Here is a 47,712-nt window from a genome sequence, read left to right as displayed (position 1 = left end):
CTGCTCCTGGTCCGATCTTCACCTCGCCGCCGGGGAGACAGGTCAGCTGCGCATCCTCGACCAGCCCGACCAGGACTACGGCTGCGTCCCACAAGCAGCGACCCCCTTCGTAGCGGCGGCGCACAACAACGACATCTGCCCGTCACTGACCTCGATGACCGAGGGAAGGCAGTTCACGGCAACCGACTTCGCGAAGACCTACCGCTGCCCGTAGCTGGATACGCGACCGGTGAACGATCCCCTAACGGGACGACCCAAGTCCGATCGAAGGTCAGTAGGCGACGTCAGCGGGCGCTGGCTTCCCGACTCGGCTGTGATCGGGCCGACGGGCTCGGTAGGAAGATCCGGCCAGGAGGACACCTGCAGTCACAGCAGCTAGCGACGTGGCGACGCCGGTAAAGGGCAAGGTGTCCGCGACATCCCACGGGAGAAAGAACGCTCCAGGGTCGGTGAGGGGGTTGATGACCATGAGGAGCCCAACACCAATCAGCGTGACGGGTCGTCCTGGCGAGAGTACGAAGGCGCCGAATATCACGAGCGGGAAGGCGATGGCCCAGACGATCGTTGTGGCGATCCACGTGAAGTCTGACTGTGTGGCGCTGTAGCAACCCTCGTTCAGGCCACCGAGGCACGAGCTCCAGTGCACCAGGAACGCGGCGGCACCAGCAGCCCCGAGCAAGGCGATTGTCCATCCAACCAACTGGCCTGACGTCGCGAGTCGCTTCATGGGCTCAACATAGAACTCGAAGGTGAACCTGAGCTAGATCCACACGGTCGAAGCGAAGGCCACCGCCCCCTCGCCCCGATGAACGATCTCCATACGGAACAAGCGGTCGTTCGACCGTGCCGTGGGCTGCTCAACCGATGATCATGGCGGTACGCAGAGCGAGAACCCAGCTGGTGACGGCGCCGACCACGCCCAAGGCGAGCAGCAGCGACCTCCATCGAGCGTGAGAGCGCCTGCTGGCGCGCATCGCTACGACCAGGAGAACAAGGGTCGCGAGGGCGACAGAGCACAGAGCCGGCCACGCGACGTCAAACCCCGTGCACTGAGGCGGAAGGGACTCGTTGCACGCGAACGAGAATCCGTCGAGGAAGACGCCCGCGACGAGGGCGAGGAGAGTGATTGCGCCCGCGATCGCTGCGGAAGCCTTGAGCGACAGCGTCTGCACAACATCACTATCGGACCAACGGGTGAACGGCAGGAGCGCGCTGGACCACTCGGGTCAGATCCGCATCGGTGAACGATCCTCTTACGGGACGGCCATTGCGCTGACCGGGAGACTCTCCGGCTAACGTGGCTACATGCGGCAGATCGTCCATCTTCATCGGAGGGCCGCTCTCTGTGCTGTACCCGTCGGCGTGGTGCTGGGTGCGCTGCTCGGTCTGGGATTGGTCCTTACGGGTAACTCCGACTTCCGCGAACAGGGCGGGTGGGGCGCCTTCGCCTACTTGATTATGGTGGGCGCCATTATCGGTGGGGTCAGTGCCCTGGCTGCCGTCGCCGGAGGATTCGTGGCGATTCTGATCACTCTGCGGTCGGGACGAGCCACCGAGTCGTCCCCGCTGATCAGCCCTATTGGGCCGGCCGTAGGGTCGAGCGTTCCGTGGGTTGTTGCGGCCGGCGTAGCTGCCGTCGTGGGTGATCCGATGACGGCGGGGATCGCTGTCGGTCTCGGTGTCGTGGCGGCTGTAGTCGGCGGGGTGAGTGCTGCACTACTTCTTCGAGGGGTGAAGTACTCGAGCATCACTACTGCGGCTGACGATTCCGGCGCGCTCACGTCGGTTGTGCAGACGAACTCGAAGACCTGAACGTTCACGGTCATCTGCACGAGGTTTGGGACGCAGCGACGAGCTGTGCAGGCGACCGTGAGGAACGACAGGCGCTCGGTGTCGCGTCTGCGTGCACCGATGAACGATCGTCCACCGGGACGGTCGGCGGACTAGCATTTTCAGCATGGGGCGACGCCAGCACACTAAGGCTCTAGTCCGGTTGGCGTGCGCGGGTACGCTCATGGGCATCTCACTGTGGGTGACCTGGACGACGTCGTCCTACTGGCAGCCATGCACAGGCGCTAGATGGAATGAAATGAACCCGTCCTGCGCTGAGGCCATGTCGTCATACGACCTCATGCCCCTTCTGTATCTCTGGGGCGCCCTCGCTCTCGTCGTTGTAGCTCTGGTGGTCGCACGCCTCGTTCCCTGGGTTCCCGCAGGGGTAGCGACGGTTGCAGCAGTTGTTATCGCCTGCCCTGTGGCAGACCCAGGATTCTTCTGGGTCGAATGGGGCAGCGCCGACAGCACTCCCGGACACGGCCTCTGGACAGCGTGCTGGATTGCAGCAGCCGGTCTAGCCCTCGTCTACCCGTCACGCACCCGGAACCCGAGTATTCGCACAAACACGCCGGATGGAGCAGCTACTACACCGTCCGTCGCTATCTGATCGTTCGGCCCGGTGCACTCCGGGCTGAACACTGCGACGCGATTCGCTTGCGGTGACGCGCTTGCCAGTGGGTCAGGGCAGGCAGCGGAAGGGACGGCGACGGCGCGCGAGAACGAGCAGTGGCCCAAAACGTCGGACCGTCGAACGATTCCCGCACGAGACGTCTCCCGTAGCGATGCCGGTGAGAGCGGCACACCTAGACTCCTCGCATGACCGCTCCGTCATCCGTGGACGTGCCGCGGCGCCGGCGCCGTCCGGCCCGTCGACGCCTGTCCTTCTTCGGTGTCCTAGGCGAGCTGCTGATGACCGCAGGGGTGCTCGTTCTGCTGTTCCTCGCCTGGCAGCTGTGGTGGAACGACGCCGTAATCGCAGGCCGGCAGACCGATCAAGCGGCTGAGCTGCGCCAGAGCTGGGGCGATGGCGCGCCGTCCGCTGAGGTGCCGTCACAGCCGAGCGCTGAGCCGGCCGCGCCTGTTGACCCGGTGATCGCGCCGGTCGCGGCTCTGGACACGACGTTCGGGAACCTCTACATCCCCCGGTACGGCGAGGGGTGGGTGCGCACGATCGCTGAGGGCGTCGACGCGGAGAACGTGCTCGACGTGGGCAGCATCGGCCACTACCCGGGAACGCAGATGCCCGGCGAAGTGGGGAACTTCGCGATCGCCGCGCACCGCTCCGCCGCCGGCGGAGGAATGCACCTCATCGATGAGCTGCAACTGGGTGATGCGATCTACATCGAGACCGCCGACGGCTGGTACACCTACCGGTTCCGGAACCTCGAATACGTGCAGCCCTCCGAAGTGCAGGTCATCGATCCGGTCCCCTGGACGAGCGACGTCGCTCCGACCGACCGCCTCATCACGATGACGAGCTGCAATCCGCTGCTGTCGACCGCGGAGCGGATCATCGCCTACGGCGTCTTCGAGTCGTGGCAGCCCCGCTCCGCCGGAGCGCCCGCCGAGCTCGCCGCGTCCCTCGCGACCTGACGTCCGGCGTGGTCGCCGGCGCCCTGACGAGGGCGGCGAGCCGATTTCGTGCTGCGGCAGACGTTTGCGGGTCGGGTGGACATGTACAGGATGAACCCGCTTTCGAAGGAGCCCGTCATGACTGCCGCCCCTGACCGAGACCCCCTGGACGTCCTGCTGAATGAGTCCAGCCCCCGCACATCGACAGTGACGGACGACGTCGCCGCCGAGCTGGCCGAGCTGCAACAGCTCGCGGCGGCAGAGGCCCGCGTCAGCCGCCACCGCTGGGCCCGTCCTGCGGTCGCCGGAGTCGCTTCGCTGGTACTACTCGGTGGCATGGCGACAGCGGCCGCCGCGGCGACGGGCGCGTGGTCGCCGTGGGCGGAGACGCCGGACGCCTCGATCACCTATTCGCTGCCCAGCGGTGTCCAATGCGAGGAGCGCATGGGAGACGTTCAAGGGACCGATCCGGCGGCCGTCGCCGTAGTCGAGAACTTCTACCAGACGACCGACATCGACGCTCTCCTCAGCGACGGTGCGCTCGAGGAGACCGTCGCGCAACTGCGCACCGAGGACCAATCCTTCATCAACGCTGACGGATCCCGCACGTCGGCCGGCTACGGCACCGAGTTCTACAACGCCGACCGGGAGTACTCGACCGCGGTTGGACGCATCATCAGCAACGCCCTCGACGCCGAACTCGCTGCGCAGAACGTCGACGTCGACGCCGCGAACCTCAGCATCGCGGGCGAGGCCCGCTGCCCCGGAGCGACCTGGTGACCCGCCAGAAGTCCGATGAGGCGGAGCGACTCGCCGAGGCGCTGCGCGTCGCCTCGCCCGACTTGCTCAAGTACCTGCAACGCCGCCTCCCTCTCGAGGACGCCGCCGACGCACTCGGGGACGTCATGCTCACCGCATGGCGCCGTGTCGGCGCCCTTCCCCGCACCGCGGAGGAGTCGCGGATGTGGCTGTTCGGCATCGCCCGGAACGTCCTCTCGAACAGCACCCGCACTGAGAACAGGCGAGCCGACCTCTCCAGCCGGCTCCGCGGCGTCCTCACGACCGCTTCCACCGAAGGACGCCCCGCCGACGAAGGAGTCGACGTGCGCGATGCGATCGCCAGGCTCGCGCCAGAACAGGCCGAGCTCGTCCGCCTCATTCACTGGGACGGCTTCTCCATCACCGAAGCCGGACAACTCCTCGGCGTCCCCGCGTCCACGGCACGCACCCGCTACCAACGAGCACGAGAAGACCTGCGGTCGACCCTGGCGGCATCACGAGCAAGCGACGACGACGCCAAGCCCCTCCGAGCGGTCCGCTGAAAGCGTCCCGCAGATCGATCCCCATGCGGGACGGTCAGATCACCGGGGTTGATCCGCCCCTCCGAGCCGCGGAAGCACGCCCTCTACGCGCGTGTCCCGTCAAGCAGTCTTATGTGCTCCTCCTCGCTGGCCCTCCGCCAGCCGTAGGGCGCGACAACCAGGTACGTCACGCCGCCCTCCTCAACTCGGAGTCGTCCGCCGGAAAGCCCACCGGTCCCCACCTCTTCATCGATCCACACGAGCAGCTGCGAAGTCCAGTCCGCAGCATCTCGCGGGGTGGCATAGATCCAGGGCTGATCATTTCCCGACGACGGCAACGCGATCCTGATCCGAGCCGTGTGACCGCCGACCTGCACAAGCCGAAAGTCGAGCAGACCAGCGACCAGCCGCACGTCATCGATCCGGTAGTCGTACTCCGAAACCGGATGACGCCGCCGCATCCCGACAGCCTCGAGCGCTGCGGCAAGCTCGGCGTCCAGCAACATGCGCTGATCCTCCCAGACGCCCGGCCAGCGATCCTCTTACGGGACGTAACGCCTTCCGTGGGATGGCTCAGTCGGCAGATGCCGCGACTGTCGGCGGTTCGAGGCCGAGTCCTTCGCAGAAGGGGCCGGTGGGCTGGCCCGCTCTGTTCGGGAAGACGCCGAGCCTGGTGTCCGCGAGGACGCAGACCGTCGGGTTGGGTACGTCGATGGGTCCGCTTCCCGGGTAGGGCTCGTCGGGGACGGCGCTCCAGCTCGCTTCGCATCGTTCGAGGGCGGCGGCGACCCGCTCCGACAGTGGAAGCAGCTCGAATGTGTTGCGGTCATCGTCCACGAGGCTGCTCGTGCCGTGGTCCGCGCGGACGTCGGCGACGGAGTAGCAGTCGAAGCTCGTGTTCGCTTCGTCATTGCTGGCCTGCGTGACGGCAATCGCGGCGGCGCTGGTGCCGGTCGCGACGACGGCCGCGAGGCCGAGACCGACGAGGCGGCGGCGCTTGGTGGAGCGGTGGCGGGCAGCGATGTCGGTGAGGATGGTGGCGCGCATCCTGGTGAGCTGTTCCGTGGTCGGGCCGAGGTCGTGGGTCATCAGTTCTCCCTTTCAAAGGGGCGCAGGGTGGTGCGGAGTGAGGCCCGGAGCCTGCTGAGCCGGTTACGGATGGAACCGTGGGTGGAGCCGAGTGCTTTCGCGGCGTCGGCGTAGCTGCTGCCCTGCTCGATGCACAGGTAGTACAACGCTTGATCGGTGTCGGAGAGCTCGGAGACGGCTTCCTTGATCGCCGCGGCGAGCTGGCGCCTCGCGACTTCCTCGTCAGGGGTGCCGCGTCGATCCGGGTGCAGGGACAGGTCCGCGTCCTCGGTGCGGTTCCGTGCACGGGTCTTGGTTCGGATGAGGTTGAGGGCGGTGAACCGTGCGGTGGTAAGCAGCCACGGGAGGGCGGATGTGTCTACGATCGCGACGTCGTTGATCCGCGTCCACGTGGTGAGGAATACGTCTTGCACGACGTCTTCGGCGTCGGCGGGCGCGCGGACGATACTGAGGGCATAGCGGTAGGTCGTCGCCGCGTGCCGGTCGTAGAGCCGGCCGAACGCCGCCCGGTCGCCTCGGCGCGCGCCGTCCATCAGGGCGGCGTCATCGGTGCGCGCCGCAGCGTCTCGCGCGAGTGCTGCTGCTTCTGGTGGCGTGCTCATGCTCAGTGGTGTCCGATCCGAGCCGATCGTCTCAGACGAGATCCGCTTCGCAACTGTCCGGTCAACCATCCCCATACGGGACGCGCCCCGCACCTGCGTAACCGGCGACCAGCCCCCAGGACCTAGCCTCTGCCTATGCCTTCGCAGACATTCGATCGTGACGACCGCCGGCATCTAGCTCACGCGCTGCAGGCCGGCATGACGCACGGCAACATGAACACTTATCAGGAAACGTTCAACCTCAACACAACTGGCAATCTGCCTACTCGCAGCGCCGCGATCATCAGGCACATCTTCGAAAACGAAGCAGACACCGATCGGTACGTTCTGGATCTGCTCAACGCGCTCTACGTCGATCATCCTGCCTCCGAGTTCCGGATGGACTCTGACGCCTACCGCACTCTCGAAACCAGAGTGCTGAACCGCCACGGTGTCACGCGGACGTCTCAGGGGTACGTCCTGCCCGACCAGGGACAGCCGACAGCCGCAGCTCCCGCGTCCGCTGCTGAACCGGCGCCGCCCGCCACCCTTCCCCTCCCACCTCGGCCAACCGCTCCAACTGACCTCGATGCTCGCAAACGCGTAGCGGTGATCTACGGGCAGGATCAGAGGGCGCGGACGGCGATGTTCACCTTCTTGCGAGCGCTGCACCTGGTGCCGTTGGAGTTCGAGACGATCGTCAACGACTCAGGAGAGGGCAGCCCCTTCACCGGGGCCGCGATCGACTTGGCGTTCACTCGGGCTCAGGCCATCGTCGCGCTCATCACGCCTGACGAATGGGCGGCGCTTCACCCAGACCTCGGCGTGTCGATCCGACGACTTCAAGCTCGACCCAACGTGATCTTCGAAGCCGGGCTTGCTTTCGGTCGTGTTCCGAGCCGGACCATCATCGTCACCTACGGGGACAGTGATCTGTGGAGCGATATCGACGGTCGACACCGCGTGGCGATGGACAACTCCCCTGAGCGCCGACAGGCGCTTCGGGATCGACTGCAACAAGCAGGATGCCTCATCACCCACGTCAGCTCGGACTACCTGTCCGCCTCAGGTGGCGGAGATTTCTCCGACTTCGCACGTTTGAGGTGACGGTCGGCGCCGACCGCGTCGCCACGGCATTGCGGCTGGGGTGGGCCGAGCCTGCGCTTGCAGTCAACCAGCCGGGGTCGCGTCCGGATAGTGCGCTCAGGAGAGGTCGGCCGCGCCGTCTCCAATGAAGCGAACGACGGCCGTTTCTTGCATGTCCTGGGGCTGCCAGAACAGGTAGTACGCCTGATCTCGGCCCCGCACTCGGACAGTGACAACGAAGGCGTTTGCTGGGCGGATGAGCTTGTTGCGCAGACGCCAGTGCCCCGGATCGGCGGGGTCATCTCGTTCGAGGAGGTCAAAAATCTCATCGAACGCGTCCGCGAGGTCGGGATCCTGCGCATCGTATAGGGCGAACTGCGCTGTTACTCGCGGGTCCATCTTGAGGTGCATTCACTCATCCTACACTCGTTTGCCCCATTACCCCAGCTCCCACTTGCGGCGCGACGGTTTAGGGGTAAACTGGCACGCACAAGACGGTCCCAGAGCGGACCACACAGACACAGACACAGACACAAGAACTGAAAAGTAGGCGACCATGAGCACCCTCATCCAGGTCGACGGAAGGAAGCGCGTGAGCCTCGGCAAGCTTGCGCAGCACGGCCAGTACCTCGTGACCGAGGAGCCCGGTGGGCGCCTCGTTCTTGAGCCGGCTGTTGTCCTGACCGTCGCTGAACAAAACTTCCTCAACGACCCCAGGCTCGTTGCGGCCCTTCAGGAGACCGCAGATACGAGTACGGCAACCGATGGGCGGCCCGCGCGCCGTCACAACGCATCTAGGGCAGCCTGATCGCGATGCCAAAAGGCCGGAGTCCGCTCGGGCTCCGGCCTTCCTCGCCTAAGGCGCAAGCCAAAGCCAAAACACCTGCTCAGCGCGCGTCGAGGGTCGCTACCGTAGCTGCATGAGCGACGAGCCTGATGGAACTGACGCACCTGAAACGCTGACCGGATCGACGTCGAGCACGAGGGGTCCTCGTTCGGAGTCTCCGAAGCAGCGTTACCTCGACCAGCTCATTGCTGAGGACTACGACAGCATGGGCGAAGGCGCGCGCCGAGAGATGCTCGAGGACTGACCTCGGATCTCGTGCCTGCGCGTCGCGGGGTACCGTCGTAGCCAGCAATGTCCGCGGTCGAACCTAGGGTGGGAAAGTGAAACTGCTGCCCGGCGACTCCGCGGAACTGCGCAAGGCGCGGGGCGCGTTCTTCACGCCGCCTGCGATTGCTGAACACCTGGCCGAGTGGGCCATCCGTGGGGATGCGGGCGCGAGTGTCCTCGATCCCACCTGCGGCGAAGCGGTGTTCCTCATCGCCGCAGGCCAGGAGTTGAAGCGCCTCGGGCAGACCGCCGGCGACCTCGACAGCCAGCTCTTCGGCGTTGATCTTCACGAAGCGTCCCTCGTTGAAGCGATGACGCTACTGGAGGACGAGGGGCTGGACGGGACGCTGATCGCGTCTGATTTCTTTGCCGTGCAGACCCCAGACATGCTCGGCGCGACCGTCCCGTTCGTTGACGCGGTGATCGGAAACCCGCCGTTCGTGCGCTACCAGGAGCACGTGGGCGTGTCCCGGCGCCTGTCGGCGGAGGCGGCTCTGCGAGGCGGCGTCCGCCTCAGCGGCCTCGCGTCCTCATGGGCGGCGAGCCTGGTGCACTCGGCCGGGTTCTTAAAGCCCGATGGACGGCTGGCGATGGTTCTGCCGGCGGAGCTGCTGACGGTCGGATACGCCGAACCGATCCGCGCGTGGCTGCGGAGCCGATTCGAGCGCGTGAGCCTTGTGCTCTTCGAACGACTTCAGTTCGAGGGTGCACTGGCCGACGTCGTGCTCCTGCTGGCCGAGGGTCGCGGTGGTTGCGACTCGTTCTCGCTGTATCACGTCGACTCCGCCGACGACCTCGCTCAGCTCCGCCCGTACACGCACACGAACGTCACCCCGCCGACGTCGGGTAAGTGGACTGACATCCTCATCCCCAAGAAGCAGCGGGGCCTGTACCGCGAGGTCATCGGCAGCCACTTCTCCGCACTCGGTGACTACGGGCGCGTCGAGTTGGGTGCCGTCACCGGCGGCAACTCGTTCTTCGCACTGACTGAGGCGACGCGGCTTGAATACGGGCTCGCGGAGAGCCAGCTCGTCAAGATCAGCCCACCCGGAACTCGCCACTTCCACTCGTCCGTGTTCACCGCGAAGCACTGGCAGGAGCTGCGCGAGCGCGGTGAGCGCGTGTGGCTCTTCCGGCCCGCGCCCACCGACGACTCCGATGCGCGCCGCGCGTACACCGCCTACGGCGAATCCCTGCACGTCAACGAGGCGTACAAGTGCCAGATCCGATCGCCGTGGTGGCGTCCTCCGGTCGCGGCTCCGCCGGACCTCTTCTTCACCTACATGAGCCACAACTACCCGCGGCTGATCACGAACACGGCGAAGGTCGGGTTCCTGAACTCCATGCACGGCATTCGGCTCCACGCTGACGCTTCGGCGGACGCCGCGGCCGCGCTGCCCCTGCTGTGCTTGAACTCCGCGACCATGCTCGGCGCGGAAATCAACGGCCGCTCCTACGGCGGCGGCATCCTGAAAATGGAGCCGCGCGAAGCAACCAGTCTCCCCGTCCCCAACGCGAGCGTCCTGGCCGCCGCATGGGCGGAACTGAAACCGATGAAGTCGAAACTGGAGAAGCAGCTCGCCGCCGGTGAGTGGACCGAAGTCGCGAAGCGCGTCGACGCCGCAGTGTTGGGTACCGGCGTCGGACTGGCCGAGGCCGAGATCGCGGAACTCCTCGAAGCAGCACGGCAGCTTCGATCCCGCCGACTCAACCGAGGAGAGTGACCCCATCGCGGACATCGATTCCCCCGAAGACCTCGACGCGCCAGGAGATGTGGCTGACGCGCGGCGCGCATCCCGGGACCCTGCTGATCAAGCGCGAGTCGAGGCCCTGGTCGGGAATCCCGCCCAGAAGCTCCTCCTCCTCAAGGAGCGGATTCAGGACGAGCACATTCGCGAGTTCAGTCGCGTCGAGGTCGACTTCCTCGACCTGCTGTGGTCGATCGACACCTACCGGCGCGAACACGTCATCCCCCGCACCCCGCGAGCGGTCGGAGCCGCCGTCGACAAGGACGAAACCGGCGAAGGCCTCTACCGCAGCAAAGGCAACTGGTTCTCCGAAATCATGGCCCTGATCCTCGGCAACAAGACCACCAGCGTCCTCGCGTCCAGGAGCAAGATCGCCGGCTTCTCGCAGAACCACCAGATCGACATCGCCTGGCCCGACCGCGACACAGCAGTTTTACGCGATCCCCTCATCTGCTGTGAAGCGAAGCTCACCGGAGCACCTGGAGTGAAGGGCGGCAAGCCCCGCGGTGGTCTCGCCGACTGGACCAACCGGCGCAAAGAACTGAAGTTCCAGGCAACGGACCTGAAACTTGCTCGGCACAGCACCAGCATCCACAACTGGAACGCGTGGAGGAAGAAAGCCGATCCTCGGGTATACACCCTGTGGGCCGCGCGACTCGAAAGCGTCACCGGTAACCATGATGAGGCGAAGCAGTACGCCCGCATGGTGAAAGAAGCACAGATCTTGACCGCCACCTACTCCGATGGAGTGGGTATCTACGCATTCAAACCCGACGACCTCAACCAGCGGTACGTTCCGGTGACAGTTTCGACCGATGCCGCTGCCCGGGTTACGACCTTGGATGAAGTACTGGATGAAATTGCGGGGGAAATCAAAGAACGGATGGAGGAGCACGGCAACCGTGTCCCACCTCCCCGCCCGTCACAGCCTCCTCTCGCCATCGACATCTCAGACGACGACTCCGACCAACTTCCGTCGTCCTGACTGGTGTCGGGGGAGCGTGAGGGGGTCGCCCCTCACGGGCCGGCCCGGGAGGCCGGCCCGCACCGCTCACTGGCGCGACCTGGCGCTCGAAGCGTCGATGGTCCCGGCAAGGCGGCGGATGATTTGCAGGGCGTGAGCGTGCTGCTCGGCGGTGATTCCGACGCTCTTGGTCGGGGAGTAGTCGAGCAATCCGGGCGATCGGAGCCAGTTTGCGGCGACCTGCGCCTGTGGCTTCCGCAGGAGTCGGGCAGTCTGGCGGAGGTCGCGCAGGATCGGGTTGTTCCGCTGAGCGCTCATCAGGCGTCCGTCTCGGTCGTCGCAGGAAGGCCGAGGAGGTCGCGCACGCGCGCTTCCTGCTCCGGGGTGAGGGGCACGGTGTCTCCCGTGTCGGCGTTCCCGCCGAGGACCACGGCGCTCCCGTAGACGGGGCTGGGGTAGCCGAGGAGGTTGGCCAGGAACGTCGCGGGGCGGTTAATGGTGCTCCCGTTGATCATGCCCTCGTCATCGACCCATAGATCGATCCCGTGCTTGCAGCGGATCACGTCAAACCAGTGGCAGCCGATCGCCGCCTGCAACTCAGCGACGTGCGCTTCCTCTCCCGGGTCCGCAATGCTCACCGTCTCGAATTCATCGGCCGTGATGCGAATGGCATCCATCTCTGCTCTCCCTTACTGATCGTTTTTCTTTGCCTCTCCGGCGAGTGAAAACCAATTGAGTGGAGCTGGCGGAGTGCTGGCTCTCTCGGGCGAAATAAGGGAGCTTGCGACCGCGTCCGAGAGAGACGGCACGCAGCCGGCGGAGCGAAATAGGTTGAAACCGCGGAGAGGTGAAGAAAACAGAAAAAGAGCCGCGTAGCGGCTTCCTCTTGGCGGTGCTCCGTCACCGCTGCGCGGGCAAAGCTCGCGCCTGAAAGAGAAAGCCAGAGGAGCTGGACCGAACTTGCCAAGTTCTTACGTGGACTAGGCAAAGCCAGTGGCGGCTGAGTTCAAGCGCCTGTGTGGTGTCTCACGGGCCTACAGGTTCGAGCGGGAGACTCCATCCCTCGGGCTTGTCGACGGCCTGGCCGTCGCGGTCGGTGAACACGTAGAAGTAGAACGTCGAGAGCCGCTTGTCGTTGTTGCCCGACAGGGCGCCGGCCGAGTAGAGCCGGCTCGCCCACGACTCCCCCACGGCCGCCTGCGCCCATGCGGCGTACTCGTCAGTGTCGAGGATCTCTGAGTTCCCGACGAGGAGATTCGAGCCCTTCACGGACACGCTGACGAGCGAGAGTGCCGGGTCGACGCCGGAGTCGGGTTCGAGCTGCGCGGCTGGGCCGCGGTCCATAATGACCGACACCTCTGCACGCCGGTTGGTCAGTGAGCGACCGCGCAGGCGCGGGAGGCTCGACGCGCGCGCTCGCGCTGCGGCGATCGCCTGGGCGTCGGTCATGCCGGCGCCGGCTATCCGCTCCCCCGCGTCGGTGAAGAGGGTGCGCTGCATCGCGCGGATGTCGCGCTCGTGCTTGTTGACGATCTTGCAAACAAGTGCCGAAACCATCCTCGGATTTTACGGAGGAGGACGCGCGCCCCTCAGCCGAGCGTGGCACGCTGGCGACATGAGTACTCCCCGGACTCCTCGGACGCCGCTGGCGTGGACCGCGTCGATCGCGAACGGCGGGGTGTGGGGCGGGCTGTCGCTGATGTTCCTCGGAATCGCAGGCGAGCAGACCTACGCGGCGTTCAGCGGTGAGTGGTTCAACGTCCTGGGCTGGGTGCTGATCGTCGCCGTCGCCGTGGGCCTGGCGGTCGTCGGCGTGATCGAGAACCGGAACATTCGAGCGGGGAAGACCTACAAGCCGCGACCCCGCCGCTGACGGCCGTTCGGGCGCGCCTGGCCGTTCCGGGCGTGCGGCGAGCGGTCGAGGGGGCTCTCCTCCTCGGGGCCGGTCCGACGAGGGCCGGCCCTGCATGTTCGGTGGGTCACTCCCCCATCGGTCGGCCCTGGGGCAGCTCGCGCGCTCCAACGGACGGGAACGGCTGGCCTCCGTTGTACTGAGCTTCGAGCCTCGCCACCTTCTCCATCACCGCGTCATTGATGAACTGCGAGAGAGTGCGGGTGCCTTCTTGGACCTGGGTGTGTCGGATCGCGCCGCGTACTCGAGACGTGTCCACGGGGTCCTGGTAGAAGCTCACCTTGGGCGGGTACTTCGGCTTCGTCATCGGCTTCGCGGCCGGCGTCTCCTGCTGTTCGATCGCGGGGGCCGGCGGCGCCGACCGAGCCGGGCTGTCCTGCGGAGCCGGCGGCTCTGCTGCCGGCTCCGCAGCCGCGATCTGAGGCGGGGTGATGGGATTTGCTCCGGCCAGGCTGGACTTACGGGGTGCGGGGCGGTTCACGGGCGTTCTCCTTCGATGCTGGCCAGGTGGTCGGCGTAGATGGCGCCGAGTGCGGATGCTTCGGCGCTCCCCCACTCGTCCAGGCCGCGGGCGGCCTCGGTCGCGTCCGCGATGACGACGCGCTTGGGGATCGGCGGGAGTAGGACACTGAGGCCCCGGGCCTCCGCGGCGCTGCGCAGCTCTTCCAGCCACGTCGCGCCACTGACGGTGCGCTCTTCGTGCTGGTTGACGATGATTCCCGCGACGCGCAGCTCGGCGTTGTAGTAGCCGCGAACGTTCTCGATGGTGTCGAGGAGCTGCGCGAGCCCGTTGGTGCTCCACAGCTTCGAGTGGGTGACCACCACGACGCCCTGGGCGGCCGTCAGGCCGTTGATCGTGAGCTGATCCAGCGACGGGGCGCAGTCGATGAGGATCAGGTCGTAGTCGTCCGCTACGGCCGCGAGAGCGCGGCGCAGCCGCCCCTCTCGCCCCGCTCCGGCGATGACCAGCTCGTCGCGGACGTAACCGAGAGTGACGCCGGTGGTGGGCACGACATCGAGCCCCGGCCAGACCCCCGCCACGATGACGTCGCGCAGTGTCTCTGGCGCGCGCTCGCTGAGCGCGTCTGCCAAGCCTGCCTGGTCGTCTGCGACGCCCTCGGCGGCGGCCACGGCGGTGAGGTTGCCCTGGGGGTCGTTGTCGACCACCAACACTCGCTGTCCGCGCAGCACTGCGGCGCGGGCTAGATGGAACGTGGTGGTGCTCTTGCCCACACCGCCCTTCTGGTTGCAGAGGGCGAATATCTGAGCGGTCATGGTGGTACCTCCAATGAGGAACAGTACTGTTACCGGGAGCCTAGCGGCAATCCCGGTAACAGTACCATTCGGGTTAGTTTGCGATAAGGGCCGCGTCGCCAAGGATCGCGGCCTGCGCCTGCTGCGCGAGTGCCCACCGGTCGGCCAATGCGGCCTGGTCTTGGGGTGAGTAGTCGCCGTGCTCGGCCTGGTACTTGAAGTCCTCGTAACCGCGCTCAGCGAAAGCCAGCAGCGCCTCCACACCCGCGCGCAGATCGTCGGAGACGACGAGCGTCCGCGCGTCGTCGACGTCGATCGTCAACGGGTCGTAGAGGTTCGTCAGGCGCAGCACGTACCCGGCGGGCGTGAGGTCGACGTGCGCGCCGAACACGGTGCGCTCCTCGTTGTCCTCGAAGTCGACGCGCCCGAACGTCTCGCGCTCGCTTGTGGGCTCCCAGAGCTGCGGCTGAAGCCGCTCCCCCGTGTCGTAGGGGGTAAGTGCCGATGCGGTCATGGCGTGATCCTCTCTCCTGTTACTACTAATAGTACTATTCGAGTTATTGTGAGTCAAGCGCGAGCGGGGGTGAGGAACGCGACCAGCGCGGCGGCGTAGGCGGTGCCGTCGTCAGTGACGGGGAACCCGCCCGGGCCACCCTCCCCGGGGAGGGCGAGCGTGTTGCGGACGTGCGCGAGGATCGCCGCATCCGAGTCGGACTCGAACGACTCGGGCTCGTCCTGGCGGTGGGTGGCACAGATGAGCGCGAGCTGGTCGGCGCTCGCGCGCCCACCGTCGACGGTGGACGCGCTGCGGTCGGTCTGAGGCTGGTTCTTCATGATGCTCCAATGCTGGTAAAAGTACTATTTAGGTCGGCTGGGATGAGCGGTGCTATCCGAAGGCGCCAGCCCAGCACGCGGGGTGGGTACCCGAGATGAGCAGCTCGCGCTGGTCCGCCGGGACATCCGGCAGCACGTCCTGGATGGGCGTTCCGGTCCGGTAGAGCGCCGCCTGATTGGCGGTCAGCTCGACGCGGCTGGCCTCGCCGCAGAACATGCACTTGCGGGTGGTCACTGTTGTGGTGGTCATGTGGTCCTCCAAACCTTCTACCCCTAATAGTACTATTGCCGCCACCGGATGGCAACGGCAATAGTACTATTGGGCTCAAATTTCTTCGGTGTCGGCGTCCTCGTCGGCGGTCAGCGCGTCGGCCAGGGTGTGTGCAGCGCGCAGCACCCGGGCGGCGGTGCTCTTGATCGTCTCGGGCTCGCCGTTGCTCCAGTTGGCGACGTATCCGATGCTGTAGGCGCTGGTGTCGAGCCCGAGAATCCCAGCGACGACGTACGCGACGCTCTCGGCCTCGGTCTCCTTGATGCCGCGGTGCTCGATGTACTCTTCCTCGTCCTCCTCGGCGTGGAGGATGACGTGCGCGGCCTCGTGCAGCGCAGTCTTGGCGGCCTGGGCGGGGGAGAGGTTGGCGTCGATCACGACGCGGCACGTGCCGTCCGTGGTCGTGTAGCCGTTGGCCTCACCGGGGATGTTCTCGCGCTCGACGGTCCATCCCTCCTCGGAGAGGTAATCCTCGACGGCCGCCGTGATGCCGAGCAAGTCGTCACCCGTGAGCCGCTGTGCGAGCGCCTGGGGGTCGCCCGCCTCGGGGTCGATGAGGTCCGTCTGGCTGATGTCGAACACGGAGAGGATGGGGAAGAACCGAACGACCTTCTGCCCCTCCTCGTCGGTCGTCGTCTCCTCGCCCTCTGCGACGTCCTCGGCGGCTACCTTCTTCTGACGGAAGCCGAAGATTCGGATGCCGCGCTCGCCCTTCCGCACCTGGCGGCCGAGCGCCTGCCACTTGCGGAACCCGGCGACGCGGCTCGCGGTGGGCATCTGGCTGAGTATCAGAAGAACGTTGTTGAGCGAGTAGGAGTGGAACGCCTGCGCGAAGGTCAGGAAGCGCGTCCACTGCTCCGTGCCGCGCAGCTCCTCGACCTGCTCAGCGATCGACGCTTGCAGCGCCTCGGCCTGCTCGCGGCGCTCTTCGGCGGTCTTGGTGCTGGTGATCTTGCGGGCCATTTCGGTTACCTCCGTTGATGGTATTAGTACTGTTAGCTCTCGCTGTCCCCCACGTTTTTTTGCCGTGGAGGCGGTTTTCCGCCTTAGCAACCGGAGGGCGTAGTGCAACCCGGAGGGCGGCGGGGGAGAGAGTTTCGGCGCGAAATAAGGGAGCGCAGCGACCGCGTGCCGAAAGTCTCGGAGGAGCCGGTGGCGGAGCCACTTGAACGGAGCCCGTAGGTGGCTACGAGGGAGCGCAGCGACCGAGCCGCCGAAGGCTTCACGGCAAAGAAACGGCACCCGAAGGGTGCATTTAGTCGGCCGGCTCGCCGGCCGTCCCTCACGACGCGCAGCGTCGAGGCTCTATAGAGCAGCCGGCGCCGACCTGGCTTCGACGGCAGAGGCCCAAACCCAGAGCCGGCGGCTGGTGTCGCGGTCCTGCCACTCGACCATGACGGCTCGGGCGGTCCAGGCGATCGCGAAGCCCTCAACGCGAACGGGGGTGCCGGGGTAGCGGACCCAAGCCCAGACGGGCAGGGGAGTGGCGGCCCAGGTGGGCCGCTGCCGGGTCTTGTCCAACTCGTCGTCGGTCAGGCCGATGGGGTGGCCGCGGCCGGCCGTCTCTTCGATGCGTCGATCGATCTGTGCGCCGACGTGGCGCTCGTAGCGTCGGTTCGTTCCCACGCCGCCAGTAGAACATATGTTCGAACGCGTGCAATCGACGTCATGCGGCGGTCGAGGACCACCAGAGCGAGCCGGGGGCGAGCATGCCGGTGCGTCCCCAGTGCAGCGCCTCGCGGTGATCGCCGCGGCCGGCGGCGTCGCGGGGGTAGAGCGGCCAGACGCGCTCACCAGCGGTGCTGTCCTCGAAAAGGGGACGGCTCGACACGTGTCGGCGTCGCGGTCGTTGCCTGGGGGAGGAGGAGCGGTGGGCGAGCTCGGCTAGCCACCAGGCCCAGACTTCGCGCTCGACGTCGTAGCGGTGCGCTCGATCCTTCAAGGCTCCGTCGACGCCGATCGCGCGAGCGGCGGCGGTTCGGAGGTCACGCTTGGCCTGGGTCCAGCCGTTGGTGTGCTTGATGATCAGGCGGTGGGTGCGGAGGCGGGAGAGGGCTGTGGCGGCGGTGCGGGTAGTCACTCCCAGCAGCGTGGCGGCGGCGTCGACGGCGAGGGTTCCTTCTCGGCGCAGCAGCGCGTACGCCTTCCCTGCCAGGTGTCCGAGACCGCCGCGGGTGAAGAGGTCGTGCCGAGTGTCCGTGAGGTCGGCCTCGAGCGTGGTGAGGAGCATGGTTCGTTCGGTGAAGAGCGGCCCGGGGGGGCGGGGGTTATTAGTGGTTGTGACCGGACCTTGCAGGGAGCCTGTGGAAAAGTGTTCGGAGAGTCGCCATTCGCTGGCGTTGGATCCGTCTGCGCGGACGGCGAGCTGCACGTAGCCGTCCTCGCGCAGCGTCCGCAGGGCGCTGGCGGCCGTGGTGCGGCCCAGGCCGGCCAGGAGGGCGAGGTCACGGATAGATGCGGCGACGGTGCGCTTGCCGGTGTGCAGGGTGAGGTAGGCCAGGGCGGTGAGGATCGTCTTCTCCGACGTCGCCCGCTCGGTCCTGCCCCACCGGCCCGGGCTCACCCGGAACCGGTCGAGGAGGGCGCTGACGGCGCCGACGAGGCTGTCCAGCTCCGCCAGGTCGCTCGGCTCGCGCTCGGGCGGGAGAACGGCGTGCAGCGCCGCGTACTGGCGGGCCTTCTCCCACTGCCGCGCCAGGCGCTCGGCGGCCTCGTCGCGGGCGCGGGGCCGGCGGTGGCCGCGGCCGGTGTTCTTGGTGCGGTAGTGCTCCATCCCGGGAGCGGTGCGAGCGGCGTGCTCGACGTCGGTCAAGGACCAGCCGGCGTGCGCGGCGGAGAGCAGGCACATGAACGCGGTCCACGACGGATTCGCGCCGCCTCCAGGCGTGGCCATGTGGGCGGCGCCGGCAGCGCTGAGCGCTCGGTGCGTGTGGTGTGCGGTGGCGGTGGGTACTGGGGGAGTGGCGTCGACGCGCCGCGGCGGCCGGGACGCTTCGAGGGCGTCCGTGACGGCCTCGATCGCGGCCGCGGTGACGGTCTTGTCCAGCAGCTCCTCTGCGCGGCCGCGGAGGACGCTCGAGAAGCTGCCGTCGCGGTGCGGGGACAGCGGCGGGCGGGCGGCGCCGGTGCGCGGGTTGCGGAGCATCCCGTGGTCCAGGGTGCGGAAGTTTGCTCGAGCGGCGATCGCCAATCGGGCCACCAGCTCGGCCGGAGCGCCTTCCGCGAGAGCGACCCACAGGTGCCGGCCTCCGGTGCCGGAGGACTGGCACACGACGTGAGCGACCTGGTGCGCGTCGAGGACGGCAGAGAGGGCGTCGCAGTCGTCTGCGGCCTGCTCCATGAGGTCGGCGTCGACGCCGTGGGAGTCCTTGCCGTCGAAGTCGAAGCACAGCAGCCGGAACGCTCCGGCGTCGTCGGTCAGATAGATCGCCCACGGCGCGGCCGGCGCGACGGCGGAGACGGGGAACGCGGCCGGATAGGCGTTCTCGTCCAGGCGCCCGTAGGCGTCCGGACGCATCGTGCGCACCGCGGCACGGGGGCTCAGCCTGCGCGTCAGTGCCCAGGGCGCCGAGAAGGAGTCAACTTCGGCGTTTTGGGCGTGCGCAGACACAGCAATGTGGCTTACGATGAGGTCACTTCTCCTCCCTCGGGTGGGGATGACGAAGGCCCGGCCTGAGAAACCGGTACTTCTGGAACTGCTTCACACCTGTTAGCCCTGGTAAGCGAGGGTGTGAAGCGAGAGCTTCTAGGCCCGTCGCGTGAGCGGCGGGCCTAATGCGTTAAGTCGTGGTGATCGGCAACTCCTCGTTCGGCTCGGTCTCAGAGGTCCACCACACCGGCAGCCCCCGAGAATCGACCTCGATGCTCTCCACCAGCCGTTCGAAGAACACAGCCGACGACACGTTGGCGTGACGCGCGAGCTGATCGAAACGATCCTTCGCCGCGCGCTCAACCTTCCAGCCGGTCGCTACGGCGTCATTGAGCGAGCCGCGAGGTCGCCTGGGAGTAGCCATGCCTGGAAACATACCGCTGTCGCTAGCGATCGCGAGACGCGCTGCCCGGTGTGTCGCCGTCACAGGTCGAGCGAGCGTCGCGCGGCGACCACGAACGACGCGATCGAGTTGGGGTCGACGCGGAGGTCTTCGCCCAGATGGATCAGGAGCCCCAACCGGTCGAGCGCTTCGACTTTGAGGCGCACCGCGGACGGCCGCAGGCGAGTAGCGCGCGCCAGCAGCGCCGGCGATGCCGCCGTGTCCGCGAGGAAGCTCAGCACACGGGTCATGTCCGGCTCGACAAGCGTCTGGATAGCTCCAAGCGCATCAGTGCCGTTCCCGGGGCCAAAGGCCTTCGTGCTCATCATCGATGCGCCCCCAAATCTGTCAACGAATATCCGTGCGGGTACTGGGCCGACCCCGTTACGCCTTGCATGAATCGCGGGCTTGCGGGACGGGGGGCGCGCGCCGTGAGGCGATTCCGCACGCTCATTGCAGCAGCGGAAAGCGCCGAGACAACGGCGTTGGTTCGAGGAAGTCCCAGCGCCTGACTCACGCGCTCATCGCCAATCCATGTGCTGAGGATCAGCCGCGCAAAGGGGCGGACAGGCTTCGGCATAGTGGAGCGGATGACTCCGACTGTCCAGTCGGTCAGCTCTTGCCCCTCACGCGACCAGGCAATCCGATCCTCCTCATAGGAGCAATAGAAGGAGGTCGCGGCGTCGACGTCCCCTGGAACATTTCTGAGACCCATTACGCGGCCAAGGTTCGCGTAAAAGTCGATTGTTGAAACCTGCTCCGCCGACGTCAGCTCACGCCACCCATGCTTCTCTATCCACCGAATCGGTACTATTGCAAGACTGAAGAGAACGTAGAGGAAATCTTCGCTAGGCGCTTTCACATGGCGATGAGCCGAGACAAGTAGGTCGATCATCTCGAGCGCGCGATCTGACTGAAGTTCTCCGTCGATGAGCTCGTAGAGAATGAGCGCAGTGTCTACTGAGCGTTTTCTGGGATCCGACTTGATAGCGCCTGAACGGTGGAGCGTCCGGGCGATCGACGGGACAGCGAAGGACCGGTAGTAGCTGAGCATGAGACCGATCTGCGCGTCGCGAGGCAGATCGAACATCACGAGCTGACGGTAGGTGTCGGCCCATGCCTCGCGCGGCGCAGCCGCGAGCGCACGGAGCCGTGCGGCGTGCGATGCGTGCATGGAACCACCCCCCGTCTGGCCGCTAACGACCGGTGTTGTACGTGTTCAATGAACCATAATGTGTCCGTGTGGTCAAAACAGGTACGCGCCCTCGTGTCGAGGGTGATGCTCGCTGCAAAGCTTCCGCGACCCCTGACCGCGGAGAGCCTGCTCGCCTACATGGAGGACCTCTGCGGAAGAGACATCGTGTTTCGTGACACACCTCCTGCTCTCCTGCATGGGGGAGTGGTGAGCTACTGGCAGCGGACAAGTAGCAATAAGAACGTCATGTATATTCCCCACGACACGACGCGTCTACACCGCAAGCACAATCTGCAACATGAATACGGACACGTGCTGATGTGGTTCTTTCTCGATCAACAGGAGGTAACGATTGGGGTCGATCGGGAGGACCTAGCGGAGGCCATCGCAGACGCCCTCGCGAAGATACAGGCGGCCGACGCGCTGGACCAGTCAATGCAACGCAATATCGGTTTTGGCGGAACGCTATGGTGACCATTCTCGAGTGGGTCATCGTTGCAGCAAGCGCTCTTCCAGTCATCGCCCTAATAGCGACACGGAATGCCTTCAAATATCCTTTGTTGACGATCGGGTGCGTGGGCTTTGCGATACTCCTCGCTCTAAAGAATACGCTCCTTTACACAGGAGTCGATCATGCTTTAGGTGGTTACAACCGAGCCGTTCTACTAATGCATATGGCTGGACTGGTAGCAACCATCATCTTTGATGACATAATCATGCGTTCTGTCAGCTCTACGAACAATCGGATGCGTCGGCGGTTCACTGTCTACTCGCTTGGTCTAGCAGGCGCGTGTCTACAAGTGGAAATTTTCGCAGCCAGCAACTGGCCCGTTACTGATGTCGAACTCATCCACTATGACCACGAAACGTCGGCGCTCGCCTTCAAATCGGTGCTCTGGCTTTCTCTCATCATGACAGCAAGCATGGGACTCGTTGCCTGCCATAGGAATCTCCGTGTTCATTCCGGTTTCCATCGTCGGCTGCCTATCTACCTGATCGCCCTCGGTTGTCTCGGAGTGCTGCTGGTAACTCTGCTCGTTGCTAGAGGCTGGGTGGATTCGGACCACATCTCCAAAGGGACGGATCTGACCCTGTCACTGGCGGGCGGTGCCTTCCTCGCGGCCGGCTTCAGCTACGCGCCGATTACTGACCGGTGGCGGGCTCGTCAGCAGCACCAGCGCGAGCGATACCATTTGGTCAAACTGAGGCCAATCTGGACGGACCTTACGACACAAGTTCCGGCGGCGCGACGCCGAAACGGTGGTCCGGATGATGACTACAGCGAGCTGTACGGCTACCTCTCCGAGTGCGAGGACGCCCTACTGCTGCATGCGAATCTCTCTGGCGACCAGTACAGAGTGTTAGAAGAAGCCCGCGCCTACGTGCACGAACGACAGGGAGTACCTCATGACTGATTCCGAGTCAGGAGCGGGCACCCCCACGAGCCCGGGCGGGATCACCGTCTCGAAGGAGGAGCTGGCGCAGCGTCTGCGACTCGCAACCGACCGCTACGAAACCATGCACGGGCGTCAACCGTCCTGGGCCGTGGTGGAGGAACACGTCAAGGCCGCAGGGGTCGACCTCTCTCGCACCAAATGGCACTACATGCTGTCCGGCTCTCACGTCCTCGCAAAGGACATTGGCGTGTTTGAGGCGCTGGGCGATCTGTTTGACATTCCTTCCACCTTCTTCTATCGGGCCGAAGAAGATGTGCCGCCGCGTCTCCATGAGGCCATGCCGGCCATCCTCGACCTTCGGAGAAATCGAGTTCGAAGAGAAATGCGCTCTATCGGGGAGATTTCACCCGAAGCAGAGGCGGCAATGGAACGCATCCTTGCGGAGCTTGAAGCGGAATAAGCCAGCTACGGCGTGTGATTGCTCTTGATCCACGACGTGAAGCCGTTAAGGACTTCATCAAATCGCTCGGTGTCTATCGAGTACATGACCGACACCCCGCGACGTCCGCCGGGTGGAAGATGAGTACTCACGCGGACGATACCGGCACTTTCGAGCGTTGAGAGACAGCGCGAAAGTGATGCGTCGGTCATATCGACGGAACGTTTCAGATCTCCGAAGTACATGCCGGTTTCGCCCCACAATGCGCGGATGACTTCGCCGTTTTTCTTCGCCAGAACGGCTTGAGTCAACAGAACCTCCGGTGGCAAGGCAGGCACATCGGGGGCGCCGGGCTCGGAGGTCATCACAACATCATGGCGTATGGGGTCCCCGCCGAGACATCTTCGGGTATCGATGTGGAAGCAAGACTGCACTGAATGAGTTCAGGATGTCAACTCGTGCAATTATGACCCCATAGAGTGATATCTTCGAGGTGTGGGGGTGGCTGTCGCTCCTGCTCATCTCGCAGGGGGCACAACTTGGGTGGAGTTCACCAGCGGACCGTAGGTGAGCAGCGCGCACGCGCACTGCTGCTTGGGGTGTCCGTCTCGATCGCAGGACTCCTCTCTGCATGCTCAACACCCGCTGACCCTCCGGCGGCGGAGACCTCGCAAGCTCAGATGCCGACCGTCCTGGCCAGTCCTGACGCCACCGAGGGTTCGCCGGCGCCGGTCCCATCAGCGACCGAAGCGGCACCAGTCGACGCCGAGCCGGCGCCGGCTCTGAACGTCGAGGCTGACACTCTTGCGATCGCCACGGCCGCTGTCGCGGCATTCTGCCGCCCCTCCGTGGACTACGACATGTGGATCGCTGAGCTGTACCCGTTCCTCAGCCAGCAAGCGGCGGTCGCCTATGAAACGGTCGACCCGGCCAACGTGCCCTGCACGAGCCTCACGGGCGCTGCGACCGTCCGTGACGGCGACGGCGCGTTCACGATGCGCATCCTCGTGCCCACGGATGCAGGGGAGTACTCGGTTTACGTCCACCGCACCGACGAGGCAGGCCCCTGGGCCGTCGACCAGATCACTCCTCTGGCATCGGAGTAATCCAGTGGCGAAGGGGGGACTGGGGGTACTGGCGTTCGTCATGGTGCCGGTGGTGGCCATCGCGATTCTGTTGTACGTGTTGCTCTTCGGCGGCGCGGCTGTAGCCGCATGCCTGCCAGCCGGGGGACCGGTGAACGTGTCCGCGATCCCCGCGGACGCGAAGGTCGGCGCCTACGGGCACGACCAGCTCGTGAACGCAGCACTGATCGTCAACGCGGGCGCCGCGAAGGGCCTCGGCGCCGATGGGCAGACGCTCGGCGTGCAGACGGCGATCGGGGAATCCTCGCTGGTGAACATCAACTACGGGGACGGTGCGATCAACCCGGACGGGTCGGTTGCTGACTCGATCGGCTTGTTCCAGCAGCAGTCGAGCTGGGGCACCGTCGAGCAGCGCATGGACCCGACGACCTCGGCGGGCTTCTTCTACGACCGCCTCGTCGCGGTCGAGGGCTGGCAGTCGATGGAGCCCTCCATTGCGATCAACAAGGTGCAGCGCAACGCCGACCCGAACCACTACACGAAGTACCGCGCCGACGCCGTGGCGATCATGACGTACCTCAACGGCCTCGGCAGCAGCGCGACCGCACCCACGGCCACCACTGCGCCGGTGAGCGTCCCGTCGACGCCGACGAGCACCGCGACGTCGACGGCCGCGCCGGTCGGCGGATGCGTCCCCGTGTCCGGCGACGCGCAGGCACTCGCGGCCGGCCTCGTGACGGCGATGGAGGAGGGCCGGCTGCGGCTGCTCGAGGACCGCTACGCGCAGCAGATCCGCGACATGGCCGCCGGGACCGCCAAGGAGAACTGCGGCATCGACGTCCGCATTCTCCAGATCATCACGATCGCGCTCAACACGTTCGAGCACGTCGGCGTCTCGGACCTCAACCGCCAGTGCACCGGCTCCCTGCTCGGAGCGGGCACGGGCTCGTCGCACTGGATGAACGGCGGCGGCAACGCCGTCGACTTCTTCTCCTTCAACAACACCGCCACCACCGGCTGCGACGCGAACGCACTGCAACTGCTGACGGTCCTGGACCCGCAGGTACACCAGGGCTCTCGTGCCGGCCAGATCCAGTGCCGCTCGACCACGTACCAGCACATCACCCAGTTCGGTGACACCCCGAACCACCTGCACTTCGACGTCGCCTACGCCGACGGCCCCCTCACCACCGGATAACCGGACCCCGTCGACGTCGCGACCGCGGCGGCGATCACCCCGCACCACCCAACACAGAAAACGGAGCACACCATGTCTGCACTGCTCGCAGCAACGACCGACATCCTCACCACCGCGGGCGCGCTCGGCGCGGTCGTCCCGGACCCGGGTCCCGGCGGCATGCCCCCCGGGTTCGAGGCCTTCACCACCGTCATGGGCTGGGCCAAGTGGGTCGGCCTCGGCGTCGCCGTCGTCGGCCTGATCATCCTCGGCGTCACCATGACCGTCTCCGCCCGCCGCGGCGAAGGCGGAGAGATCGGCGGCTGGCTCGGCCGACTCCTCGTGGGTGTGATCGTCATCTCCGCCGCGTTCACGATCGTCGGGTTCCTGATGGGCGCGTAGCGTCCCCGGGAAACCGACACCACCAACAGAAAGGCAAGGGACATCATGAACGACTCCGAACCGCGTAACCCATTCACCACGAAGGGCTTCATCGTCGGAGCCGCCATCGTCGGAGCACTCGCCGTCGCCGGCATCGTGCTCGGCGTGACGTCCCTGGACGCCGGGGGAGGCGGCAACACCGCCGCCACCCCCGGCGCCTCCACCCCCAGCTCGACCATTTCGGCGGACGCCGCGAGCGTGTGCGGACTCTCCGGATACGACGAGACCGGGACTCTCACCGCAGCACCGACGACGGAATGGACCATCGTCGGCACGATGGCCGCTCCGAACTCGGACACGGCCGGACCGGGAGCTACTGATGACGACGGCGTGCGACGCTGCTACGCCCACACCGTCGACGGAGCACTCTTCGCAGTCGCGAACCTGTGGGCGATGGGCTCCAACGCACGCTTGTCCGATCCCGTCATCGAGAAGCTGACCGTTCCCGGCCCCGGACGGGATGCAGCACTGGCGAGGGACGTGGCGCAATCGAACACGGGCCTGAGCGCTCAGATCGCGGGCTTTAAGACGCTGTCCTACAACGGAGACAGCGCGACGATCGACATTGCCTTCCGGCTCAACGACGGGACCCTCGCGAGTATCGCGACGGACGTTGCCTGGTCGGACGGCGACTGGAAGATGCAGCTCACCGATGAGGGCCAGTCGGCCTACAACCCGGTGCGGCTCCAGAGCCTCGGCGGCTACGTGCCATGGGCAGGTGTTGCATGAGCATCCTCGCCACCACCACCGCTCCGCCCGAATCGGAATGCGGCCTCCTCGACTTCCCCTGCAAGCTCAACGAGGGCATCGGCGACATCGTGTCGGTCGCCGCGAACGATGCGTTGCAGCAGTTCGTCAACAACATCATGGAGGGCTACGGGAAGGCCCTCGCCTCCCTCGGCACCCTCTGGGTGCGCGTACCTTCGCCGGTCACGGTCGTGGACCAGGGCGGCGGAGTGAACGGTGGCGGGACTCCGCCGCAGCCGGAGGCGTTCGAGACGATTCTCGGCTACGTGACGTGGGTGTCCGCGGGCCTGGCCGTCATGTCCCTCATCATTGCCGGAGTGATGATGGCCTCCCGGCGCCGGCACGGCGACGGCGAGGCTCACATGGGCCGTATCGGTGTGATCATCATGGCCGTGCTGCTGCTGTCCTCGGCATCAGCGCTCGTGACCGGGTTCCTGCCTCTGGCGATGCACCTCAACGAGTCCTCGAGCGTCGTCGGCTGGGTGCAAGGTCAGTTGCAGTGGTACACCGGCGGTATCGCGATCCTCTCGATCCTCGTCGCCGCCGGCCGCATGGTCTGGACGCAGCGCGCGATGCCGTTGCGCGAGCTCGCGGGATCGGTCCTGACGCTGATCGCCGTGGCCGGTGCCGGCCTCGTCGTGATCCGCCTCGCGACGTCCGCGGGAGATGCGTTCTCCGTCTGGATCCTCGATAACTCGACCGACTGCAGCGTGACCAACGGGGAGTCGAACTGCTTCGGCACGACGGTCGGAGCGATGATCGGGATGACGATGGCGTCGCAGAACTCCATCGGCCTGATCGGCCTGTTCCTGCTGGGCATGCTGGCGGTGTTCATGACCTACGTGCAGATCGCCCTGATGGTGTTCCGCGGCGCGATGCTCGTCGTCCTCGCCGGGATCTTCCCGATTGCCGCCGCCGCGACGAACACGGAAATCGGGCGGCAGTGGTTCAAGAAGGCGATGGCCTGGACTCTCGCCTTCATCCTCTACAAGCCCGCCGCCGCGATCGTCTACGCGATCGCGTTCCGGATGACCGGCACCGACCTGTTCAAATCGGACGGCACCGGCCTCTTCCAGATCGTCACAGGTCTCGCGCTGATGCTCATCGCGCTCGTGGCTCTGCCCGCGCTGATGCGCTTCCTCGTCCCGGCCGTCTCCTCGGTCGGCGGCGGCGGTGCGGCAGGCCTACTGCTGGGCGCCGCGGCGCTCTCGGCCGCAGGTGACGTCGCGACGGGCGCGATCCGCGCCAGCAACAACGGAGGCGGCGGCGGCGGGAACGGCGGCGGCGGAGGCGGCAACACCTCGTCCACGGACGGACCGTCCGGCAGCACGTCGACGCCGGGCTCGCCCGCGTCGTCGCCGGCCGCTGACCCGTCCGGGTCGGCGTCGACGGCCGGCAGCGGCGCCGGTGCTGGTGCCGGAAGCGCGGCGACGAGCGGTGCGGGAGCTGCCGCGTCGAGCGGCGCCGGGGCCGGGGCAGCCGCGAGCGGCGCCGCGGCCGCGGCCGGACCGATCGGCGCTGGTATCGCCGTCGCCACGAAAGCCGCGGAGGGCGCGAAGCATGCCGCGCAGGCCGTGAAGGCCGGCACCGAAGAGGCGACCGGCAGCAACGAGAGCGGGAGCTAACCCATGTCCAGCACAGCAACCGAGCCGATCAAGGCTCGCACCTATGGCAACTGGCGAAAGCCTCAGACCGCCGGCCTCGGTGGGCTCGGACAGCTCGCCACCCTCGTGATGTTCGTGGGCATCGTCGCCTCGATCATCGCGTCAATGTTCTCCGGCCTAGGTCCCGCACTCATCGTCGCCGCCATCTTCGGCGGCATCCTCCTGACCGTCTCGGTCAAGGACAAGCACGGGCAATCAGCCCTGGGAAGGATGGTGGTCCGCGTGAACTGGTGGCGTACCAAGAGCAAGGGAGCGAACATCTACCGCTCCGGCCCGATCGGCCGCGCGAAGTGGGGCACCTTCCAGCTGCCCGGCCTGGCCGCGCCCTCGCAGCTCACCGAGCACGAGGACTCCCACGGCCGCCGGTTCGCGCTGATCAGCACCCCGATGACGAAGCACTTCACCGTGGTCCTGGCGACGGAGCCGGACGGCGCCGCGCTGGTGGATCAGGAGCAGATCAACAACCAGGTCGCGGAGTACGGCATCTGGCTCGCCAACCTCGGAGACGAGCCCGGCATCGAGGCCGCCTCGGTCACGATCGAGACGGCCCCCGACACGGGTACCCGCCTGCGCGGCGAGGTCGAGGGGTCGATGGACCCGGACGCCCCGCTGTTCGCGCGAGCGATGCTCCAAGAGGTCGTAGAGACCTACCCGGTCGGATCGGCCACGATCCACGCCTACATCGCGCTCACGTTCACGGCGACCGCGCGGATCAACGGGAAGCGCCGCAACGCGAAGGAAGTAGCCTCCGACCTCTCCGCCCGCATCCCCGGCTTGACGTCTTCTCTCGCGGCGACGGGTGCGGGCGCAGCGCGGCCCCTGAGCGCGCAAGAGCTGTGCGAAGTCATCCGCACCGCGTACGACCCCGACGCGGCGCTCCTGATCGATCAGGCGCGCGCAGAGGGCGAGACGGCCGACCTGTCTTGGACCGACGTCGGCCCCGCGGGCGCCGAAGCGCACTGGGACTCCTACCGTCACGACGGAGCGGTGTCGACGTCGTGGACCATGACCGCCCCGCCGCGCGGCGTCGTCCAGTCGAACATCCTCGCCCGCCTGCTCGCACCGCACCGCGACATCGCCCGCAAGCGCGTCACCCTGCTCTACCGACCCATCGACCCCGCCCGCGCCGCAGCGCTCGTGGAGGCGGACCTCAACGCCGCCCAGTTCAACTCCTCCGCGTCCACCAAGCCCACGGCGCGCTCGACGCTCTCGACCCGCTCGGCGCAGGCCACGGCCGCGGAGGAAGCCTCCGGCGCCGGACTGATGAACTTCGGCCTGATCGTCACCGCGACCACGCTGCAGCGTGGCCAAGAGCCCGAAGCGCGCGCCGCGATCGACTCCCTCACCTCAGCCGCCCGACTGCGGATGCGGCCGGCGTTCGGCTCGCAGGACTCCGCCTTCGCCGCCGCGCTCCCGCTGGGGCTGGTCCTGCCTCGGCACCTGCGCATTCCCAACGAGATGCGGGAAATCCTGTGACGCACCCCGCCACCACCAGGACGGCACTGGACACACGTCCGGTGCCGTCCCGGCTTAACCCTCAGCCCTCACCCGTCTTTGTCGCCGTTCCGACCCTTATTGGAGGCCCCCAGTGAGCATCACCACCAAGCTCTTCTCCCGCCACCGCGACACCGAGCCCGTCGACGTCCCCGCCGACGTCGACGGGGACGAGCTGCCCACCGGCGCCGTCGACGTCGACCAGAGCGAAGAGGCCGGCGACGTCGACGCCCCCGACTCGGCCACGCCCACGGGCGCGGTCGGCTCCCCGTCGACTGACGCTGCCGCGTCAGCAACGGCGGACAGCCGGGCCGGGTCTCGCCGCGCTCGGAAGGTGCAGGAGGAGAGTGCCGCGGCCCGCGCCGCGGCCTCGCCGCTCGCCCGCGAGACGCCGTCCAAGCGGTCGCGGAAAAAGCGGGCGATCCCGCACCAGGGCGGGAAGCAGAAGACCGAGAAGGAATCGGCGCCGAAGCGACCGATGCGGCCGACGTCGACGGGATGGCTCGGCCGCGGCGGCGGACAGGTCGTCTCGATCCAGCCCGCCGATGAATTCCGCGCGACGACTGTGCAGGTGTGCGGCCTGTACCCATTCTCGGTCGGCACCGGCACGCCCATGATCGGCGTACCGCTGGGCAAGAACCTCACCACCGGGGCCTCCGTGTTGTGCGACCCGATTAGCTGGTTCCAGCGGGCGCAGCTCATCTCCAACCCGTCGATGTTCGTCCTCGGCAAGCCGGGTCTCGGGAAGTCCTCGCTGACCCGCCGCATGGCGACCGGGCTCGCCGGGTACGGCACCATCCCGCTGGTCCTCGGGGATCTGAAGCCCGACTACGTGGACCTCATCCGCGCGATGGAAGGACAGGTCATCACCCTCGGCCGCGACCGCGGCTACCTCAACATCCTCGACCCCGGCGAGGCGACCAGCGCGGCAAAGCGCCTCCGAGACGACGCCGACCAGGCGCTGGAGCAAGCCGCGGAGCTCGACGCCCGCGGCGGCGACTCCAAGGAGCTGCACCTGCGTGCGGTGAAAGCGCAGCGCCTCGCCGCTCAGGTCCTCGCGGACGCTCACGGCCGCCGGCACACGATGATCGCAGCGCTCCTGACGATCCTCCGCTCTCAGCCGCCCACGGACCGGGAGGAGACGATCATCGACCGGGCGTTGAAGTACCTGGACGAGCACCACGAGGGCATCCCCGTCCTCGCGGACCTGCTCGCCGTGATCCAGGCCGCGCCGGACGAGATTCGACAGGTCGCGCTCGACCGCAACGACCTCAAGCGGTACAAGGAAATCACCGAGAACCTCGAAGCGTCGCTCATCGGCCTCACCTCCGGTGGCCGGCTGGGCGAGATCTTCTCCCGCCAGACGACGACCCCGATGCGGCGGGATCGGCCGGTGGTCTACGACGTGTCCTCGATCGATGACTCCGAAGGCGACCTCCAGGCGGCGATCCTCCTCGCGTGCTGGTCCGCGGGGTTCGGGACGGTCAACGTCGCCGCGGCGCTGGCCGATGCGGGGATCGAGCCCCGCCGGCACTACTTCGTGATCCTGGACGAGCTGTGGCGGGCTCTGCGCGCGGGCAAGGGCATGGTCGATCGCGTCGACGCGCTCACCCGCCTCAACCGTGCCCGCGGTGTCGGCCTGGCGATGATCAGCCACACCATGTCCGACCTCCTCGCGCTTTCCAGCGAAGAGGACCGGATGAAGGCCCGCGGCTTTGTGGAGCGCTCCGGCATGGTCATCTGCGGCGGCCTTCCCGGTGCGGAGATGCCTCTGCTCACGTCGGCGGTGCCGCTGTCCGCGAAGGAGCAGGAGATGCTCACGAGCTGGCAGGACCCGCCGGCCTGGGATGGCGTCTCCGGGAAGGAAGCGGACCCGCCCGGCCGTGGCCTGTTCCTGATCAAGGTGGGCGGCCGTCCCGGCATCCCCGTCCGCGTCCACCTGACCGCAGCGGAGAAGGACGTCAACGACACCAACAAGCTCTGGCACACCACGAGCCGCGCAGGCCGCGCGAACGAGCCCCTGGCGACCGATCCGGTCATGGTGGAGATTCTGCCGTGAGCGTCCTCGTCGCCCTCGGCGCGAGCTGCGTCGCGCTCGGCGCGGCCGGCGCCGCGATCGTCAGCGTGATCGCCGCCCGCCGTCAGGGGGCGGCGGAGCGCGACCGGTTTCTGCTCACGGGCTGCTGGACCGGGGTCGCCCTCATGGCGGGCTTCGTCGCCTGGGACCAGTGGGACCGGGTGATCGCATGAGCTGCACGTCGACGGTCGTCTACGACGGCTACCTCTGGGGCTGCTCGATGACGACGACGCTCCCGCACACCGACCACATGACGGACCTGCCGGTCGAGTACGTCGACAACGGCCAGGCCGTCCTCACCTGGGGCACCAGCCGGCAGGCGACCAGCGACGACACGACGGCCCCCTACGACGGGCCGATCTATGAGCGATGCGAGCCGCGCAGGTTCCTGCCGGCATCTGTTCCGTTGCTCGAGCGGGCGATGTCGTGATCGCCGCCCGCGCCGGGGGTGCGCTGCTGCGGGGTCCGCTCGGCCAGGTCGGCGCGGTCGCCGGGCTCCTGGCTGTCGCGGTCCTCGTGGCCACGGCCGCCACCCTCGCGTTCACCGCGCAGGTGCAGCACGCGATCCCCGCCCAGACCACTCTCACCAGCCCAGCACCGACCGAAGGAGTTGCACCATGAGCCTCACGAACAACCGCCGGAAAGAGCCCGGGAAGGCCAGTAACGGCTTCGGGGTCGCGTTCGCGGCCGGCGGTGTCCTGATCATCGCCCTGGCCATCTACATCGCGGTCCGCGTCGGGTCCCAGGTCGACGGTGTGAATCCCGACATGGACACCGACCCGTCGAACTTCTTCTCCGTCGTGGTCGACGTGTTCCGCGGCCGACTCGTCTGGCCGGGCACCGCGACCCTCATCGTCGCCGGGATCGGCGCCGTGGTCGTCTTCTTCGGCACCCTGTTCCTGATCGCGAAGAACGGCGGGAAGAAGAACCGGACCCCGATCGACTGGACCGCCCGCCACACCGCCACCTCCGCGGAAATGAGCCACATGCGCGGCAAGGAGGCGAAGGAGAAGTCGGCCCGACTGGGCGTGACCGACTCGTTCGGCGTCCCTCTGGGTGACCTCCTCAGCGACGGTCGACCTATCTACGCCTCGTTCGAGGACATGGTGCTGCTGCTCGCCGGCCCCCGCGTAGGCAAGTCGACGTCGTTCGTCATCCCCGCGATCGTCAACGCTCCCGGGTCCGTGGTCACGACCTCGAACAAGCGCGACGTGCTCGACGCGACCCGCGACCTCCGCGCAGCACGGGGGCAGGTGTGGGTGTTCGACCCGCAGCGCGTCGCGGTCGAGCCGCCGTCGTGGTGGTGGAACCCCCTCTCCTACGTCACCGACGACACCAAGGCAGCGAAGCTCGCGCAGCACTTCGCGTCCGGATCCAGCGAGGTCGGCGCCCGCTCGGATGCGCACTTCGAGCCGTCCGGTCGCGAGCTGCTGGCAGGCTTCCTGCTCGCCGCGGCCCTCGATGGCCGCCCGATCACGGACGTCTACGAGTGGACGACGAAACCCGGCGACGAGACGGCCGGAGACATCCTGGCCTCGAGCTATTTCCCGCTGATGGCCAAGAGCTTGCAGGGCGCGACGCGGTTGGAGCACCGGGAGCGCGGATCGGTGTACTCCACTGCCCGGCGCATGGCGTCCTGCTTGAAGGACTCCGGGACCCGCCAGTGGGTGAACCGCACCGGCGAGAACGACACCCGGCCGGAGTTCAATCCCGGCGCCTTCGTCCGCTCCACCGGGACGCTCTACAGCCTGTCCAAGGAGGGTGCCGGCAGCGCCGGCCCCCTCGTCCTCGCCCTCACCGCCGCGACCGTCGAAGCCGCGGAGGAGCTGGCCGCGGTGTCGCCCGGCGGCCGGATGCAGACCCCGATGCTCGGCGTCCTCGATGAGGCGGCGAACGTCTGCCGCTGGCGCGACCTGCCCGACCTCTACAGCCACTACGGCTCCCGGGGGATCCCGATCATGTCGGTGTTCCAGTCCTGGTCGCAGGGCGTGAGCGTGTTCGGGAAGGAGGGCATGGACAAGCTGTGGTCGGCCGCGAACGCGAAGATCTACGCCGGCGGAATCTCGGAGACGGGGTTTCTGCGGATGGTGTCAGAGCTGATCGGCACCTACGATCGCGAGACGACCTCCGCGAGCATGAACAAGGGCGTGCGCTCGACCACCAGCGCGTTGAAGCGCGAACTGATCCTCGACGTCGCGGAGCTCGCGAACCTCCCCACTCCCAAGAAGGGGCGCAAGATCGGGCGGGCGATCCTGATGTCCTCGGGCTCGCGTGCCGCGATCCTGCGCACGGTGCCGTGGTTCGACGGCCCCAAGCCGCTCGTGGCCGCGATCAACGCCTCCATCGCGAACCACCGACCGGGCGCAGCGCCGACACCGACGCCGCCGCCGGCCCCGGAGCAGGGACACGGCTTCACGCCGGTGACGGGCTCATGAGCGATGACTTCTACGGGGGCGTGGACGACGAGGCCGCGCCCGCGTCAGCGGCCGACGAGGCGACGAGTGCCCCGGAGAGCGAAGAGCCCACGACGCATTTCGGGTCGGCGGATGAGTTCGTGCGCAAGCAGCTCATCGGCACCTACCGGCGCCGAGTAATGGCGCAGGGCTCCGGTGCCGGTCTGCGGTGGAAAGCAGCCTGGTGGGAGGCCAAGGAAGCGCAGCAGCGCATCGAGGCGCTGTGGCGGGCGTGGGAGGCCGCACGCGCCGACCCGAAGGCCGGGATGAGCGCGTGGTGGATCAACCACTGCGACCCACACATGAGCGTCCTTCTCTCTGCGGACGGCCCATTCGCTGACTCGACGGACGAGAACCGGATCGGTGAACCGCTGCCTTACACGGCGCCGGTAGAAGGCACTTTCCCGTCCGATCTACAACCGCCGCTGTACACGCAGCGCCCATCCAGAGAAAACGCCTGAGAGGCGCTCTGAGGACGTAAGAAGGGGAGCACCGTCCGGTGCTCCCCTTCTTCGTTCTCGACGCTCCGGCTAGCGGCTCAGGTCCGCGCGATCGGCGCCCTGCCCCTGGCCACGACCGCGCCGCGTCTGAGGGACGGTGCTCATCGGAGCCTTCGACGTCACCGCGGCGCTGGGCGGGGTGGCGTGCGCGCTGTCGGCGCTCATCCGCGCCTCGATGACGTGCGGGGGGACTCCCTTGGCTTCCATCGCCTGAATGGTCGACTGTCGACGCTCGGCACTGTCGTAAGCGATCTCTCCGGCCTCACGCGACGCTGACGCGCGCGGATCCGTCGCGGGCGGCGCCGACTCCGTGGACGGGCCTCCGGTGCCCTGTGCGGCCTCCTGGCGCTCTGCGGGGGCGTCGTCGCGGAAGAGCTGTGCCTGAGCGCGCGCGTCGGAGGCCAGCTCGCGCAGCTCGTCAGGAGTCGCGTTGGCGGTGCCACCGGCGGCCGCGTCGCGGTCGTAGTCGCTCGCGCGCGCTTCGAGCTGCGCAGCCATCTCCGCGCGCCCGTTGTCGACGTCGGACGCACCGGGGGTTTCTCGAGCGGCCTCCTGGTTGCGGGCGTCGTTCGCGCGGTCGAGGCGGTCGGCTTCCGCGATCAGTAGTTGTGCCTCCGTAACCTCCGCTCCCGCTCGAGCACGCTCGGGAGCTACCGTGTCCTTCCACTCCTCGACCAGCGCGGCTCGTGCAGCAGCGACGGCCGCGGGGTCCGCGGTGCGGAACTCTCCGTCGTTCCAGTCGATCGACGTCTGCACGCGGTAGTCCTGGAACCCGGCCGGGTCGGTGTCGCGCTTCCATTCCTCGGCCGCGGAGAGTTCGAGGGTGCCGGCGTCGCCCGCGAGCGCCGCGCGGTAGTCGGTGATCAGAGCGCGCTCCGCGTTCACGTCCGGCTCTGCGCGGCCGCGTATGTCCATGGTGAGACGGTCGTCGTCGTGGCGGTGGTAGTGCTCCGGCGCGGAGTTGGTGGCCCATTCCTTCGCCCGGTCCAGCTCCGACTTCGCCTGACCGGCGGCGTCGCGCAGCACGGCGGTGTCGACGCCGTAGCGCTCGAACACTTCGCGCTGAACGACGGCCGACGCGCGCTCCGCGATCGGGTCGTGGTTCTTCCACGCCTGCGCCGTCTCCGCGACCTTCGAGATGTCTTGGATGCTCGCCTTCTCCCACCAGTCGGGCCGGTCCACGACCTGCAACGTCGCGCGTGCAGCGCCGCGCTCGGCGTCGAAACGGGCCGACAGCTCGCGCGCCTGCGCGGCGGAGCGTGCCTGCGCGTCGTGAGCCAGCTCCTCGCGCAGCCGGGCGAACTTCTCGCCCATCTGCATCGCGATGGTCAACGCGATCCGGACGTTCTGACCGACCTCCTGGCCTACCTCGTCGTCGTCACTCATGACTTCCTCCCCTTGCCTTGGTGAATCGTCTATCGGCCACGGTCGCCGCGGTCCTGGTCAGGTCCCTGCCGAGACTGTCGGGCGCGGTCCGCGAGCATCGCTTCCTCGCGCTCCCGGTCAGCCTTGGTGAGCTTCGTGGGTACGGGACTGCCCGACCCGAAGTTGGTCTGGGACAGCCGGCGAACGTCTTTGAGCTCCTCCGGGAGCGCCTGCCAGGCCCGCTCGTTCTCCGCGACCTTCTCGGCCTTCACGACGACCTGGTAGCCGTCGCGAACAGCGGACAACTGACCCCGCAACGTCTGCGACAGCTCGCGCATCCGTCGCGCATCACCGGCTGCCTTATGAGCCGACGCGACCGCGTGCGTCAAGCGCGCGAACTGGTTCAGCAGCAGCAGCTCCGCGGCTGCATTCTTCTTATTCCCCGCCGCGGCCATGATCAATGCGGAGTACGCCGCCGTCGAGGGCATCATCGCGGGCCGCGGGCGCGTCTCGTGCGCCCGCAGGTGCGCCGAGCGGGCGAGCGATCGCGCAGCGTCCGCGAGCGGTCCCGGGGTGGGCTCCATGCGCCGGGACCACGCCGCGTAGGCGCCGGCCGTCTCGCGCGCAACGTGCGCCCACGTGGCCCTGTCGGAGGGGTCCACGGACCTGATGTAGTCGTGCAGCCGGTCCATGTCCGCGGCGTACGCCTCGAACAGCTCGGGGGCCGGCTCCGCCGTCTCCCGGCCAGGGTTGACCGGCGTGTACTGCCAGGGATTCTTGGCTGTCGCGCGCCATTCGGATGCCGCATCCGACGCGGACTCCGGCTGGTCCGGCCAGCCCTTCCGCAGCTCCGGCAAGGTCAGGTCGCGAGCGAGCCGGCCGCCGCCGTGCCAGATCGCCTTCTCGCCGTTCGTCGGCCGCAGCGCCACCGAATAGCCGGCGATCACATCGTCACGACCCGTCGCGAATCGAGGGCGCACCAGCACCCCGCCCTGACGCAGACGACGAACGAACTCGCTCTCATCCTGGGACGCGGACGAGGCCGCGCGTACGGCGCGCTCGAGGCGCTGCATGTCCGGCTCGACGTGCCCGCGACGTGCAGCGGACTCACGCGCTCCCGGCCGCACACCGCGCTCCGGGAACTCGCGCTCCGGCGCCTGGTAGACCTGCAACCCGTACTCGCGCTCCAGCTCACGGCTGATCGTCTGCGACCGCTCGTAGTCCTTGTGCACCGACGCTTTCGTGCCGTCCTCGCGCACCAGCGACACGGCGATGTGTACGTGGTCGTTGCCGTTCTTCGACAGCCCGTGACGCACCGCGACCCAGCGGCAATCGGCCTTGCCGATGTCCTCGCCCGCGAAGCCCATCCGCTGCACGAAGTCGGTCGAGATTCGGCCCCACTGCTCGTCTGTGAGCTGGCCCTCCTCGGCCGCCAGCGACAGCGAGCAATGCCACACATCAGCCGCCACGCGATCCTTCACGATCGCGCCGGCCGAGTCCCGAACCGCCTCGCCGTTCTCGTCGGTGCGCACCTTGTTGCGCGTCACCTCGACGCCGAACAGCTCCCGCGGTCGGTCCAGATCCGCAGCGATCGCCGCAGCCGCAGCGCCATCCAGAACCTCATGCCCGTACTCAGCCATGATCGCGGAATCCCCCGCGATCAGGTGCTGCTCCTCGTGCTCGTTCGTCTTGCCGGGACCAACGAGGTAGCCCATCAGTCCACGCATGCGCGTGCCGCGCGTGATGTTCGTTCTCACCGTCCACCGAGCCGGTCTGCCGTCGCCTCGATCAGGCGTCGCACCCGCCGGTACTCCTCCGCAGCCTCAACAGCCTCGGCCGGGAACTGGCCCGTGCTGTTCGCGAACCGCGCGAGCTGGTTCATGTTGTCCGACGTCTTCTGCAACAGCTTCGACGCCCGGAACAGCTCAGCAACCACCAACCGCCACTCCGTGTCCGTGCGCACCTGGGCGTTCATCGCGGACTCGAACAGCAGCCGCGGCACCGTCACTTCCAGCACCTCGGCACGGGCGCGCAGGTGCGCGTCCTCCTCGGGCGTGACCGACACCTCGTACCGCTTCGACCGCGCAGCGACACCCGGCACGTTCGCGCGGCGGCGCCGGCCGAACAACCGACCCTCTCGTGACGACTCCGACACGACCCTCACCGTCCTTCCGGCCCAGCGCAGCGAACCCGCCCCCAGGCGGGGACCATACGACCAGTATGCGCCGACCCGGCCGCGCAGCGGAAGGGGCGCAAGCGGTTTACCACGGGTAAACCTATAGCTTGCTCCACAAACCATCTTCGCACCGAGCGCGACTTGGGTGTAACTCGGGTCCGAAGGACACCCGAGCGTCTCGGCTGGCGAAGCCGAACCCGAGACGCTTGAGTCCGCGCCTTCCGCATGACGGCGGCGGCGGCGGCTAGCCTTTCCGCATGAGCGACCACACGAGGAACCCTGACGACGCCGCCGACGCCGCCCGCCGACTGCTCGAACAGAGCGTCGAGAAGCGCGTCGAGGCGGTCCGCACGATCGTCTCCGCAGCCAACGACACCGACACCGCACGCGCCACCCTCAGCGACGCGCAGAACCGACACAGCAAGGCGTGGGCGGACGCCCTCGCCGCCGGATGGTCGGAGAAGGAACTCCGCGCAGCAGGAGTGCCGCGACCCGAGCAGACTCGCGCTCGCGTCACCCGCGCGCGACGCACAACGTCGGCGGAGGGAATTCCCGCCGATTCGACCGAGAGCGACAGCTCCGCGTCCATCGAGAACGCTGCATGACCGACAACGACTCCGCCGCGCTCCACGGCCAGGTCCGCGCCTGGGCGGAGGGGGCCAACCCGCTCACGGCCGCCGTCGAACTGCTGATCCGATCGGGCCTCGTGTACGCCGGAGCACCGTGGGTGAAGACCGACAACGCCTGGCACACGAGCGCAATCGACTTCGACCGCCTCGGCTACGAAATCGGAGCGCTCAGCGGAGGCGAACAGCGCGTCGCGCGGATCGCGTCGTCGCTCGGTCAGGGTGTCCCTGTCGACCTCCGCGAGGACGTCGCCGGGCTCGACCTCGAACACACGCGACTGGTCCTCGCGGCGATCGCGCACGCCGCCGGACTCGGAGAGCCCGGCACGACGATCCAGACCGTCGACGGAGTGCCGACAATCGTCCCCCATGACGCTCTGGCGTCGTGGCCGAACGAGTAGGTCGATCGCGCACGACGACCGCCCTCGTCGAGTAGCAAGCCCCCGCTCGAGCAGTCACGCTCGCGGGGGCTTCTGCCTTCCCGCGACGTGCGCGCAGGCTGCGGTCCGGCCGTCCATCCGACGCTTCACTCTTGCCTGCGCCGGCCGACCGTCAAGAGCGCTGCGCGTCCCTCCGGGATACCCCTCCGGGGCACTCCTGACGGCCACCCGCCTCCGGCATCGCGCCGCTTATCGGATGGATGGCCTCAGAGAATGCTCCCCTCGGGAAGAGTTCCGATCAGCGGCCCCTGCCGGACGCTCACCGGAGCGCTACATCGCGTAGGTGATGACGACGGATGAGAGCTTCCGCGACGTTCACGTCCACCGACGACGTGTGCACGGCCCTCCTCGCCTTCGTCGGTTCGATCGCCGCCGGCGGACACTCCGAGTCGATCGCTATTCCCGCGCTGCGCGTGGATGGGCAGGTCATGGAAGTACGGATGACGGTGAACGCCAACAGCGCGTTCGTCGTCGTCCCAGTCGATGCCGACGCGCAAGACGAGCGCGCCCTTCTGGCAGCCTCAAAGTCGGTAGTCAGCGAGCTGCGCAAGCGAAGCGCGGCCAGCCGTCAGGATGCCGAGCGGCGCTGACAGGAGTTGCTCGACTCGCTCCGCTCACGCTCACCGTCTCGGCACTTCGTGTCTAAAGTGGCGGTGCGGTTGAGAAGTGGGGACCTCGACGCCGCGCGCGGCAGACCGACGAGGGGTCGTCGGTGTCGCTCTGCTCTCGGCCGCGTCACACAGCGCGGCCGAGAGCACCACTCGCCGGCTGCTGCTCAGGGCCGTCAACCCTCCTCCCGTGGGCACAGTCGGCACCTATGGTCGGGCATGTACGGAGTGCCGTTCGCTCCGGCCCCAGTGCTCCCGGCTCGGATGCGGCTCGGCCCCTGAGCCGGGAGTAGCGGCCCGGCCCCGCGTCGGGGGATGCCGGGTCGGGCCGCTTCCCAGGGGAAGAAGCCGCACCCGAGCGAAACGACACCAGGCGTAACGTGCGGTGGTTATGCTCCGCGCATGATCGACTTCAGCTCCGCCGAGATGGCGACAGTCGAGTACGTCGAGGACCAGTGGCGCCTCACGATTCTCGACGGGACCGGCACCACGTTGGCCGAGACCGGGCTTCCGCTTTTCGGCCCCGAGAACTTCTTCGTTCGCGCCAGCTCTGACCGGCCGGCGGGCCTGGATTACGTGGGGCCGTTCTTGAACAAGCGCGGCCTGTACTACACCCAGTGGACCGGTCGCGGCCGAGACGGATGGAGCACACAGCTCCACTACTGACGAGCACACGTTGCGCGGGCAGACGTCCAGGATGATGAGCACATGTCGCGCAACACTGAGCCGTTGGCCGGTCAAATGGTCTGGCTCGTCCGCTGGATCCAATCGCGTGACGGCTGGTCGCACGAGACCATCAGCGGCGCTTTTCAGGAGCGCACCGACACGTGCTGGCGCGTCTGGGTGAACGAGGAGCTGCGCGAACTTCCCTCACAGGACTGGTCCCCCTACAAGCCGTGACGCCGACGGTGGTCCACGCTCAGCTGTGGTCAGTGACGGATCGCGGAAGCGCGCCAGCCTTCGTCCTTGACCCAGCGGAACCCAATCCAGCAAGTCTGCGGCTCCGGCGCGTCTGCGGCCGCGTCCAGGGCGACCCGAAACGTGGCAGGTGTCGCGCCGTCGATGATCGTGAACTCCGAATCGCGGTCCGCGAGCGCCCCGCACGCATCGCGCAAGCCTGCACTGTCTGACTCGGTGTTCGCGGGAAGAAGCTTCGCGATCGCCGGATCATCGTTCAACACGGGCACGAGCTCGTACACCAGCTCCTGGCCACTCCCCGACGGCGGCACCGCTCCCGACGTCGAGTCATCGAGCGACCCGACCGCAAACATGAAGACAGCGACGACGCCGGCCAGCACCGACGTCAGCAGAACGAGTAGGACCACGGTGACGCCACGATGGTGCCGCGGCGGTGAAGGAAGATCCTCCGCCTCGTCGTACGCCCCCACCGCTTCCCCTCCGCCGACAGGTCCTCCCGACCCCGGCTCACCAGAGATACCAGACCTGAACGACCAACCATCACGCACTATCCCCATCGCCCTCCCCCGTTTGGCTGATGCTCGGCAGATCACTCAGGAACCGATGTGTATGATTCCGCATGGATTGAGCGGGGACCTGGACCGCCGATCTTTGGCTTGTGACGCGAGAGCGCCAAGCCCGCCGGCGGGGGTGCGCCGACCCGAACGGCGCGCCCTCAGCCGCGCCACGATGCCAAGCTCGGTTCATCAGCTCGATGGCGTGGCGTCCGATCGGCGTCAGGTCGACCACGACTCGTCTTGGCGTGGCCGTGCCGGCCTGCCAGGGTCATGGCCATGGAGATCACAGATGATGTCGAGCGGGCCGAATGGCTTGGGCTGCGCATGCAGCGAGAGCGAAGCTGGGCACGAGTCGGCTCGGTCGCCGGATACGGGTTCGAGGCGTACGCCCGTGTCCTTCACCCTCGACCTGACGGCGATGACATTTGGGAACGCCAGCGGTGGGCGGACGTTGCTGCTACTGCCGGCAAGGTCATGCACCCGCTCGTCCAGTGGGAACGGCTCCTAGGCAGGGACGAGCCGCGCGGCGGCACAAGTGACGTCGGACGACTCGATCCGCAAGTACTCGCCGCCCTCGCACCCATCCTCAGTTCGGCGACCACTACGCCCGGCGATGCGCTCGCGGCGTACTGGGTCGGTGGGACCGGCCAGAACCTCCTCGGCAGGCCGGTCAGCATTGACCGATACGACTACATACTGGCCGCCACGAGCATGGCGGAGCTTGCCGAACCCGGATGGGGTCCCGAGATTGGCCTCCGCGGCGAGGAAGCGCCGCAACTACTCTGGCCTGAAGATCACGCCTGGGTGCTCGCCACCGAGATCGACCGGGACTCCACCATCGTCGCCGGCTCGCACACGCTCGTAAGCGCGATCCTCACTGACGGCCGATTCGAGGCCTTCCCCGTCGATGAGGACTCCGACCTGTCGTGGAACGGTGACACGATCAACCGTCCCAAAGTCCAGGAACCGTCCTAGGAGAGCGCGAAGGACAGCGATCGCGACGTCAGTGAGTGATTGAGGCCGCCTGCCATCCGCTCCGAGTTCGAGTCGTCGCATCGTTCTACGGTGCAAGCGACGCCTACCGATCGGGAGGCCGAAGGTACGCGGACAGGGTGAAGGCGGGCGGCCCATGGGTCACCCGCCTTCACACTCGCGGACGCGGAGCGCCTCTTGCGGTGACCCTACGGAGCCAGGATGTAGGACATGCCCACGACGTCCTGCACAGTTCGCGTGTTGTAGACGCCAGGTCCGGCGGCACCGTTCATCTCGGTGATGTTGATGTAGAGGCCGTCAGCGCGCTTCTCGACGGAATCGACCCAGGCGACGTGACCGTAGGTGGGGTCCGCCCCCTGCACGCCGGGCTCGAAGACGACGATGCTGCGAGCCTGAGCATCCAGGACGGTAGTCCAGCCGTTCGCGGCGGCGCTGGTGTCCCAGTCGAGGGCGTTGCCGTAGATGGCGGGACGCAGCCCGGTCGCCTCGAAGAACTTTTCCTTCGCACCCCATGTGCACTGACCGGCAGCGCCGCTGTTCGCTCCCTCGGTAACGCCAGTGGCGCGGCCGGAGTCAGCGACGGCGGTGGTTGTCTGAGTTGTGGTGTCCGCGAAGGCCGGCGCGGCGCCCACGATCGGGACTGCGACGGTGAGTGATGCTGCGAGCAGGCCCGCAGCGATGCGGGACCGGCGGAAGCCGTGTCCCGGGTGGTTCTGACGGTTGGCCGAGCTGGTGTCGAATTCGTTGCTCGTGCTGGTGCGCATGATGTACTCCTTCGTCTCTTCTTGCTTCCCTTGAACACCCTCCACGCTGCCACTCATACGGCTCCCATCACCGAAATGGAGGAAGCGGCCACGTAGCGCCCACCTCCCACCCAGGCGCGAAGCAGCGCCCGCCACGCACTGCGAGCGACCGCACCGGAGGGTGACGGGGGCTCCGTCTAGCTGAGGTACACCCCAACCGGACGTCAGGCACCATGGCCGAAGCGCGTCCGAATAGGGCCGTGTCGGACCTTGTCTGACACTTGCCCCTGCGGCTCTTAGACTTCAACTGGACAAGTAGGGGTCGGAGGCGGCATGTCGGGTCAGAGGGTCGGGTACGTGCGGGTGAGCACGTTGGATCAGAGCACGGTGCGCCAGCTCGACGGCCTGACGCTGGATCGGGTGTTCGAGGACAAGGCCTCCGGCAAGGACGTGAACCGTCCGCAGCTCGAAGAGATGATCGGGTTCGTCCGCGACGGAGACACGGTGCTCGTGCACTCGATGGACCGGCTCGCAAGGAACCTAGAAGACCTCCGCCGGCTCGTGCGCCGACTGACGGACAAGAAGGTCCGGGTCGAGTTCGTCAAGGAACAGCTCACCTTCACTGGTGAGGACAGCGCGATGGCGAACCTGCTGCTGAACATGATGGGCGCGTTCGCAGAGTTCGAACGCGAACTCATTCGGGAGCGTCAACGCGAGGGCATCGCTTTGGCCAAGCAGCGCGGCGTCTACCGAGGCCGCGCCCGCTCGCTTACCCTCGCGCAGGTCGCGGAGCTGCGCGAGCGGGCTGGTGCCGGCGTGCCGAAGACGACGTTGGCAAAGAAATATGGCATCAGCCGGGAGACGGTGTACGCCTACCTTCGCGCCTCGACATCGGCGCTACAAGCGTCTGAAGAGTGACGGGGCGCTGACATGGTGAGCACTGTCGGAGTCGTTCATGGCGCGGGAGGAAGCTGATGACAACACAGATGTTCCCTGGCGAGATCGGGTCGATGCCGGAATTGGGTTCGTCCGCGATTGCGACGTTCCGGCCCGCAACAGAGCTTCCGACTCCTGTGCGGTTTGTCGACGGCTTCGATCTCTTCGTTCAGTTCCTGCAACGCCATGGCGTGGACCCAGAGAGCCTTGCTGGTGACGTGTCGGGAGTGTGGCTCTTCCTGGCCAAGCATCCGACCGCCTTGACGACGCCAGAGATTGCCGACGCCGCAGCCCGGTTCGTCGGGAACGTGATCGCGGTGGTGCATCCCGCGGCGACCTGGCGAGTCACCAACGAGCCGGAAATCGGGACGAACGTCCGCTCCATTCCGGTCGCCGCCCTCGTGCGAACCATGGTGCAGCGTCCCGAGCAGCGGGAACCGTTCCTCGAGATGCTGTCCACCTGGGATCAAGAAGACCTCGACGACCGCGAAATCACCGCGCTCGCTCACGATGTCACTCCACCGCCGTTCACGGTTCCACCGGTTCCGTTCCAACGCGCCGCCTTCCCTCCCATCGAGTTCCGCGACGACAACGGCCACGTCATCGAATACGGGCAGCGCTGGCCCGACCACCACCCACCTGACGACGCGTACTCCCGCGTCTCCCACCCAGAACGCTTCGCACCCCTACGCCATGACGTCGACGCCCTGGCCGACTACCTCCACCGCTGGTACTCCGTCGACGTCCGCCACCTCGACCACGACGGGACACAGCAGATCCGGTTGCAGCCTCGCGCCGGAACCCCGATCACCGTCACTGCAACCGACGAATCAGTCCAAGTGGAAGCAGGCGTCTTCTTCCGCGCCACCCTGCCGAACTGCTCCTGCGATGCCTGCGACGAATCAGCAGAAACCGCCGCCGACCGCCTCGAAGAAGCCGTCCTTTCCATCGCCGCGGGCGGCTTCCGCGAGACGTACCCCCTCGGAAGTCGCCGGTGGCTGCACACCCAGCTCCACGCCGTTGACGGCAGCGGCTACACCGGCAGCAGTGGCGCCCCCGACAGAGACCTCACCACCGACGACCTCGAACACGCCACCACGACCCTGCGCCAACTCGACAACGGCTGGTGGCCCGCCTGGCCCCTCCGCACCCCCAACTCGCCAGACCGAACAGGCGACGACGAAACGACGAACGACCGAACCTGACGAGCGGCTCCAACTGCTTCGTTAGACGCCCCGCCACCTGGCTCCCCACCGGACGGGTCGCCACCACCCGTCCTCTGAACCCACGTTCGCGTACGAATCGCATGGCTAGCCTGGCTGAGTGGACTTCATCGGGTTGGCGCCCCAGCACTTTGACACCGCGCTCGGCACGGTACTGACCACAGCCGTGCAGGCGCAGGGCTGGAGCGCACAGAAGGTAGCCGTGTTCGCACGGCTCCGACCGCGCACCGTCCGACGCATCCTGACCGGCAAAACCTCGGCCGGCACCGTACAACTGCACCGCCTCCTGCAAGTCCTGCAACTCGACCATGACGCCACGATGCGCACCGTCTACATCGAAGCGCGAGTCGCGCAGCTGGCCGCGGACACCGAAGCAGCCGAGGACCGCGACCGCCCCCGGGACATGCTCGGATGATGACCGGCAACGACCTCGCCGTTCTTCTCAACCCCTTCGTCATCACCGGGGTCGTCGTCCTCGTCGCGATGATCCTCGGTGGGCCGTGGCTGCGCGAGCGGTACATCTTCCGCGAGCTCAACCGCGACACCGGCGTCACCCGACACCAGCCCACCGCCCTTTTCACCCCAGGCCGGGCCGGCAATCCGCCGCTGGTGTATTTCCTGGAACTGCACTACGCCGAACGCCTCGACACAGTGCTGATGCTGCACCGCGTCGGCGCCATCGCGAGCCTCCACGACGGCTCCATGACCATGCACGACCGCGCCGGACGCCTCCTCACCCACCTCAGCGCGCTCGACGTCGCCTACTATCGCCGCCTCAACGACACAGCCCCGCAACCACCCAACCCGGGATAGACAAGCCGGCCTGGCGCTCGGCCTTCCCTGCCCCGTTTCACGCCCCCTCAGCGGAATCACCACCGGACAGGTCTAACGAGACGGCCCCGCCCGCGCCACGCCGCGGCGGCGCACGCAACTCGCGTGCGACCGGTTGACGACCCCCTTACGGGACGTCGTTCTACCTAGCGCTGCGCATCCGCAGACGATCGACGGTGACGCCGACCGCGACGGTGACTGCGGCGGCGACCAAGCCCCACCCCAGCCCGAGCGTGAATGTTCCCCTGCTCGGGTCAGCCCAGTTCTCGATCTCCGGGCGTCTGGCGAAAGCAGAAGCATTGAGCTGGGTTGCCACGAAGGCGACAACAAGAGTCACCAGCGCAAACACCACCAGCGAAGCCAGAACCCACAACAGGAGCTGCCGACGTCGACTCCGCGCGTACCCTCGAACAGTCATGTGCTGAGCGTACGAACTGGACCGCCGCGGCGCACTAGCCGCAGTGCAAAACGTCAACGATCAGCCGGTCATCCTCCGCCTCGCGCCGGAGGCGCAAGGCGTCCGGTGGTCGATCCCGATACGGGACGCGCGCCAGCACTGTGATACCTCGCGCCACGGTGACCGAACGACGTCGGAACCGACGAGGATCCGAGGCGTGAAGAACAGCAGTGACGGTGAGCACTACCTCCTCCTCAGGACAGCCCTCTGGGCAGACGCCACCGACGTCGTTGGAATCTATGGCAGCGAGCAGCGCGCTCGGGAAGCAGCAGGTTCCTCTACGGGACCCGATCAGTGGACGCTCGAGGAGTGGAGAGGAGACGTGCGCCGCAGCAGTCTCCAGCTCTAGGCCGCTACGCGCTCACGCTGACGCAATGGAGTTGCACGGCTACAGTCACGAAGGAGGGTCGCGATGCGGCGACCGCTGGGGAGGTCGCTGTGGGCGAATCGAATGATGGCCGCTTCAAGAAGCTGCCCGATCGGATCGAGCCGGCTCAGCAGACCGTGAGCGTCCCGGCCAGCGAAGACGACTCCACGACGCCACCGCAACCGCCGGCCGGCGTTCCTGACCTCGTGATCGCGACTCGCGTGGCGGACGCCGCCACGATGACCGGCCTTCTCCGCCGTACGGCGGGGCGCGTTGCACTGACGGTCGTCGTCGTCGCGGCCGGCCTCGTCACCGTCCTCGCCGCGCTCAACCTGCGCCTGTAACCAGACCGATCAGCCGTGAGCGAGGACGGCGCGTCCGACAGCGGCGCCTCTCGACTCGCCCACCGAACATTCCGGGGATCCCATGCTCAGAGCACTTTCGTCCACTTCCATGTTCTGGATCGGTGTCGCCGGGATTCTCCTGGGCATCGTCTTCGGCACGATCGTGCCGTTCTGGATCGCCCCCTACCAAGCCAACGGATCACCCACCGTCGAACAGATCATCAGCACCATCCCGGTCCTCACACGAATCGCGGAGGGCATCGGCTACTCGTTCGTCGCAGGAGCCTTCGTCGTTCGCCACTTCGAGAAGCGCGAACTCGTCGACGCTCGACGGTCCGTGCACTTCGTCGGCCGAGCAGCCCGGAAAGACGAGCAGTAGCCCCTCCGAGCAGTCCGCTGAAAGCGTCCCGCGGATCGATCCCCTTACAGGACACTCTCGGTCGCGAGTCGGTAGCTCCTCGTGGTGAGAGCCGCGTCACGCCTACTGTTCTCCCGTGGGAGAACTCAAGGTAACGAGCTCGGCGGCGGTCGAGGCCGCTTCACGTCGCGCCGAGGGGTGGATACGCCGTGGTTGAACGCCTGGACAGTTGGGACCCGAGCAGACTCTCGCCGGACCGGCAGACACCACCCCGCCAACGACGGTTGGTGAGACTGTCGATCGCGCTGGGAGCTCTAGCCGTCGTGGCGGCCGCGGTTCTGTGGGTGGGTGATCTGCTGTTCGGAGTGCATGGCCCTTCCCACTACGTCAGCATCACCAACGACACCGGAGCCTCACTCACCTGGTCCTGCTCCTGGTCCGATCTTCACCTCGCCGCCGGGGAGACAGGTCAGCTGCGCATCCTCGACCAGCCCGACCAGGACTACGG

66 protein-coding genes are annotated in these 47,712 nt (G+C 67.1%); 39 read left to right on the top strand and 27 right to left on the bottom strand.

What is annotated here, in order from left to right:
• On the top strand, positions 1-214 hold a 214-nt coding region (locus C5B98_RS17095), incomplete at its 5' end, for a hypothetical protein (protein ID WP_181065557.1).
• Positions 215-271: 57 nt separating this feature from the next.
• On the opposite strand, the gene C5B98_RS14075 is transcribed toward C5B98_RS17095, so the two are convergent.
• Together C5B98_RS14075 and C5B98_RS14070 are read right to left on the bottom strand one after the other, a co-directional pair.
• Positions 272-727: a hypothetical protein gene (locus C5B98_RS14075; RefSeq protein WP_104263612.1), complete on the bottom strand. Its 456-nt coding sequence runs from the start codon at positions 725-727 to the stop codon at positions 272-274.
• Between the two features lie 130 nt (positions 728-857).
• A complete protein-coding gene (locus C5B98_RS14070) occupies positions 858-1,172 on the bottom strand; it encodes a hypothetical protein (RefSeq protein WP_104263611.1) in 315 nt (104 codons plus the stop codon).
• 133 nt (positions 1,173-1,305) lie between these two features.
• Between C5B98_RS14070 and C5B98_RS14065 the strand changes: the two genes are divergently transcribed.
• From C5B98_RS14065 to C5B98_RS14050, 4 genes are all read left to right on the top strand, one after another.
• Positions 1,306-1,812 (top strand): hypothetical protein, encoded by a 507-nt coding sequence (locus C5B98_RS14065; RefSeq protein ID WP_146076974.1) that lies wholly within the window; start codon positions 1,306-1,308, stop codon positions 1,810-1,812.
• Between the two features lie 840 nt (positions 1,813-2,652).
• Positions 2,653-3,429, top strand: coding sequence for a class E sortase (locus C5B98_RS14060; protein ID WP_104260278.1), 777 nt, complete (start codon positions 2,653-2,655; stop codon positions 3,427-3,429).
• 117 nt (positions 3,430-3,546) lie between these two features.
• Positions 3,547-4,188 (top strand): hypothetical protein, encoded by a 642-nt coding sequence (locus C5B98_RS14055; protein WP_146076973.1) that lies wholly within the window; start codon positions 3,547-3,549, stop codon positions 4,186-4,188.
• A complete protein-coding gene (locus C5B98_RS14050; protein WP_104263609.1) occupies positions 4,185-4,730 on the top strand; it encodes an RNA polymerase sigma factor in 546 nt (181 codons plus the stop codon). Before C5B98_RS14055 ends, C5B98_RS14050 begins: the two co-directional genes overlap by 4 nt.
• A gap of 83 nt (positions 4,731-4,813) precedes the next feature.
• On the opposite strand, the gene C5B98_RS14045 is transcribed toward C5B98_RS14050, so the two are convergent.
• From C5B98_RS14045 to C5B98_RS14035, 3 genes are all read right to left on the bottom strand, one after another.
• Complete coding sequence (locus C5B98_RS14045) at positions 4,814-5,215, bottom strand: hypothetical protein (RefSeq protein WP_104223337.1); 402 nt, start codon at positions 5,213-5,215, stop codon at positions 4,814-4,816.
• Between the two features lie 67 nt (positions 5,216-5,282).
• A complete protein-coding gene (locus tag C5B98_RS14040) occupies positions 5,283-5,798 on the bottom strand; it encodes a hypothetical protein (RefSeq protein ID WP_104263426.1) in 516 nt (171 codons plus the stop codon).
• Positions 5,798-6,469: an RNA polymerase sigma factor gene (locus tag C5B98_RS14035; RefSeq protein WP_181065556.1), complete on the bottom strand. Its 672-nt coding sequence runs from the start codon at positions 6,467-6,469 to the stop codon at positions 5,798-5,800. Before C5B98_RS14035 ends, C5B98_RS14040 begins: the two co-directional genes overlap by 1 nt.
• Before the next feature lie 66 nt (positions 6,470-6,535).
• On the opposite strand from C5B98_RS14035, the gene C5B98_RS14030 reads away from it, so the two are divergent.
• The gene (locus tag C5B98_RS14030; protein WP_104263459.1) at positions 6,536-7,486 is read left to right on the top strand and encodes a TIR domain-containing protein; all 951 of its coding nucleotides are present in this window, start codon (positions 6,536-6,538) and stop codon (positions 7,484-7,486) included.
• A 96-nt stretch (positions 7,487-7,582) separates the two neighbouring features.
• Here C5B98_RS14030 and C5B98_RS14025 read toward each other — a convergent pair whose 3' ends face one another.
• Positions 7,583-7,876, bottom strand: coding sequence for a hypothetical protein (locus C5B98_RS14025; RefSeq protein ID WP_104263428.1), 294 nt, complete (start codon positions 7,874-7,876; stop codon positions 7,583-7,585).
• 145 nt (positions 7,877-8,021) lie between these two features.
• Here C5B98_RS14025 and C5B98_RS14020 point away from each other — a divergent pair, with 145 nt between their 5' ends.
• From C5B98_RS14020 to C5B98_RS14010, 4 genes are all read left to right on the top strand, one after another.
• Positions 8,022-8,273 (top strand): hypothetical protein, encoded by a 252-nt coding sequence (locus C5B98_RS14020; RefSeq protein ID WP_104263429.1) that lies wholly within the window; start codon positions 8,022-8,024, stop codon positions 8,271-8,273.
• A gap of 112 nt (positions 8,274-8,385) precedes the next feature.
• Positions 8,386-8,556 carry a hypothetical protein gene (locus C5B98_RS17090; RefSeq protein ID WP_181065555.1) on the top strand — a complete coding sequence of 57 codons (171 nt, stop codon included), beginning with the start codon at positions 8,386-8,388 and terminating at the stop codon, positions 8,554-8,556.
• A gap of 76 nt (positions 8,557-8,632) precedes the next feature.
• Positions 8,633-10,303 carry an N-6 DNA methylase gene (locus C5B98_RS14015; RefSeq protein WP_104263430.1) on the top strand — a complete coding sequence of 557 codons (1,671 nt, stop codon included), beginning with the start codon at positions 8,633-8,635 and terminating at the stop codon, positions 10,301-10,303.
• A gap of 49 nt (positions 10,304-10,352) precedes the next feature.
• A complete protein-coding gene (locus tag C5B98_RS14010; RefSeq protein ID WP_104263431.1) occupies positions 10,353-11,312 on the top strand; it encodes a hypothetical protein in 960 nt (319 codons plus the stop codon).
• Between the two features lie 66 nt (positions 11,313-11,378).
• Here C5B98_RS14010 and C5B98_RS14005 read toward each other — a convergent pair whose 3' ends face one another.
• The 3 genes from C5B98_RS14005 to C5B98_RS13995 form a co-directional block, all read right to left on the bottom strand.
• Positions 11,379-11,609 (bottom strand): hypothetical protein, encoded by a 231-nt coding sequence (locus C5B98_RS14005; protein ID WP_104263432.1) that lies wholly within the window; start codon positions 11,607-11,609, stop codon positions 11,379-11,381.
• Entirely contained in the window at positions 11,609-11,968 is a 360-nt protein-coding gene (locus C5B98_RS14000) for a DUF3846 domain-containing protein (RefSeq protein ID WP_104263433.1), read from the bottom strand. The genes C5B98_RS14005 and C5B98_RS14000 overlap by 1 nt, the downstream gene beginning before the upstream one ends.
• Positions 11,969-12,317: 349 nt before the next feature.
• Positions 12,318-12,848, bottom strand: coding sequence for a hypothetical protein (locus C5B98_RS13995; protein WP_104292760.1), 531 nt, complete (start codon positions 12,846-12,848; stop codon positions 12,318-12,320).
• Positions 12,849-12,906: 58 nt separating this feature from the next.
• On the opposite strand from C5B98_RS13995, the gene C5B98_RS13990 reads away from it, so the two are divergent.
• Positions 12,907-13,164 (top strand): hypothetical protein, encoded by a 258-nt coding sequence (locus tag C5B98_RS13990; protein WP_104263435.1) that lies wholly within the window; start codon positions 12,907-12,909, stop codon positions 13,162-13,164.
• 106 nt (positions 13,165-13,270) lie between these two features.
• Here the strand turns inward: C5B98_RS13990 and C5B98_RS13985 are convergent, their stop codons facing one another.
• From C5B98_RS13985 to C5B98_RS16715, 11 genes are all read right to left on the bottom strand, one after another.
• On the bottom strand, positions 13,271-13,684 hold the full coding sequence (locus C5B98_RS13985) for a hypothetical protein (RefSeq protein WP_104263436.1): 414 nt from the start codon (positions 13,682-13,684) through the stop codon (positions 13,271-13,273).
• Positions 13,681-14,478: a ParA family protein gene (locus tag C5B98_RS13980; protein ID WP_104263437.1), complete on the bottom strand. Its 798-nt coding sequence runs from the start codon at positions 14,476-14,478 to the stop codon at positions 13,681-13,683. The genes C5B98_RS13985 and C5B98_RS13980 overlap by 4 nt, the downstream gene beginning before the upstream one ends.
• Positions 14,479-14,551: 73 nt before the next feature.
• Positions 14,552-14,971, bottom strand: a complete 420-nt coding sequence (locus C5B98_RS13975; RefSeq protein WP_104263438.1) for a hypothetical protein — start codon at positions 14,969-14,971, stop codon at positions 14,552-14,554.
• A 53-nt stretch (positions 14,972-15,024) separates the two neighbouring features.
• The gene (locus C5B98_RS13970; RefSeq protein ID WP_104263439.1) at positions 15,025-15,291 is read right to left on the bottom strand and encodes a hypothetical protein; all 267 of its coding nucleotides are present in this window, start codon (positions 15,289-15,291) and stop codon (positions 15,025-15,027) included.
• A gap of 52 nt (positions 15,292-15,343) precedes the next feature.
• Positions 15,344-15,541 carry a hypothetical protein gene (locus C5B98_RS13965; RefSeq protein WP_104263440.1) on the bottom strand — a complete coding sequence of 66 codons (198 nt, stop codon included), beginning with the start codon at positions 15,539-15,541 and terminating at the stop codon, positions 15,344-15,346.
• A gap of 75 nt (positions 15,542-15,616) precedes the next feature.
• The gene (locus C5B98_RS13960; protein ID WP_104263441.1) at positions 15,617-16,525 is read right to left on the bottom strand and encodes an ArdC-like ssDNA-binding domain-containing protein; all 909 of its coding nucleotides are present in this window, start codon (positions 16,523-16,525) and stop codon (positions 15,617-15,619) included.
• Positions 16,526-16,867: 342 nt separating this feature from the next.
• Positions 16,868-17,188, bottom strand: a complete 321-nt coding sequence (locus C5B98_RS13955; protein ID WP_104263442.1) for a hypothetical protein — start codon at positions 17,186-17,188, stop codon at positions 16,868-16,870.
• Between the two features lie 40 nt (positions 17,189-17,228).
• Positions 17,229-19,079: a hypothetical protein gene (locus C5B98_RS13950; RefSeq protein WP_374953064.1), complete on the bottom strand. Its 1,851-nt coding sequence runs from the start codon at positions 19,077-19,079 to the stop codon at positions 17,229-17,231.
• Between the two features lie 262 nt (positions 19,080-19,341).
• Positions 19,342-19,575 (bottom strand): hypothetical protein, encoded by a 234-nt coding sequence (locus C5B98_RS16720; RefSeq protein WP_146076972.1) that lies wholly within the window; start codon positions 19,573-19,575, stop codon positions 19,342-19,344.
• A 59-nt stretch (positions 19,576-19,634) separates the two neighbouring features.
• Complete coding sequence (locus C5B98_RS13945; RefSeq protein ID WP_104263444.1) at positions 19,635-19,922, bottom strand: hypothetical protein; 288 nt, start codon at positions 19,920-19,922, stop codon at positions 19,635-19,637.
• Positions 19,919-20,686, bottom strand: a complete 768-nt coding sequence (locus C5B98_RS16715; protein WP_146076971.1) for an oxygenase MpaB family protein — start codon at positions 20,684-20,686, stop codon at positions 19,919-19,921. Before C5B98_RS16715 ends, C5B98_RS13945 begins: the two co-directional genes overlap by 4 nt.
• A gap of 147 nt (positions 20,687-20,833) precedes the next feature.
• Between C5B98_RS16715 and C5B98_RS16710 the strand changes: the two genes are divergently transcribed.
• The 3 genes from C5B98_RS16710 to C5B98_RS13940 are packed head-to-tail and all read left to right on the top strand — an operon-like array spanning position 20,834 to position 22,645.
• Positions 20,834-21,262, top strand: a complete 429-nt coding sequence (locus tag C5B98_RS16710) for a hypothetical protein (RefSeq protein ID WP_146076970.1) — start codon at positions 20,834-20,836, stop codon at positions 21,260-21,262.
• On the top strand, positions 21,256-22,203 hold the full coding sequence (locus tag C5B98_RS16705) for a hypothetical protein (protein WP_146076969.1): 948 nt from the start codon (positions 21,256-21,258) through the stop codon (positions 22,201-22,203). The genes C5B98_RS16710 and C5B98_RS16705 overlap by 7 nt, the downstream gene beginning before the upstream one ends.
• Positions 22,196-22,645, top strand: a complete 450-nt coding sequence (locus C5B98_RS13940) for a hypothetical protein (protein ID WP_104263445.1) — start codon at positions 22,196-22,198, stop codon at positions 22,643-22,645. The genes C5B98_RS16705 and C5B98_RS13940 overlap by 8 nt, the downstream gene beginning before the upstream one ends.
• 5 nt (positions 22,646-22,650) lie before the next feature.
• Here the strand turns inward: C5B98_RS13940 and C5B98_RS16700 are convergent, their stop codons facing one another.
• Positions 22,651-22,989 carry a helix-turn-helix transcriptional regulator gene (locus C5B98_RS16700; protein ID WP_146076968.1) on the bottom strand — a complete coding sequence of 113 codons (339 nt, stop codon included), beginning with the start codon at positions 22,987-22,989 and terminating at the stop codon, positions 22,651-22,653.
• A gap of 315 nt (positions 22,990-23,304) precedes the next feature.
• Here C5B98_RS16700 and C5B98_RS13935 point away from each other — a divergent pair, with 315 nt between their 5' ends.
• From C5B98_RS13935 to C5B98_RS13875, 12 genes are all read left to right on the top strand, one after another.
• Positions 23,305-23,730: a hypothetical protein gene (locus tag C5B98_RS13935; protein ID WP_104263446.1), complete on the top strand. Its 426-nt coding sequence runs from the start codon at positions 23,305-23,307 to the stop codon at positions 23,728-23,730.
• A gap of 136 nt (positions 23,731-23,866) precedes the next feature.
• Positions 23,867-24,907, top strand: coding sequence for a hypothetical protein (locus C5B98_RS17085; protein ID WP_181065554.1), 1,041 nt, complete (start codon positions 23,867-23,869; stop codon positions 24,905-24,907).
• Positions 24,908-24,979: 72 nt separating this feature from the next.
• Positions 24,980-25,288, top strand: a complete 309-nt coding sequence (locus C5B98_RS13925) for a hypothetical protein (RefSeq protein ID WP_104224227.1) — start codon at positions 24,980-24,982, stop codon at positions 25,286-25,288.
• Between the two features lie 45 nt (positions 25,289-25,333).
• Positions 25,334-26,056, top strand: coding sequence for a hypothetical protein (locus C5B98_RS13920; RefSeq protein WP_104263447.1), 723 nt, complete (start codon positions 25,334-25,336; stop codon positions 26,054-26,056).
• Complete coding sequence (locus C5B98_RS13915) at positions 26,053-27,699, top strand: hypothetical protein (RefSeq protein ID WP_104327946.1); 1,647 nt, start codon at positions 26,053-26,055, stop codon at positions 27,697-27,699. The genes C5B98_RS13920 and C5B98_RS13915 overlap by 4 nt, the downstream gene beginning before the upstream one ends.
• Positions 27,700-27,702: 3 nt before the next feature.
• Positions 27,703-29,214 carry an SCO6880 family protein gene (locus C5B98_RS13910; protein WP_181065553.1) on the top strand — a complete coding sequence of 504 codons (1,512 nt, stop codon included), beginning with the start codon at positions 27,703-27,705 and terminating at the stop codon, positions 29,212-29,214.
• A gap of 496 nt (positions 29,215-29,710) precedes the next feature.
• Positions 29,711-31,291, top strand: a complete 1,581-nt coding sequence (locus tag C5B98_RS13900) for an ATP/GTP-binding protein (RefSeq protein ID WP_219812664.1) — start codon at positions 29,711-29,713, stop codon at positions 31,289-31,291.
• Positions 31,288-31,482: a hypothetical protein gene (locus C5B98_RS13895; protein WP_104263449.1), complete on the top strand. Its 195-nt coding sequence runs from the start codon at positions 31,288-31,290 to the stop codon at positions 31,480-31,482. The genes C5B98_RS13900 and C5B98_RS13895 overlap by 4 nt, the downstream gene beginning before the upstream one ends.
• Positions 31,479-31,739, top strand: coding sequence for a hypothetical protein (locus C5B98_RS13890; protein ID WP_104263450.1), 261 nt, complete (start codon positions 31,479-31,481; stop codon positions 31,737-31,739). The genes C5B98_RS13895 and C5B98_RS13890 overlap by 4 nt, the downstream gene beginning before the upstream one ends.
• Positions 31,736-31,930 carry a hypothetical protein gene (locus tag C5B98_RS13885; RefSeq protein WP_104263451.1) on the top strand — a complete coding sequence of 65 codons (195 nt, stop codon included), beginning with the start codon at positions 31,736-31,738 and terminating at the stop codon, positions 31,928-31,930. The genes C5B98_RS13890 and C5B98_RS13885 overlap by 4 nt, the downstream gene beginning before the upstream one ends.
• Positions 31,927-33,744, top strand: a complete 1,818-nt coding sequence (locus tag C5B98_RS13880; RefSeq protein WP_104308533.1) for a type IV secretory system conjugative DNA transfer family protein — start codon at positions 31,927-31,929, stop codon at positions 33,742-33,744. The genes C5B98_RS13885 and C5B98_RS13880 overlap by 4 nt, the downstream gene beginning before the upstream one ends.
• Positions 33,741-34,223, top strand: coding sequence for a DUF4913 domain-containing protein (locus C5B98_RS13875; protein WP_104308534.1), 483 nt, complete (start codon positions 33,741-33,743; stop codon positions 34,221-34,223). Before C5B98_RS13880 ends, C5B98_RS13875 begins: the two co-directional genes overlap by 4 nt.
• Positions 34,224-34,292: 69 nt before the next feature.
• Here the strand turns inward: C5B98_RS13875 and C5B98_RS13870 are convergent, their stop codons facing one another.
• From C5B98_RS13870 to C5B98_RS13860, 3 genes are read right to left on the bottom strand one after another with little or no spacing between them, the layout of a single operon-like run.
• A complete protein-coding gene (locus tag C5B98_RS13870) occupies positions 34,293-35,648 on the bottom strand; it encodes a hypothetical protein (protein WP_104327944.1) in 1,356 nt (451 codons plus the stop codon).
• 29 nt (positions 35,649-35,677) lie between these two features.
• Entirely contained in the window at positions 35,678-37,384 is a 1,707-nt protein-coding gene (locus C5B98_RS13865) for a relaxase/mobilization nuclease domain-containing protein (protein ID WP_104263455.1), read from the bottom strand.
• Entirely contained in the window at positions 37,381-37,692 is a 312-nt protein-coding gene (locus C5B98_RS13860) for a plasmid mobilization relaxosome protein MobC (protein WP_236553717.1), read from the bottom strand. The genes C5B98_RS13865 and C5B98_RS13860 overlap by 4 nt, the downstream gene beginning before the upstream one ends.
• 368 nt (positions 37,693-38,060) lie before the next feature.
• Here C5B98_RS13860 and C5B98_RS13855 point away from each other — a divergent pair, with 368 nt between their 5' ends.
• From C5B98_RS13855 to C5B98_RS13835, 5 genes are all read left to right on the top strand, one after another.
• Positions 38,061-38,408 (top strand): hypothetical protein, encoded by a 348-nt coding sequence (locus C5B98_RS13855; RefSeq protein ID WP_104263456.1) that lies wholly within the window; start codon positions 38,061-38,063, stop codon positions 38,406-38,408.
• A complete protein-coding gene (locus tag C5B98_RS13850) occupies positions 38,405-38,830 on the top strand; it encodes a hypothetical protein (protein ID WP_104263457.1) in 426 nt (141 codons plus the stop codon). Before C5B98_RS13855 ends, C5B98_RS13850 begins: the two co-directional genes overlap by 4 nt.
• Positions 38,831-39,165: 335 nt before the next feature.
• Complete coding sequence (locus C5B98_RS13845; RefSeq protein ID WP_104227097.1) at positions 39,166-39,459, top strand: hypothetical protein; 294 nt, start codon at positions 39,166-39,168, stop codon at positions 39,457-39,459.
• A gap of 420 nt (positions 39,460-39,879) precedes the next feature.
• Positions 39,880-40,143: a hypothetical protein gene (locus C5B98_RS13840; RefSeq protein WP_104227096.1), complete on the top strand. Its 264-nt coding sequence runs from the start codon at positions 39,880-39,882 to the stop codon at positions 40,141-40,143.
• Between the two features lie 42 nt (positions 40,144-40,185).
• Positions 40,186-40,377 (top strand): hypothetical protein, encoded by a 192-nt coding sequence (locus C5B98_RS13835; protein WP_104227095.1) that lies wholly within the window; start codon positions 40,186-40,188, stop codon positions 40,375-40,377.
• Between the two features lie 29 nt (positions 40,378-40,406).
• Here C5B98_RS13835 and C5B98_RS13830 read toward each other — a convergent pair whose 3' ends face one another.
• Positions 40,407-40,865, bottom strand: a complete 459-nt coding sequence (locus C5B98_RS13830) for a hypothetical protein (protein WP_104227094.1) — start codon at positions 40,863-40,865, stop codon at positions 40,407-40,409.
• 363 nt (positions 40,866-41,228) lie between these two features.
• Here C5B98_RS13830 and C5B98_RS13825 point away from each other — a divergent pair, with 363 nt between their 5' ends.
• The gene (locus C5B98_RS13825) at positions 41,229-41,927 is read left to right on the top strand and encodes a hypothetical protein (RefSeq protein ID WP_146076967.1); all 699 of its coding nucleotides are present in this window, start codon (positions 41,229-41,231) and stop codon (positions 41,925-41,927) included.
• Between the two features lie 206 nt (positions 41,928-42,133).
• Here C5B98_RS13825 and C5B98_RS13820 read toward each other — a convergent pair whose 3' ends face one another.
• Positions 42,134-42,709, bottom strand: coding sequence for a CHAP domain-containing protein (locus C5B98_RS13820; RefSeq protein WP_181065552.1), 576 nt, complete (start codon positions 42,707-42,709; stop codon positions 42,134-42,136).
• A gap of 312 nt (positions 42,710-43,021) precedes the next feature.
• Between C5B98_RS13820 and C5B98_RS13815 the strand changes: the two genes are divergently transcribed.
• From C5B98_RS13815 to C5B98_RS13800, 4 genes are all read left to right on the top strand, one after another.
• A complete protein-coding gene (locus C5B98_RS13815; RefSeq protein ID WP_104227091.1) occupies positions 43,022-43,606 on the top strand; it encodes a recombinase family protein in 585 nt (194 codons plus the stop codon).
• Positions 43,607-43,662: 56 nt separating this feature from the next.
• Positions 43,663-44,829, top strand: coding sequence for a DUF6226 family protein (locus C5B98_RS13810; RefSeq protein WP_104227090.1), 1,167 nt, complete (start codon positions 43,663-43,665; stop codon positions 44,827-44,829).
• Positions 44,830-44,947: 118 nt separating this feature from the next.
• Positions 44,948-45,262 carry a helix-turn-helix domain-containing protein gene (locus C5B98_RS13805; RefSeq protein ID WP_104227089.1) on the top strand — a complete coding sequence of 105 codons (315 nt, stop codon included), beginning with the start codon at positions 44,948-44,950 and terminating at the stop codon, positions 45,260-45,262.
• Positions 45,262-45,660, top strand: coding sequence for a hypothetical protein (locus C5B98_RS13800; protein WP_104227088.1), 399 nt, complete (start codon positions 45,262-45,264; stop codon positions 45,658-45,660). Before C5B98_RS13805 ends, C5B98_RS13800 begins: the two co-directional genes overlap by 1 nt.
• A 160-nt stretch (positions 45,661-45,820) precedes the next feature.
• On the opposite strand, the gene C5B98_RS13795 is transcribed toward C5B98_RS13800, so the two are convergent.
• Complete coding sequence (locus C5B98_RS13795; protein ID WP_146076966.1) at positions 45,821-46,096, bottom strand: hypothetical protein; 276 nt, start codon at positions 46,094-46,096, stop codon at positions 45,821-45,823.
• Between the two features lie 196 nt (positions 46,097-46,292).
• Between C5B98_RS13795 and C5B98_RS16695 the strand changes: the two genes are divergently transcribed.
• From C5B98_RS16695 to C5B98_RS13785, 3 genes are all read left to right on the top strand, one after another.
• Positions 46,293-46,484: a hypothetical protein gene (locus C5B98_RS16695; protein ID WP_146076965.1), complete on the top strand. Its 192-nt coding sequence runs from the start codon at positions 46,293-46,295 to the stop codon at positions 46,482-46,484.
• Between the two features lie 89 nt (positions 46,485-46,573).
• Positions 46,574-46,846 carry a hypothetical protein gene (locus tag C5B98_RS13790; protein ID WP_104227086.1) on the top strand — a complete coding sequence of 91 codons (273 nt, stop codon included), beginning with the start codon at positions 46,574-46,576 and terminating at the stop codon, positions 46,844-46,846.
• A 109-nt stretch (positions 46,847-46,955) separates the two neighbouring features.
• Complete coding sequence (locus C5B98_RS13785; RefSeq protein ID WP_104224259.1) at positions 46,956-47,225, top strand: hypothetical protein; 270 nt, start codon at positions 46,956-46,958, stop codon at positions 47,223-47,225.
• Positions 47,226-47,712: the final 487 nt, after the last annotated feature.

The sequence above is a fragment of the Rathayibacter sp. AY1A5 genome, from assembly GCF_002930875.1.
Taxonomy (GTDB): domain Bacteria; phylum Actinomycetota; class Actinomycetes; order Actinomycetales; family Microbacteriaceae; genus Rathayibacter.
This window is presented reverse-complemented; position numbering and strand designations above follow the sequence as displayed.

Bases quoted from the DNA above. Each gene is read 5' to 3' on its own strand.
- C5B98_RS13785 (WP_104224259.1), top strand. From the start codon at position 46,956: ATGTTCTGGATCGGTGTCGCCGGGATTCTCCTGGGCATCGTCTTCGGC.
- C5B98_RS14035 (WP_181065556.1), bottom strand. From the start codon at position 6,469: ATGGTTGACCGGACAGTTGCGAAGCGGATCTCGTCTGAGACGATCGGC.
- C5B98_RS13995 (WP_104292760.1), bottom strand. From the start codon at position 12,848: ATGGTTTCGGCACTTGTTTGCAAGATCGTCAACAAGCACGAGCGCGAC.
- C5B98_RS13800 (WP_104227088.1), top strand. From the start codon at position 45,262: ATGACCGGCAACGACCTCGCCGTTCTTCTCAACCCCTTCGTCATCACC.
- C5B98_RS14030 (WP_104263459.1), top strand. From the start codon at position 6,536: ATGCCTTCGCAGACATTCGATCGTGACGACCGCCGGCATCTAGCTCAC.
- C5B98_RS13970 (WP_104263439.1), bottom strand. From the start codon at position 15,291: ATGAAGAACCAGCCTCAGACCGACCGCAGCGCGTCCACCGTCGACGGT.
- C5B98_RS13960 (WP_104263441.1), bottom strand. From the start codon at position 16,525: ATGGCCCGCAAGATCACCAGCACCAAGACCGCCGAAGAGCGCCGCGAG.
- C5B98_RS13850 (WP_104263457.1), top strand. From the start codon at position 38,405: ATGACCGACAACGACTCCGCCGCGCTCCACGGCCAGGTCCGCGCCTGG.
- C5B98_RS16700 (WP_146076968.1), bottom strand. From the start codon at position 22,989: ATGACCTCCGAGCCCGGCGCCCCCGATGTGCCTGCCTTGCCACCGGAG.
- C5B98_RS14025 (WP_104263428.1), bottom strand. From the start codon at position 7,876: ATGCACCTCAAGATGGACCCGCGAGTAACAGCGCAGTTCGCCCTATAC.
- C5B98_RS14000 (WP_104263433.1), bottom strand. From the start codon at position 11,968: ATGGATGCCATTCGCATCACGGCCGATGAATTCGAGACGGTGAGCATT.
- C5B98_RS13875 (WP_104308534.1), top strand. From the start codon at position 33,741: ATGAGCGATGACTTCTACGGGGGCGTGGACGACGAGGCCGCGCCCGCG.
- C5B98_RS13965 (WP_104263440.1), bottom strand. From the start codon at position 15,541: ATGACCACCACAACAGTGACCACCCGCAAGTGCATGTTCTGCGGCGAG.
- C5B98_RS14055 (WP_146076973.1), top strand. From the start codon at position 3,547: ATGACTGCCGCCCCTGACCGAGACCCCCTGGACGTCCTGCTGAATGAG.
- C5B98_RS13845 (WP_104227097.1), top strand. From the start codon at position 39,166: ATGAGAGCTTCCGCGACGTTCACGTCCACCGACGACGTGTGCACGGCC.
- C5B98_RS13870 (WP_104327944.1), bottom strand. From the start codon at position 35,648: ATGAGTGACGACGACGAGGTAGGCCAGGAGGTCGGTCAGAACGTCCGG.
- C5B98_RS13825 (WP_146076967.1), top strand. From the start codon at position 41,229: ATGGAGATCACAGATGATGTCGAGCGGGCCGAATGGCTTGGGCTGCGC.
- C5B98_RS13880 (WP_104308533.1), top strand. From the start codon at position 31,927: ATGAGCCTCACGAACAACCGCCGGAAAGAGCCCGGGAAGGCCAGTAAC.
- C5B98_RS16720 (WP_146076972.1), bottom strand. From the start codon at position 19,575: ATGGCTACTCCCAGGCGACCTCGCGGCTCGCTCAATGACGCCGTAGCG.
- C5B98_RS13920 (WP_104263447.1), top strand. From the start codon at position 25,334: ATGAACGACTCCGAACCGCGTAACCCATTCACCACGAAGGGCTTCATC.
- C5B98_RS14040 (WP_104263426.1), bottom strand. From the start codon at position 5,798: ATGACCCACGACCTCGGCCCGACCACGGAACAGCTCACCAGGATGCGC.
- C5B98_RS13900 (WP_219812664.1), top strand. From the start codon at position 29,711: ATGCGGCCGACGTCGACGGGATGGCTCGGCCGCGGCGGCGGACAGGTC.
- C5B98_RS13940 (WP_104263445.1), top strand. From the start codon at position 22,196: ATGACTGATTCCGAGTCAGGAGCGGGCACCCCCACGAGCCCGGGCGGG.
- C5B98_RS13950 (WP_374953064.1), bottom strand. From the start codon at position 19,079: ATGCGTCCGGACGCCTACGGGCGCCTGGACGAGAACGCCTATCCGGCC.
- C5B98_RS14065 (WP_146076974.1), top strand. From the start codon at position 1,306: ATGCGGCAGATCGTCCATCTTCATCGGAGGGCCGCTCTCTGTGCTGTA.
- C5B98_RS13910 (WP_181065553.1), top strand. From the start codon at position 27,703: ATGTCCAGCACAGCAACCGAGCCGATCAAGGCTCGCACCTATGGCAAC.
- C5B98_RS13980 (WP_104263437.1), bottom strand. From the start codon at position 14,478: ATGACCGCTCAGATATTCGCCCTCTGCAACCAGAAGGGCGGTGTGGGC.
- C5B98_RS13945 (WP_104263444.1), bottom strand. From the start codon at position 19,922: ATGATGAGCACGAAGGCCTTTGGCCCCGGGAACGGCACTGATGCGCTT.
- C5B98_RS13855 (WP_104263456.1), top strand. From the start codon at position 38,061: ATGAGCGACCACACGAGGAACCCTGACGACGCCGCCGACGCCGCCCGC.
- C5B98_RS13820 (WP_181065552.1), bottom strand. From the start codon at position 42,709: ATGCGCACCAGCACGAGCAACGAATTCGACACCAGCTCGGCCAACCGT.
- C5B98_RS13990 (WP_104263435.1), top strand. From the start codon at position 12,907: ATGAGTACTCCCCGGACTCCTCGGACGCCGCTGGCGTGGACCGCGTCG.
- C5B98_RS14020 (WP_104263429.1), top strand. From the start codon at position 8,022: ATGAGCACCCTCATCCAGGTCGACGGAAGGAAGCGCGTGAGCCTCGGC.
- C5B98_RS17090 (WP_181065555.1), top strand. From the start codon at position 8,386: ATGAGCGACGAGCCTGATGGAACTGACGCACCTGAAACGCTGACCGGA.
- C5B98_RS13795 (WP_146076966.1), bottom strand. From the start codon at position 46,096: ATGACTGTTCGAGGGTACGCGCGGAGTCGACGTCGGCAGCTCCTGTTG.
- C5B98_RS14005 (WP_104263432.1), bottom strand. From the start codon at position 11,609: ATGAGCGCTCAGCGGAACAACCCGATCCTGCGCGACCTCCGCCAGACT.
- C5B98_RS13815 (WP_104227091.1), top strand. From the start codon at position 43,022: ATGTCGGGTCAGAGGGTCGGGTACGTGCGGGTGAGCACGTTGGATCAG.
- C5B98_RS14075 (WP_104263612.1), bottom strand. From the start codon at position 727: ATGAAGCGACTCGCGACGTCAGGCCAGTTGGTTGGATGGACAATCGCC.
- C5B98_RS13915 (WP_104327946.1), top strand. From the start codon at position 26,053: ATGAGCATCCTCGCCACCACCACCGCTCCGCCCGAATCGGAATGCGGC.
- C5B98_RS13835 (WP_104227095.1), top strand. From the start codon at position 40,186: ATGTCGCGCAACACTGAGCCGTTGGCCGGTCAAATGGTCTGGCTCGTC.
- C5B98_RS14060 (WP_104260278.1), top strand. From the start codon at position 2,653: ATGACCGCTCCGTCATCCGTGGACGTGCCGCGGCGCCGGCGCCGTCCG.
- C5B98_RS14045 (WP_104223337.1), bottom strand. From the start codon at position 5,215: ATGTTGCTGGACGCCGAGCTTGCCGCAGCGCTCGAGGCTGTCGGGATG.
- C5B98_RS13925 (WP_104224227.1), top strand. From the start codon at position 24,980: ATGTCTGCACTGCTCGCAGCAACGACCGACATCCTCACCACCGCGGGC.
- C5B98_RS13935 (WP_104263446.1), top strand. From the start codon at position 23,305: ATGCCGACCGTCCTGGCCAGTCCTGACGCCACCGAGGGTTCGCCGGCG.
- C5B98_RS13890 (WP_104263450.1), top strand. From the start codon at position 31,479: ATGAGCTGCACGTCGACGGTCGTCTACGACGGCTACCTCTGGGGCTGC.
- C5B98_RS13975 (WP_104263438.1), bottom strand. From the start codon at position 14,971: ATGACCGCATCGGCACTTACCCCCTACGACACGGGGGAGCGGCTTCAG.
- C5B98_RS13840 (WP_104227096.1), top strand. From the start codon at position 39,880: ATGATCGACTTCAGCTCCGCCGAGATGGCGACAGTCGAGTACGTCGAG.
- C5B98_RS13810 (WP_104227090.1), top strand. From the start codon at position 43,663: ATGACAACACAGATGTTCCCTGGCGAGATCGGGTCGATGCCGGAATTG.
- C5B98_RS16705 (WP_146076969.1), top strand. From the start codon at position 21,256: ATGGTGACCATTCTCGAGTGGGTCATCGTTGCAGCAAGCGCTCTTCCA.